56 protein-coding genes (2 of these 56 cut by a window edge) are annotated in these 55,132 nt (G+C 72.4%); 30 read left to right on the top strand and 26 right to left on the bottom strand.

What is annotated here, in order from left to right; translation table 11 throughout:
* Positions 1-69 carry the final stretch of a GNAT family N-acetyltransferase gene (locus DI005_RS12070; RefSeq protein WP_112269353.1) on the top strand. 453 nt of this gene lie to the left of the window's left edge, so only the last 69 of its 522 coding nucleotides appear in the window; its start codon lies beyond the left edge, outside the window; it ends in the stop codon at positions 67-69.
* On the opposite strand, the gene DI005_RS12065 is transcribed toward DI005_RS12070, so the two are convergent.
* Complete coding sequence (locus tag DI005_RS12065; RefSeq protein WP_112269355.1) at positions 32-217, bottom strand: hypothetical protein; 186 nt, start codon at positions 215-217, stop codon at positions 32-34. The two genes, DI005_RS12070 and DI005_RS12065, sit on opposite strands and share 38 nt — an antisense overlap.
* 461 nt (positions 218-678) lie before the next feature.
* Between DI005_RS12065 and DI005_RS12060 the strand changes: the two genes are divergently transcribed.
* From DI005_RS12060 to DI005_RS12040, 5 genes are all read left to right on the top strand, one after another.
* Positions 679-3,390 (top strand): alpha-L-fucosidase, encoded by a 2,712-nt coding sequence (locus tag DI005_RS12060; RefSeq protein ID WP_113642163.1) that lies wholly within the window; start codon positions 679-681, stop codon positions 3,388-3,390.
* Positions 3,391-3,548: 158 nt separating this feature from the next.
* Positions 3,549-4,445, top strand: a complete 897-nt coding sequence (locus tag DI005_RS12055; protein WP_112269357.1) for a universal stress protein — start codon at positions 3,549-3,551, stop codon at positions 4,443-4,445.
* The gene (locus DI005_RS12050) at positions 4,442-5,425 is read left to right on the top strand and encodes a nitroreductase family protein (protein ID WP_113642162.1); all 984 of its coding nucleotides are present in this window, start codon (positions 4,442-4,444) and stop codon (positions 5,423-5,425) included. Before DI005_RS12055 ends, DI005_RS12050 begins: the two co-directional genes overlap by 4 nt.
* Before the next feature lie 136 nt (positions 5,426-5,561).
* A complete protein-coding gene (locus DI005_RS12045; protein ID WP_113642161.1) occupies positions 5,562-6,065 on the top strand; it encodes an SgcJ/EcaC family oxidoreductase in 504 nt (167 codons plus the stop codon).
* Positions 6,066-6,432: 367 nt separating this feature from the next.
* On the top strand, positions 6,433-7,635 hold the full coding sequence (locus DI005_RS12040) for an NAD(P)/FAD-dependent oxidoreductase (RefSeq protein ID WP_233520102.1): 1,203 nt from the start codon (positions 6,433-6,435) through the stop codon (positions 7,633-7,635).
* A 334-nt stretch (positions 7,636-7,969) separates the two neighbouring features.
* Here the strand turns inward: DI005_RS12040 and DI005_RS12035 are convergent, their stop codons facing one another.
* Both DI005_RS12035 and DI005_RS12030 read right to left on the bottom strand, forming a co-directional pair.
* Positions 7,970-8,623, bottom strand: coding sequence for a response regulator transcription factor (locus DI005_RS12035; RefSeq protein WP_113642233.1), 654 nt, complete (start codon positions 8,621-8,623; stop codon positions 7,970-7,972).
* Entirely contained in the window at positions 8,620-9,759 is a 1,140-nt protein-coding gene (locus DI005_RS12030; RefSeq protein WP_113642160.1) for a sensor histidine kinase, read from the bottom strand. Before DI005_RS12030 ends, DI005_RS12035 begins: the two co-directional genes overlap by 4 nt.
* A gap of 131 nt (positions 9,760-9,890) precedes the next feature.
* Here DI005_RS12030 and DI005_RS12025 point away from each other — a divergent pair, with 131 nt between their 5' ends.
* Entirely contained in the window at positions 9,891-10,490 is a 600-nt protein-coding gene (locus DI005_RS12025) for a class I SAM-dependent methyltransferase (protein WP_113642159.1), read from the top strand.
* A complete protein-coding gene (locus tag DI005_RS12020) occupies positions 10,487-11,026 on the top strand; it encodes a YceI family protein (RefSeq protein WP_113642158.1) in 540 nt (179 codons plus the stop codon). Before DI005_RS12025 ends, DI005_RS12020 begins: the two co-directional genes overlap by 4 nt.
* Here the strand turns inward: DI005_RS12020 and DI005_RS12015 are convergent.
* Positions 11,015-12,013 (bottom strand): helix-turn-helix domain-containing protein, encoded by a 999-nt coding sequence (locus tag DI005_RS12015; protein ID WP_112269369.1) that lies wholly within the window; start codon positions 12,011-12,013, stop codon positions 11,015-11,017. The two genes, DI005_RS12020 and DI005_RS12015, sit on opposite strands and share 12 nt — an antisense overlap.
* 156 nt (positions 12,014-12,169) lie before the next feature.
* Here DI005_RS12015 and DI005_RS12010 point away from each other — a divergent pair, with 156 nt between their 5' ends.
* The 4 genes from DI005_RS12010 to DI005_RS11995 all read left to right on the top strand — a co-directional run bounded on the left by DI005_RS12010 (position 12,170) and on the right by DI005_RS11995 (position 15,795).
* A complete protein-coding gene (locus DI005_RS12010; protein ID WP_112269371.1) occupies positions 12,170-13,123 on the top strand; it encodes a VOC family protein in 954 nt (317 codons plus the stop codon).
* Between the two features lie 15 nt (positions 13,124-13,138).
* Complete coding sequence (locus DI005_RS12005; RefSeq protein ID WP_233520101.1) at positions 13,139-14,122, top strand: alpha/beta fold hydrolase; 984 nt, start codon at positions 13,139-13,141, stop codon at positions 14,120-14,122.
* A 26-nt stretch (positions 14,123-14,148) separates the two neighbouring features.
* A complete protein-coding gene (locus DI005_RS12000; protein ID WP_113642157.1) occupies positions 14,149-15,324 on the top strand; it encodes an acyl-CoA dehydrogenase in 1,176 nt (391 codons plus the stop codon).
* Positions 15,325-15,417: 93 nt separating this feature from the next.
* Positions 15,418-15,795, top strand: coding sequence for a sporulation protein (locus DI005_RS11995; RefSeq protein ID WP_113642156.1), 378 nt, complete (start codon positions 15,418-15,420; stop codon positions 15,793-15,795).
* A 193-nt stretch (positions 15,796-15,988) separates the two neighbouring features.
* Here DI005_RS11995 and DI005_RS11990 read toward each other — a convergent pair whose 3' ends face one another.
* Positions 15,989-16,633, bottom strand: a complete 645-nt coding sequence (locus tag DI005_RS11990; RefSeq protein ID WP_113642155.1) for a CoA transferase subunit B — start codon at positions 16,631-16,633, stop codon at positions 15,989-15,991.
* A 10-nt stretch (positions 16,634-16,643) separates the two neighbouring features.
* Positions 16,644-17,378, bottom strand: coding sequence for a CoA transferase subunit A (locus DI005_RS11985; protein ID WP_112269379.1), 735 nt, complete (start codon positions 17,376-17,378; stop codon positions 16,644-16,646).
* A 132-nt stretch (positions 17,379-17,510) separates the two neighbouring features.
* Here DI005_RS11985 and DI005_RS11980 point away from each other — a divergent pair, with 132 nt between their 5' ends.
* Positions 17,511-18,293 (top strand): IclR family transcriptional regulator, encoded by a 783-nt coding sequence (locus tag DI005_RS11980; RefSeq protein WP_112269629.1) that lies wholly within the window; start codon positions 17,511-17,513, stop codon positions 18,291-18,293.
* 100 nt (positions 18,294-18,393) lie between these two features.
* On the opposite strand, the gene DI005_RS11975 is transcribed toward DI005_RS11980, so the two are convergent.
* From DI005_RS11975 to DI005_RS11955, 5 genes are all read right to left on the bottom strand, one after another.
* Positions 18,394-19,047, bottom strand: coding sequence for a GNAT family N-acetyltransferase (locus tag DI005_RS11975; RefSeq protein ID WP_369973572.1), 654 nt, complete (start codon positions 19,045-19,047; stop codon positions 18,394-18,396).
* Positions 19,048-19,142: 95 nt separating this feature from the next.
* On the bottom strand, positions 19,143-19,418 hold the full coding sequence (gene catC / locus DI005_RS11970) for a muconolactone Delta-isomerase (protein ID WP_112269381.1): 276 nt from the start codon (positions 19,416-19,418) through the stop codon (positions 19,143-19,145).
* 32 nt (positions 19,419-19,450) lie between these two features.
* Positions 19,451-20,314 (bottom strand): catechol 1,2-dioxygenase, encoded by an 864-nt coding sequence (gene catA / locus DI005_RS11965; RefSeq protein ID WP_113642154.1) that lies wholly within the window; start codon positions 20,312-20,314, stop codon positions 19,451-19,453.
* 32 nt (positions 20,315-20,346) lie between these two features.
* On the bottom strand, positions 20,347-21,450 hold the full coding sequence (locus tag DI005_RS11960) for a mandelate racemase/muconate lactonizing enzyme family protein (RefSeq protein WP_113642153.1): 1,104 nt from the start codon (positions 21,448-21,450) through the stop codon (positions 20,347-20,349).
* Positions 21,447-22,355, bottom strand: coding sequence for a LysR substrate-binding domain-containing protein (locus DI005_RS11955; protein ID WP_112269387.1), 909 nt, complete (start codon positions 22,353-22,355; stop codon positions 21,447-21,449). Before DI005_RS11955 ends, DI005_RS11960 begins: the two co-directional genes overlap by 4 nt.
* A 257-nt stretch (positions 22,356-22,612) precedes the next feature.
* On the opposite strand from DI005_RS11955, the gene benA reads away from it, so the two are divergent.
* The 5 genes from benA (at position 22,613) to DI005_RS11930 (ending at position 31,608) form a co-directional block, all read left to right on the top strand.
* Positions 22,613-24,004, top strand: coding sequence for a benzoate 1,2-dioxygenase large subunit (gene benA, locus DI005_RS11950; protein WP_113642152.1), 1,392 nt, complete (start codon positions 22,613-22,615; stop codon positions 24,002-24,004).
* A 10-nt stretch (positions 24,005-24,014) separates the two neighbouring features.
* Positions 24,015-24,548 carry a benzoate 1,2-dioxygenase small subunit gene (benB, locus tag DI005_RS11945; RefSeq protein ID WP_112269391.1) on the top strand — a complete coding sequence of 178 codons (534 nt, stop codon included), beginning with the start codon at positions 24,015-24,017 and terminating at the stop codon, positions 24,546-24,548.
* A 126-nt stretch (positions 24,549-24,674) separates the two neighbouring features.
* The gene (benC, locus tag DI005_RS11940; protein ID WP_113642151.1) at positions 24,675-27,335 is read left to right on the top strand and encodes a benzoate 1,2-dioxygenase electron transfer component BenC; all 2,661 of its coding nucleotides are present in this window, start codon (positions 24,675-24,677) and stop codon (positions 27,333-27,335) included.
* Positions 27,336-27,438: 103 nt separating this feature from the next.
* Positions 27,439-28,779: an MFS transporter gene (locus DI005_RS11935; RefSeq protein WP_113642150.1), complete on the top strand. Its 1,341-nt coding sequence runs from the start codon at positions 27,439-27,441 to the stop codon at positions 28,777-28,779.
* A gap of 150 nt (positions 28,780-28,929) precedes the next feature.
* Entirely contained in the window at positions 28,930-31,608 is a 2,679-nt protein-coding gene (locus tag DI005_RS11930; RefSeq protein WP_113642149.1) for a LuxR family transcriptional regulator, read from the top strand.
* On the opposite strand, the gene DI005_RS11925 is transcribed toward DI005_RS11930, so the two are convergent.
* Positions 31,603-32,871: a benzoate/H(+) symporter BenE family transporter gene (locus tag DI005_RS11925; RefSeq protein WP_233520100.1), complete on the bottom strand. Its 1,269-nt coding sequence runs from the start codon at positions 32,869-32,871 to the stop codon at positions 31,603-31,605. The two genes, DI005_RS11930 and DI005_RS11925, sit on opposite strands and share 6 nt — an antisense overlap.
* 219 nt (positions 32,872-33,090) lie before the next feature.
* Between DI005_RS11925 and DI005_RS39460 the strand changes: the two genes are divergently transcribed.
* Complete coding sequence (locus DI005_RS39460; protein WP_255565691.1) at positions 33,091-33,219, top strand: hypothetical protein; 129 nt, start codon at positions 33,091-33,093, stop codon at positions 33,217-33,219.
* Between the two features lie 96 nt (positions 33,220-33,315).
* Here DI005_RS39460 and DI005_RS11915 read toward each other — a convergent pair whose 3' ends face one another.
* Together DI005_RS11915 and DI005_RS11910 are read right to left on the bottom strand one after the other, a co-directional pair.
* Positions 33,316-33,927, bottom strand: coding sequence for a bifunctional 2-polyprenyl-6-hydroxyphenol methylase/3-demethylubiquinol 3-O-methyltransferase UbiG (locus tag DI005_RS11915; protein ID WP_112269401.1), 612 nt, complete (start codon positions 33,925-33,927; stop codon positions 33,316-33,318).
* Positions 33,928-34,150: 223 nt separating this feature from the next.
* On the bottom strand, positions 34,151-35,116 hold the full coding sequence (locus DI005_RS11910) for a YafY family protein (protein ID WP_113642148.1): 966 nt from the start codon (positions 35,114-35,116) through the stop codon (positions 34,151-34,153).
* Positions 35,117-35,210: 94 nt separating this feature from the next.
* On the opposite strand from DI005_RS11910, the gene DI005_RS11905 reads away from it, so the two are divergent.
* The 5 genes from DI005_RS11905 to DI005_RS11885 are packed head-to-tail and all read left to right on the top strand — an operon-like array spanning position 35,211 to position 38,211.
* Complete coding sequence (locus DI005_RS11905) at positions 35,211-35,624, top strand: VOC family protein (protein ID WP_113642147.1); 414 nt, start codon at positions 35,211-35,213, stop codon at positions 35,622-35,624.
* 1 nt (position 35,625) lies between these two features.
* On the top strand, positions 35,626-36,219 hold the full coding sequence (locus DI005_RS11900; RefSeq protein WP_233520099.1) for a YdeI family protein: 594 nt from the start codon (positions 35,626-35,628) through the stop codon (positions 36,217-36,219).
* Between the two features lie 33 nt (positions 36,220-36,252).
* Positions 36,253-37,164 carry a class I SAM-dependent methyltransferase gene (locus DI005_RS11895; protein ID WP_113642145.1) on the top strand — a complete coding sequence of 304 codons (912 nt, stop codon included), beginning with the start codon at positions 36,253-36,255 and terminating at the stop codon, positions 37,162-37,164.
* 56 nt (positions 37,165-37,220) lie between these two features.
* Positions 37,221-37,562 carry an MmcQ/YjbR family DNA-binding protein gene (locus DI005_RS11890; protein ID WP_113642230.1) on the top strand — a complete coding sequence of 114 codons (342 nt, stop codon included), beginning with the start codon at positions 37,221-37,223 and terminating at the stop codon, positions 37,560-37,562.
* Positions 37,563-37,578: 16 nt separating this feature from the next.
* Complete coding sequence (locus DI005_RS11885; RefSeq protein ID WP_113642144.1) at positions 37,579-38,211, top strand: dihydrofolate reductase family protein; 633 nt, start codon at positions 37,579-37,581, stop codon at positions 38,209-38,211.
* A 6-nt stretch (positions 38,212-38,217) separates the two neighbouring features.
* On the opposite strand, the gene DI005_RS11880 is transcribed toward DI005_RS11885, so the two are convergent.
* From DI005_RS11880 to DI005_RS11850, 8 genes are all read right to left on the bottom strand, one after another.
* Positions 38,218-40,185, bottom strand: a complete 1,968-nt coding sequence (locus tag DI005_RS11880; RefSeq protein WP_113642143.1) for a hypothetical protein — start codon at positions 40,183-40,185, stop codon at positions 38,218-38,220.
* Positions 40,186-40,235: 50 nt separating this feature from the next.
* The gene (locus DI005_RS11875) at positions 40,236-40,667 is read right to left on the bottom strand and encodes a hypothetical protein (RefSeq protein ID WP_233520098.1); all 432 of its coding nucleotides are present in this window, start codon (positions 40,665-40,667) and stop codon (positions 40,236-40,238) included.
* 12 nt (positions 40,668-40,679) lie between these two features.
* Positions 40,680-41,504 carry an ESX secretion-associated protein EspG gene (locus tag DI005_RS11870; RefSeq protein ID WP_113642142.1) on the bottom strand — a complete coding sequence of 275 codons (825 nt, stop codon included), beginning with the start codon at positions 41,502-41,504 and terminating at the stop codon, positions 40,680-40,682.
* A 273-nt stretch (positions 41,505-41,777) separates the two neighbouring features.
* Positions 41,778-42,995, bottom strand: coding sequence for a PP2C family protein-serine/threonine phosphatase (locus tag DI005_RS11865; protein ID WP_369973571.1), 1,218 nt, complete (start codon positions 42,993-42,995; stop codon positions 41,778-41,780).
* Between the two features lie 64 nt (positions 42,996-43,059).
* Entirely contained in the window at positions 43,060-43,734 is a 675-nt protein-coding gene (locus DI005_RS11860; protein ID WP_113642141.1) for a hypothetical protein, read from the bottom strand.
* Between the two features lie 105 nt (positions 43,735-43,839).
* Complete coding sequence (locus tag DI005_RS11855; protein ID WP_147263841.1) at positions 43,840-46,149, bottom strand: LuxR C-terminal-related transcriptional regulator; 2,310 nt, start codon at positions 46,147-46,149, stop codon at positions 43,840-43,842.
* A 161-nt stretch (positions 46,150-46,310) separates the two neighbouring features.
* Entirely contained in the window at positions 46,311-46,493 is a 183-nt protein-coding gene (locus DI005_RS37935) for a hypothetical protein (RefSeq protein ID WP_137094186.1), read from the bottom strand.
* 127 nt (positions 46,494-46,620) lie between these two features.
* Positions 46,621-47,574 carry a GntR family transcriptional regulator gene (locus DI005_RS11850; protein ID WP_113642139.1) on the bottom strand — a complete coding sequence of 318 codons (954 nt, stop codon included), beginning with the start codon at positions 47,572-47,574 and terminating at the stop codon, positions 46,621-46,623.
* 91 nt (positions 47,575-47,665) lie between these two features.
* Between DI005_RS11850 and DI005_RS11845 the strand changes: the two genes are divergently transcribed.
* Both DI005_RS11845 and DI005_RS11840 read left to right on the top strand, forming a co-directional pair.
* Positions 47,666-48,250 carry an N-acetyltransferase gene (locus DI005_RS11845; RefSeq protein ID WP_113642138.1) on the top strand — a complete coding sequence of 195 codons (585 nt, stop codon included), beginning with the start codon at positions 47,666-47,668 and terminating at the stop codon, positions 48,248-48,250.
* On the top strand, positions 48,247-49,398 hold the full coding sequence (locus DI005_RS11840) for a C45 family peptidase (protein WP_113642137.1): 1,152 nt from the start codon (positions 48,247-48,249) through the stop codon (positions 49,396-49,398). Before DI005_RS11845 ends, DI005_RS11840 begins: the two co-directional genes overlap by 4 nt.
* A 202-nt stretch (positions 49,399-49,600) precedes the next feature.
* Here the strand turns inward: DI005_RS11840 and DI005_RS11835 are convergent, their stop codons facing one another.
* Together DI005_RS11835 and DI005_RS11830 are read right to left on the bottom strand one after the other, a co-directional pair.
* Positions 49,601-50,287: a response regulator transcription factor gene (locus DI005_RS11835; protein ID WP_113642136.1), complete on the bottom strand. Its 687-nt coding sequence runs from the start codon at positions 50,285-50,287 to the stop codon at positions 49,601-49,603.
* Complete coding sequence (locus DI005_RS11830; protein ID WP_113642135.1) at positions 50,284-51,396, bottom strand: sensor histidine kinase; 1,113 nt, start codon at positions 51,394-51,396, stop codon at positions 50,284-50,286. The genes DI005_RS11835 and DI005_RS11830 overlap by 4 nt, the downstream gene beginning before the upstream one ends.
* A 133-nt stretch (positions 51,397-51,529) precedes the next feature.
* On the opposite strand from DI005_RS11830, the gene DI005_RS11825 reads away from it, so the two are divergent.
* The gene (locus DI005_RS11825) at positions 51,530-52,450 is read left to right on the top strand and encodes an ABC transporter ATP-binding protein (protein ID WP_113642134.1); all 921 of its coding nucleotides are present in this window, start codon (positions 51,530-51,532) and stop codon (positions 52,448-52,450) included.
* The gene (locus tag DI005_RS11820) at positions 52,443-53,216 is read left to right on the top strand and encodes an ABC transporter permease (RefSeq protein WP_113642133.1); all 774 of its coding nucleotides are present in this window, start codon (positions 52,443-52,445) and stop codon (positions 53,214-53,216) included. Before DI005_RS11825 ends, DI005_RS11820 begins: the two co-directional genes overlap by 8 nt.
* A gap of 5 nt (positions 53,217-53,221) precedes the next feature.
* Here DI005_RS11820 and DI005_RS11815 read toward each other — a convergent pair whose 3' ends face one another.
* Positions 53,222-54,178 (bottom strand): GlxA family transcriptional regulator, encoded by a 957-nt coding sequence (locus DI005_RS11815; protein ID WP_113642132.1) that lies wholly within the window; start codon positions 54,176-54,178, stop codon positions 53,222-53,224.
* Between the two features lie 151 nt (positions 54,179-54,329).
* Between DI005_RS11815 and DI005_RS11810 the strand changes: the two genes are divergently transcribed.
* Positions 54,330-54,791 carry a DUF2269 family protein gene (locus DI005_RS11810; protein WP_113642131.1) on the top strand — a complete coding sequence of 154 codons (462 nt, stop codon included), beginning with the start codon at positions 54,330-54,332 and terminating at the stop codon, positions 54,789-54,791.
* Entirely contained in the window at positions 54,788-55,093 is a 306-nt protein-coding gene (locus DI005_RS11805; RefSeq protein ID WP_233520097.1) for a DUF3817 domain-containing protein, read from the top strand. The genes DI005_RS11810 and DI005_RS11805 overlap by 4 nt, the downstream gene beginning before the upstream one ends.
* Here DI005_RS11805 and DI005_RS11800 read toward each other — a convergent pair.
* A protein-coding gene (locus DI005_RS11800) for a cytochrome P450 (protein WP_113642130.1) crosses the window boundary here: on the bottom strand, positions 55,020-55,132 show its 3' portion. The gene runs 1,102 nt beyond the window's last position; 113 of the gene's 1,215 nt are visible here — the last part of the coding sequence; its start codon lies off the right edge, out of view — the gene reads right to left on this strand; the stop codon is at positions 55,020-55,022. The two genes, DI005_RS11805 and DI005_RS11800, sit on opposite strands and share 74 nt — an antisense overlap.

The raw sequence follows: 55,132 nt of genomic DNA, 5'->3' as shown, positions 1-55,132 counted from the left end.
CCGGTGCCCGCGCACCGCTATGTCAAGGACGTCACGCCGTCCGGCCGTAGTACTCAGCCAGTGCCGTGAACGCGGCCTCGGGCTCCCACGGCACGTCCCGGTCGGCGCCGGTGAGCACCTTCACCACCCCGTAGCTCGCCCGGTCGAGGTCGGCGCGCGGGTCGTCGCGGTGCGGCAGGTGGTAGGAGGCGAACGGGCACACGAACGCGCTGTCCACGCGCTTCCCGGCCGCCGCCCATGGCGAGCTTGCCGGACCCGACCGTCCACATCGACCAGTTCGAGCGGTGCCTGCGGATGTCGGCCGTACCGGAGCGCGAGCGTCGCCCACCGGTCACAGAGCCTCCGCCGCGGCTCGGTCACCCGTGACGCGGCGGGCGGCGTCACCAGCCATCGGGCGGTGCTGACCAGGAGGGCGCCGACGGGCCGGAGGCGACGGCGAGCCTCGGCGGCGAGGGGCTGCTCCGCAGGTCGCCGGCGGGGGAGCGACCGGGCCCGGTCGCCATGCTGCCCGGCCCCCGGCTCGGGCGAGGAGCCCGCGGTCACATGGCCGTCCACATGGCCGCCGATTCATTGGATGAATCGAGGCGCCCGATTGTCCGGTTTCGGCCAAGTTCTTGCGTTGATCCGGTCTGGGTGAGTCCTTAGTCTCGCTAGAGATCCGATCTCTGGGAGGCTCGTATGAGGACCAGCAGGGCGGCGCTCGCGGGAATTCTGGCCACGGTCATGGTCGCCGTTGCCCCGGGGCCGGTGGGGCCGGTGGCTCGAGCCCAGCCGGCCGAACCGGAGCCCGCGCCGCACGAGGCGCCGGGGTGGTTCAACGACGCCAAGCTCGGCTTTTTCGTTCACTGGGGCCCGTACTCCGTGCCCGCCTATGCGCCCAAGACCGGCGGCGCTCGCGACGGCTCCTTCCGCTACGCCGAGTGGTACTGGTACGAGATGAACCACCCCGGCAGCGCGACGTACGAGCACCACGCCGCGAAGTACGGCACGGACTTCCCGTACGACCGGTTCATCGAGCAGTGGAAGCCGGACCGCTTCGACCCCGAGGAATGGCTGGACCTCTTCGTGGACGGCGGCGCGAAGTACTTCGTCCTCACCTCCAAACACCACGACGGTGTCGCCCTGTGGGACTCGGAGACCACCGGTCGCGACACCGTGGAGCTCGGCCCGCGCCGCGACCTCGTCTCCGAACTGTTCACCGCCGCGGAGAAGTACCCGCTCAAGAAGGGGCTCTACTACTCCCTCGCCGAGTGGTACCACCCGAAGGGCGGCTGGGTGCCGCCGCGCGGCCACAGCCTCGAGGAGGGGCCGGCGAACCCGTACACGGGCGAGCCCGTGCCCTACACCGGCTACACCCCGGTGGACGACGACGTCATGGACCACCAGTACCCGCAGATGATGGAGCTGGTGGAGAAGTTCGACCCCGACATCATGTGGTGCGACATCGGCATCCACGTGCCGAACAACAGCGAGGCGTTCGTCGATCATTACTTCGACCAGGCGGCGAACCGGCCCCAGCCGAAGGACGTCACGGTCAACGACCGCTGCGGCAACGAGCACGCCGACTTCACCACTCCCGAGTACGAGACCCAGGCCGACATCGAACCGGCCAAGTGGGAGGCGACCCGGGGTATCGGCCACTCCTTCGGCTACAACGCCGAGGAGGCGCCCGAGGACTACCTCAGCTCCGAGGACCTGGTGGAGAGCTTCGTCGACATCGTCAGCAAGAACGGCAACCTGCTGCTCAACATCGGCCCGAAGGCCGACGGCTCCATCCCGGAGATCCAGGCCGAGCGTGTCCGCGAGCTGGGCGCGTGGCTGAAGATCAACGGCGAGGCCATCTACGGCAGCACGTACTGGGCGCACGCGGAGGACGAGCACAGCAACGTGCCGGTGCGCTACACCGAGCGGGACGGCAACCTCTACGTCACCGCGTTCGCGTGGCCGGGCGAGGAGCTCACGCTCTCCGGCGATCTGCCACTGGCGGCGTCGAGCCAGGTCACGCTCCTCGGCTCCGACGGCGAGAGCCTGGCGTGGCAGCGGGCGGACGGCCGCGTGCGGATCACGATGCCGGAGCGGGGCGAGTCGGCGACCAAGAGCCGCTACGCCTACACGTTCAAGATCGCCACGCCCGGCCTTGAGGCGCCGCTGCACACCGGGCTGGACCTGCCCGGCCAGCCCGAGCCCGGCGAGCCGATCCCGGCGACGGTGACCATCACCAACCCCGGCAGGCACGTCGCGCCGCCGACCCGCGTGCGGCTCACCGCGCCCGACGGCTGGAGCGTCGAGCCCGCCCGTGCGCACCAGCCGCCGCTGCGGCCGGGGGAGACGAGGACGATGACGTTCACCGTGACCCCGCCGGAGGGCGCGCCGCCCGCGCACTACCGGCTCACCGCGGACGTCACGGCGGGACACGTGACCTACCAGCCCGCCGACTCGATCCTGCTGAGCGACCTGGTACGCGTGGTCAAGCCCGAGAAGCTGACCGCGCTGACCATCGCGGGCGCAGGCGTGCGGCCCTACGTCGACCGCAACTGGGCACTCACCGAGCTGCCGGACGAGCTGACCGGTGCCGTGCTCGTGCCCGGAGCCAACGACGACAAGCGGATCCAGCCGGGACCGATGTCCGTTGTGGACGGACGGGCGCGCGTGGCGGGGGGCGACGTCACCCTGGCCAAGACGGGCCAGGAGTGGACCGACTACGACGTGGAGCTGACGGTGCGGCCCACCACGCGCGGCGCGGGCTGGGTGTTCCGTGCGCCCGACCGGCGCAACGGGTACATGTGGCAGCTGTACCCCGGCACCGGGCTGACCCCTCACCTCCTGCGGGACGGCACGTTCACTCGTCTCGCCGGAACCATCCCGCTCGACGTCGTCGCCGGACGCGACTACCGGGTCAGGATGGAGCTGCGCGGGTCGCTCATCCGCACGTTCGTCGACGGGCAGCTGGTGGACGAGCGGGAGGACGGCACGTTCGCGGCCGGTACCGTGGGCTTCCGGGAGGCGGCCAACGAGACGGCGGAGTTCGACGACGTGCGCGTCACCGATCCCGGCGGGCAGGTGCTCCTGGCCGACGACTTCTCGGCAGGCACCGGGCAGTGGGACAACGACGCCTTCGCCGACTACCTCGTCCTGGACCTGCGCCGCGACGCGACCGTGTACGTGGCCTTCGACGAGCGGGGCGCCCCGGAGCGTGCCGACTGGTGGCCGGACTGGCTGGCCGAGCTGGGCTTTGAGCGCACCGGCCTCACCGTCGGCACCGACGACCCGGGCGGCTCCCGTCTCGTGGTGCACCGGGCCGAGCTGCCCGCGGGCCGGATCGCACTCGGTCCCAACGGGGCGACCTCCGGCAGCTCGTCGAGCTACGTCACCTTCGTGACCGAGCCCTGACGGGCCCCGCCCGCGAGTCGTGCGTTCAGGCGCGCCCGAACGCACGACTCGCGGGCGGGCCCGAGGTCACTCGAAGCAGGGGCTTTCGGCCCACGCGTGCGGCCCCTCGCTCCGGTCACGATGAGGGCACAGTCCCTTCACGGAAAGCCGGGGAGCACATGAACACGATCGTCGCGGGCGTCGACGGGTCCACTTCAGCTCTGCACGCGGTGGCCTGGGCCGCCACCGAGGCGGCACCACGCCGCGAGAAGCTCCGGCTCGTGAGCGCGTACGCGGTACCCGAGCACGGCTACCCGGCGTTCCTGACCTCGGTGGGCGAGTTGCGGGAGGGCCTGCGCGCCCAGGGCGAGGACCGCCTGCGGGAGGCGAGGGAGGCCGCCGAGAAGGCCGCGCCCGGCATCGACGTGGAGACCGTGCTCGTCGAGGCGGACCCGACCGTGACCCTGCTCGGCGAGTCCAGGACCGCCCGCGTCGTGGTCCTCGGCTCACGAGGGCTCGGCGGCTTCAGCGGCCTGCTCGTCGGCTCGACGGCCGTGGCCCTGGCCGCGCACGGGAGCTGCCCGGTCGTGGTGGTGCGCGGCCGCGGCGCCGAGGGCGTGGCGCCGGCCGAGGGACCGGTCGTCGTGGGGCTCGACGGCTCCCCGGCGAGCGTCGCCGCGATCGAGTTCGCCTTCGCCGAGGCCTCGGCGCGCGGCCTGCCGCTGGTGGCGGTGCGCACCTGGAACGACGTGATGCTCGAGGCCACCCTGCGCATGTACCCGCTCTCGGTGAACCCGGACGACATCGACGCCGAGGAGCGCGCGCTGCTGGAGGCGCAGGTCGACGCCGTGCGTGAGGACTACCCGGAGGTTCCTGTGGAGGCGGTGGTCGCGCGCGGTCGCGCGGCGCGCACGCTGCTGGAGCACAGCGAGCGCGCGCAGCTGGTCGTCGTCGGCAGCAGGGGCAGAGGGGGATTCCGGGGGCTGCTGCTCGGTTCCACGAGCCGGGCACTGGTGACGCACGCGTCGTGCCCCGTCGCGGTGGTGCGCCCGCCTGCCACCGGGGAGAACCGATGAGCACGACCGTCCCGGCGAGCCCCACCACACCCGGCGTCGAGGCGGCACTCGCGGCGGCCGTCCGGGCACCCTCGCCGCACAACACCCAGCCCTGGCGGTTCCGGGTCCACGCCGGACGGATCGATGTCTGGCTCGACCCCGGCCGCGTCCTGCCCGTGTGCGATCCCGACGCCAGGGAGGCCCTGCTCGCGTGCGGCGCGGCGATCCTCAACATGCGGCTCAGCATCGCCGACGCCGGGCGGACTCCGCTCGTGGAGCTGTTGCCCGACCGGGAACAGCCGCTGCTGCTCGCCACCATCCGGCCCGGCCGGGTGCGCAGGCCGGGACCCGAGGACACCCGGCTCGCCGCGGCGATCCCGCGCCGCCACACCAACCGCAGGCCGTTCCTCGACCGCCGGGTGCCACTGCACCTGCGGCACGCGCTGCGCCGGGCCGCCGTCGCGGAGGGCGCCCGGCTCGTGCTACTGGACCAGCCGGGGCAGCTGGAGGCCTTCGCGGCGCTGTTGCGGCGTTCCGAACACCTGCAGTTCGAGGACCCGGCGTTCCGCGCCGAGCTCGCCGCGTGGACGCGCGATGGCGCCGCCGTGGACGGCGTGCCGAGGACGGCGGGCGGGCCGAGGGCGCTGGACGGCGGCGTGCTGGCGTTGCGCGACTACGGCGAGCGTGACTCGGCGGTGGAGCGCCGGTTCGAGCGGGACCCGCTCGTCGCGGTGCTGCAGGCACCCGGCGACACCCGCCTGGCGCGGCTGCGCGCGGGGCAGGCGATGCAGCGGGTGCTGCTGACGGCGACGGCCCACGGCCTGAGCGCCTCGTTCCTGGCTCAGCCGGTCGAGGTGCCCGCGGGGCGCGCCGTGCTCAAGGCGATGCTCGGTGAGCACGAGCACCCGCAGGCGGTGCTGCGCCTTGGCTACGGTTTTCCCGGCGCCGCCACACCCCGCAGGCCCGTACACGCGGTCGTCGAGGCACTACCTCAGCGGTAGGAGCCGCGGCGCAGGACGCAACCGGGGGCTGAGGACGCGTTCGCCTTCGCGCTTCTAGGTTTCTCCCGTGCCGGTGAGGTGCACCGGCCGGAGTGGATGGGAGAAACCCTTGGGACGCAAGGCAATGACGAGAGGTATGGCCGTGGCCGCTGTCGCGGCCGCGATCGTCGGCGGCTCGGCACTGCTCGCCGGAGCGGAGCCGGGCACCACGACGCCGGCTTCCGGCGGGGAGCGGGAGCGTGCGCTGGCCGCGTTCGACCGCATCCGCGACCAGCAGGCGGATGCGTGGTACCGCGAGGACAGCGCCGCGTTCGCGGCGACCTTCACCGCCGACGGCGACGTGGTGACCTTCAACGGCGACCACCTGCGCACCCGAGACGGCATCGAGGAGGGCATGCGGTTCTACTTCGAGCACTACATCGACCACACGCGACTGCGCACTGTGGACGAGCACGTCCGGTTCGCCCGGCCGGATCTCGCGATCATCGTGCGCACCGGCTGCCAGCTCGAGCCGAAGGGCACCGAGTGCCGTGAGGACTCGTTGTCCCGCAACACGAACGTCATGGTGAAACGCCACGGCCGTTGGCTGCAGCAGTCCTTCCAGAACACCCGGGTGATGGAGCTTCCGGATCCGAACTGAGGCTGCCGCGACGCGGCCGGCCCTGGCCCTTCCAAAACGGATGCCTGGAGCAGGGCGCGTGGAGGGAGGCACGATGACGTATCACGGCCATCTCACCGGGGAGCGGCGACGTGAGTCCCGCCGTGAGCGAGCCGATCTGCTTCGCCCACTCCCGAGGGGCCGCTGAAGCTCAGTGACGTCGTCACGGTGGAGGCGCACAAGCCCGAGAACCGGCGGCGGTCCGCGGCGCCCGCCGCCGTCGCCGGTCAGCGCCTCGGACGGCGGGTAGCCTGCGCACGACCTCGTGGCGGTGTGTTCTACGTCGCGTACCCGGTGCGGCGCTTCGTGACAGGATCGACCGTTGTCGAGCGACGCGAGGAGAGGCCCAGTGGTGAGTCAGCCCGAGCACGTCGTGGTGATCGGAGCCGGGCTCGGTGGTGTGCGCACGGCCGAGCAGCTGCGAGGCGCCGGGTACGACGGCGAGATCAGCCTGGTCGGCGCGGAACCGCACGCGCCCTATGACCGCCCGCCACTGTCGAAGCAGGTGCTCACGGGAGCCTGGCCCGCCGAGAAGGTCGTGCTGCGCGACGAGGACGCGCTCGCGGAACTCAGGGTGCGGACCCGTTTCGGGGTCGCCGCGGTGGGCGTGCACGACGGCGCGGTGGAACTCGCCGACGGCACGCTGCTGAACGCCGACGCGGTGGTGATCGCCACCGGGGCGCGGGCACGGAAGCTGCCTGGTCAGCCCGACGGCGTGCACACGCTGCGGACCCTCGACGACTCGCTCGCCCTGCAGGCGGCACTCAAGGACGCGCGGTCGCTGCTCGTCGTCGGCGCGGGCTTCATCGGCGCCGAGGTGGCCAGCGGTGCCCGCGACCAGGGCCTGCACGTCACCGTGCTGGAGGCGCTGCCGGTGCCGTGCGAGCGTGCCCTCGGCCCGGAGGTCGGCGTGCTGTGCGGCAGGCTGCTCACCGAGGCCGGGGTCGACCTGCGGTTCGGTGCCCGGCTGGAACGCTTCGTGGACGCCCGCACCGTGGAGCTGGCGGGAGGGGAACGCCTGACGGCCGACGTCGTGCTGGTCGGCGTCGGCGCGGCGCCGATGCTCGACTGGCTGGGCGGCACCGCGGCGGGGCGGGAACTGGACGTCAGCGCCGGTCTGGCCTGCGACGAGCGCGGCCGGGTGGTCGGCGCGCCGGGAGTGTGGGCGGTCGGCGACGTCGCCGCGTGGGCGGACCCCGCTCGCGGCGCGCGGTCGCGCTGCGAGCACTGGACCAACGCCGTCGACCAGGCCGCCGTCGTGGCGAGGGACATCGCAGGCGCCCCGCCGCCGCCGGCGAGCGTGCCGTACGTGTGGTCGGACCAGTTCGGCATGAAGATCCAGGTCATCGGCAGGCCCGAGCTCGCCGACAACGTCGTGGCCCTGCAGGGCGACGGACTCGCGGGCGGGGACGTGCGCGGCACCGTGGCCGGCTACTTCGCGGGCGACCGGCTCGTCGGGGTCGCCGGGTTCGGCGCGGCTCGCCACGTCGCCCGCTACCGGGCGCTCGTGGCCAAGGGCGCCGAGCGGTCCGAGGTGCTGACCCCGGCCTGACCACGCGGGCGGGTCACGAGCGCCCGGGCCCGCCGGCGAGGGGGTCCGCGGCGAGCCGTCGGACTGAGGCGTCACCACCACGGTCGCCGTCCGCTCCCGCGGCTGTGCGGGCACGGGCTCGCCCCGATCGACGTGGTCGCGCGCCCTGCGCCCGTAGGCGATGAGCCCGATGAGCGCCGAACTCGCGAGCCGGAGCGAGCCAGTGCGGGCGGGAAACGGCGCGGGAAAGGTCGCCGGTGAACCCCGGCGCCTCCGGCGTTGCGCCGATTCCGCATCGCGCCGTGGCCGGCGGCCGCGTGGGGCGAATCCGGGCGGCGGGCTCGCGCGGAGCCGCTCAGCAGAGCCCGGCGTCGTGCACGAGCAGCGCCACCTGGGTGCGGTTGCCGAGCCCGAGCTTGGTGAGGATGCGGGTGATGTGCGCCTTGACCGTCGCGACGCTGACGAACAGCTCCCCGGCGATCTCGGCGTTGGACTTGCCCTTGCCGAGTGCCACGGCGACCTCATGCTCGCGGGTGCTGAGCGCGGCGAGTGCCGTGCGGGCGCGGTCGTAGGCCGTGGCGTCGGTGGCGGCGCGGTCCATCAGCCTGCGCGTGATGCCGGGGGAGAGGATCGGGTCACCGGCGGCCACCGTGCGCACGGCTTCGGCGATCTCGGCCGGCGGCGAGTCCTTGAGCAGGAACCCGCTCGCCCCGGCCCGCAGGGCGCGCAGCACGTTCTCGTCGGTGTCGAACGTGGTCAGCACGATCACCTCCGGCGGGTTCCGCCTGGCGCGTACCCGGCGGGTCGCGGCGATCCCGTTCACCCTCGGCATCCGCACGTCCATGAGCACCACGTCGGTGACGCGCGTGTCGAGCGCCGCGGGCACCCGGTCGCCGTCGTCGGCCTCGCCGACCACGGCGATTCCGTCGGCGCCGTCGAGCATCAGCGTCAGTCCCGCGCGCACCAGCGCGTCGTCGTCGACGATGAGCACCCTGACCGGTTCCGTCATGCCGGCCACGGTAGCCAGGCGTGCAGCCGGAACTCGCGGGCCGTCGCCCGGTGGTCGAGCCTGCCCCCGGCCAGCCGCACACGTTCGGTGAGCCCGACCAGCCCGGTCCCGGCGCCGGGGACGGAGGACACCGCGGCCCGGTCGGCGAGCGGGTTGGACACCGTGATCACCAGCCGCGTGCCCGGCGTGCCGTCGAGCGCGATGCTCACCGGCTGGCCGGGCGCGTGCTTGCGCGCGTTGGTCAGTGCCTCCTGCAGCACGCGGTACGCGGTACGCCCGGTGGTGCCGGGCAGCGCGGCGGTATCGGTGAGCCCGTCGCGCACGTCGACCACCGTTCCGGCGGAGCGGGACTCCGCGACCAGCTCCGGCAGGTCCGCCAGCGCCGGCATGGGACGGTCGGTGCCCTCGCTCACGGGGTCGTCGCGCAACAGCGCGATCACGTCCCGCAGCTCGTCCAACGCCTGGTGCACCGTCCTGCGGATCACGCCCGCCGCCTCGGACACGCGTTCGGCCGGCATTCCGGGCCGGTACTCCAGCGCACCCGCGTAGGTGGCCAGCAGCGAAAGGCGGTGGGCGAGCACGTCGTGCATCTCCCTCGCGATACGGGTGCGTTCGGCCGCCCGCGCCTCGGCGACCCGCCTGCCCTGCTCGGCCTCCGCGCGCTGGGCGCGTTCCCGCAGCGACGCGATGAGCGCCCTGCGGGCCTCGGCCAGCGCCCCCCAGCCGAGCAGGGCGGTGTGCGCGACCACCACCAGCGCCAGCCACCACCAGAAGGACAGCCCTCCCAGCGGTCGCCACAGCCAGCGCAGCAGGTGCGCGGCAACGCTCACCGCGGCGACCCCCACCGCCACGGGGAACGGCCGGGTGCGCGCGGTGTGCAGCACGCCCACGCTCGCCGCCGGGGTGCCGGCGGGCGAGCTCAGCGCGAGCGCCGTGATCACCAGCGTCGTGGCCGCGGGCCTGCGCAGCAGCACCGGCACCAGGCAGCAGCCGGCCACCACGACCGCGAGGTCGATCGCGAGCGGCCAGCCGCGTGTGCCCGCCGCGAACTCCCCCCACGTGGTCGCGGCCCCGCCCGCCCCGACCACCACGACGGGCAGCGCGGTGCGGGTCGCGCAGAACAGCTCACCAGGCACGAGGCCGAGCCTACGGTCGGCCCGGCGGTCGGCACACCGACCAAAGTCGAAACCGCACCCGGCCTCCGGAGAGCGCCCGCGCTCCCGGTGGCCGATGCACGCGACGGCCCCGTGCGGCGACGCTGGGCGCCATGACCACGAGCTTCCAGCCCGCCTCGCTGCTGGCCGCACTGCTCGCCCCGCTGCGCGGCACGGTGCTCGAACTGGGCCCCGGCACCGGAGTGAACCTGCCCCACTACGCGCCCGGCGTCACCTGGATCGGCGTGGAGCCCGACCCGCGGAGCCGGGGGCGGCTCGGCAGGGCGATCGCCCGGCTCGGCGGCACCGGCGAGGTACTGGACGGCCGGGCCGAGCGGCTCGACCTGCCCGGCCACAGCGTCGACGCCGTCGTGGCGACGTTCGTGCTCTGCTCCGTGGACGACGTCACGGCGGCACTCACGGAGATCCGCCGGGTGCTGCGCCCTGGCGGACGGTATGTTCTCGCCGAGCACGTCGCCGCTCCCCAGGGCACCTGGGTGCGGCGGGGACAGGACGGCTTGGCGCGGGCCAGCCGCTGGTTCGGCGGGAAATGCCGGCCGAACCGGTGCGCCGAGTCCGCCATCGCGCGGGCCGGTTTCGAGCTCGCCGACGTCCACCGGTTCGTCGTGCCAGGTCCGCTGGGGGCCGGCATTCCGCACCTCGCCGGCGCCGCCGTGCGCCCGGCCGACACAGGGAAAGGACCCACCTCATGAGCGACCCGGCCGCGACCACGGACACCGTCGAGATCCCCGCCGAGGGCGGCTACCGCATCGACCCGGAGAACTCCACGATCACCTTCGTCACCCGCCACCTGTTCGGGCTGGCGCCCGTGCGCGGGAGCTTCGCGCTGGGCGACGGGCACATCGAGGTGGCGGAGCCGGTCACCGAGTCGTCGGCGAGGGCGGCCATCCCGGCAGCGAGCGTCGACACCCGAAACGCCGCCAGGGACACCACGGTCCGTTCCGCGCAGTACCTCAACGCCGAGAACCATCCGCGGATCGGGTTCGTCTCGACCGGCCTGGACCACGGCGACGGCGGCTGGATCCTGCACGGCGAGCTGACGGTGCGGGGCACGACCCGCCCGCTCGACGTGCGGGTGGAGCGGCTGCGGGCCGAGGGCGGCAGGATCCGCCTGCGGGCGAGCGCCGAGGTCGACCGCTACGCGTTCGGCATCACCGCCATGAAGGGCATGACCGGGCGGCGCCTGACGCTGACGCTCGACGTCACGGCCGTCCGTTCACCCGAGTGAGTCCTGCCGGAACTCCGCGGGCGTGCGGCCGGTCTCCCGCTTGAACACCTGCCCGAAGTGCGACGCGCTCGTGAACCCCCACCGGGCCGCGAGCGCGGCTACCGGCACCTCCCGCAGCAGCGGGTCGGCGAGATCGCGCATGCAGCGCTCCACCCGGCGCGCCCTGATCCACGACGCGACCGTGAAGCCCGTGCGGGCGAACAGGTTGTGCAAGCTCCTCGGGGACACGTAGTGCGCGGCGGCGATACCGGCCGGCCCGAGCTCCGGATCGGAGAGGTGCTCGTCCACGTAGGCGCGCACGCGTTCCAGCAACGCCTCCCTCGGGTCGGCGGGCCCCGCTGCGCGCTCGCCCCGCTCGGCCCGCAGCATGACCGCGACGAGGTCCAGCACGGAGCGCACCGCGTGCGGCCCGTTCGGGCCGAGCGTCTCCACGTTGCGGTTGAGGCTCAGCAGCATGTCCCACACCGCCGAGGGCAGGCCCGGTGCGCAGTCGAACGCGGTGGCCGTGATGCCGGCGAGCGGATCGTCGTGCCTGCCGCCGAGGTAGCGCCGGGGAAACCGGATGCACGTCGAGCGGTAGTCGTCGCTGGAGATCAGCGTGGCGGGCTTGGCGGAGTCGTAGATCGCGAACAGGCCCGGCTTCAGCACGGCGACCCGGTCGTCCTGTGCCAGGCGAAGCTCGCCGGAGAGCTGCAGGGTGAGCACGCAGTACGGTGGCTCGCCCTCCGAGATCGTCGTGGCGTCGCGGTGGGCGGCGTGCCTGCCGCATTCCATGTCGACGAAGTTCACGTCCGCGAGCGGGCGGTTGCTGACGACACCGGTGAACGCGCCGGGGCGTTCGCAGTCGAAGCGGAACCGCAGCACGCTGCGCTCAACGGCGTGGGTCCAGGTGCCGAACTCGACCCTCGGACCCCTCGGCCGGGGAACGAGGTCCGCGGTCAGCACCGGGTGCTCTGCCTGGTCTGCCTGGTCTGCGCGTGACGTCATCGTCGTCTCCAGGGGCTCGGCGGGCCCTCGGTCCAACGCCGGAGGCTACCAGGAGTGCGCGGATTCGACACTGCCGTGCGCCTGCGGCTCATGACGCGGAGGCGGCGGCCTCCTAGCGTCGGGCACACCGCTCGATCCCTCACCGTGGAGGTCGTCATGGCGTTCGTCGAAGGTTCACACCACGTGACGCTGTCGGTCGGTGGCGCACAGGAGGACGTGGACTTCCACGTCAAGGTGCTCGGCATGCGGCTCATCAAGCGCACCGTGCTCTTCGACGGGTCCCTGCCGATCTACCACCTCTACTACTCGAACGCGGCCGGCGACCCGTCCAGCGTCGTGACGACGTTTCCGTGGGCACAGGCCGGGTTCTACGGCACACGCGGCACCAACCAGGCGCGCGAGGTGCTGCTGTCCGTGCCCAACGGCTCGCTCGACTACTGGCACCGGCGGCTCACCGAGCACGACATCGAGGTGGAGAACATCGAGCCCTTCGGCGACCGGCGGCTGGCTTTCCGGCATCCCTGCGGAATCGAGTACGTGTTCGTCGGCAACACCGGCGACGAGCGGGTCGGCCATCCGGGCTACGGCGTCCCGCCGGAGCACGCGATCCATGGCATCCACGGCGTCGGCGTCCACGTCGCGACGCCGGACCGGATGGTGGAGTTCGCCGAGGAGTCGTTCTTCGCGCGGGAGGGTCTGGTCGAGGAAGGCGACCGGGTGAGCCTGCGGATCGGCGAGCGGAAGCACGGCAATCACCTGGAGCTGACGGTCAACCGGACCGACGAGCAGGGCACGTGGGGCTACGGCGCCGGTACCTATCACCACTTCGCCTGGAACGTCGCGAATCTGGAGAACCAGGACGCGGTGAAGTTCGAGATCGAGGGCCGGGGCTACACCGACATCTCCGAGCTGAAGGACCGCAAGTACTTCAAGAGCGTCTACGTCCGCACGCCGGGTGGTGCGTTGTTCGAGCTGGCCGTCACCCACCCCGAGGGCGGCTGGACGTGTGACGAGTCGCCGAGGGAGCTGGGCACACGGTTCCAGCTTCCCGAGCGGTTCGAGCACCGCAGGGACGAGATCTTCCGTAGGCTCGAACCGATCTCGATCTAGCCTGGGAGGCCGGGAATGGTCGCACCACACGTGCGGGGCGGGTACGAGATCACGGTGCGCCGGGGCCAGTTCTGGATTCCGGGCGAGCGGTTGGAGACGCTGGGTGGCACAGTCGCGCGGGCCCCGATGTTCGTGCAGTGGGAGGCGCCGCCAGAGGTGACCCGCCCGCGTCCGCTCGTGCTCGTCCACGGCGGTGGCGGCCAGGGCACCGACTGGACGGGTACCCCGGACGGGCGCCCGGGTTGGGCGACCCGGTTCGTGGAGGCCGGTTTCGCCGTGTACGTGGTCGACCGGTGCGGTCACGGCCGCTCGCCGTACCACCCGGACGTCGTCGGACCGATGGGCGCGCCGTTCCCCTACGAGGCGGCACGGGCGCTTTTCCTGCCGGACGAGACGCGCGGCGAGCAGGTGCAGTGGACCTACGACCGTGAGCTCGGCTCGGCGGACCTCGACCAGCTGGTGAGCCCGATGGGTCCGCTGCCGGCCGACCTCGCCGAGTCGCAGCGCATGGACGCGGACCGTCTCGCTCGGCTGCTGGACCTCACCGGCGAGGCCGTGCTGGTAACCCATTCGGCCGGTGGCCCCGTCGGCTGGCTGGCCGCCGACGCCCGGCCAGGGCACGTGACCGCGATCGTCGCGGTGGAGCCGATCGGCCCGGCCTTCGCGGAGTTCCCCGGGCTCGGCTCGCTCGACTGGGGACTCACGGCGGCACCGATCCGCTACGACCCACCGGTGGCGAGCCCCGGAGAGGCCCGCGCGGCGCAGGAACTGCGCATGCCCGCGCTCGCGGGCAAACCGGTGGCCGTGGTCAGTGGCGGCGCGTCGGCGTTCGCCGCCTTCGCGCCGAAGGTGGCCGAGTTCCTCGCCGCCGCGGGCGCGCGGGCCGAGCACCTCCACCTGCCCGCGCACGGCATCAAGGGCAACGGCCACGGGCTGATCTTCGAGGCGAACTCCGACGAGACGGTGCGACCGGTCATCGACTGGATCGACTCACATTGAGCCGGCACTGAGGCGAAGGAAGGCGAATGGGCTCCCAACTGCACGTCAGCGACTCCTACGACGAGATGATGCGCCGCCTGGACGACATCGCGCCGGTGCTGCGCGCGGGCGCCGAGAAGGGCGAGGAACTGGGCCGCCTGACCGACGAGGTCGCCGAGGCACTGCGCGGCAGCGGCGCGCTGAAGGTCGGCATCCCGGCCGAGCTCGGCGGCTACGAGTTCTCGCCGCGGCAGGTGATCGACACGATCGCGCGGATCACGGAGGCGGACGCTTCGGCGGGCTGGTCGTTCATGGCGCTGCAGATGGTCACCGGTACCACGGCCGCCTACCTCGGCGACGAGGCCGCGGCCGACCTGTTCCCCGACGTCGCGGGCGACCGCTACGCGCTCGTCGCCGGGCAGGGCACGCGGCTCGGTAAGGCCGTGCCGGTCGAAGGCGGCTACCGCGTCAGCGGGCACTGGAGCTTCGCGTCGGGCATTTCGATGGCCACCCACATCCACACGGCCGCGCTGTGTGAGCGCACCGGCACGCCGCTCGTGTTCACACTGCCCAAGGAGCAGGCCACGCTGGTGGACAACTGGGACGTGCTGGGGCTGCGCGCGACCAACAGCATCGACTACGTCTGCGAGGACGTGTTCGTGCCGGAGACGCACGTCTACGAGGTCACCACGATGGCCGCGCGCCACGGTGGCGCGATCTACCGGATGGGACTGGCCAACATGTCCGGGGTCTGCCACACCGGGTGGGCGCTCGGCGTCGGCCGGCGGATGCTCGACGAGCTGAAAGCGCTGGTGGACAAGAAGACCGGCACTCCGGGCGCGTCCGTCGACACGGGACAGTTCCACGCCGAGTACGCGCAGGCGGAGGCGAAGCTGCGGGCCGCGGGGGCGTGGGCGATGGAGGTGTGGGAGTGCAACGAGGCCACCCTGGCCGCCGGTGACCTGCTCGACACGGAGCAGGAGACGCTGACCCGGCTGATGCTCAACAACACGACGTGGTCGGTGCACGCGGTGGGGCAGACGGTACACAAGTGGGCGGCGACGGCCGCGCTGCGCCGGGGCGACCTGCAGCGCTACTTCCGCGACCTGCACGCCGGTACCCAGCACGTCACCTCCGGCCCGGTGGTGCTGCAGAACTGCGGCAGATGGCTGGCCGGCCTGGCTCCGAACGCGAAGTGGGCCTTCCTCGACCTCACCGAGTGAGGACCAACGACCCTTCGCCGGCCGGCCTCTCGGCGTCCATGCTGGATGCCGGGGACCACCGCCGGTCCGCGCGGACGCTGGAGGGGAGAACCGATGAAGGTCGAGGAGTTGCTGACGAGGGCCCGCGACACCATCACCGTCGGCCGCGTCTACGGCGAGCCGATCGAGCGCGACGGCGTCACCGTGATCCCGGCCGCCGCCGTGCTGGGCGGCGGCGGGGCCGGGCAGGGCGTCGACGAGAAGGGTGGGCAGGGCGAGGGTGGCGGGTTCGGCGCCGCCGCCCGTCCGGTGGGCGCGTACCTGATCCGGGACCGTGCGGTGACGTGGGTGCCCGCGGTCGACGTCAACCGGCTGCTGATCGTTCTCGGGGTCGTGGTGACCGTCTTCCTGCTCGTCCGAGTGAGGATCGCCAGGGCCCGCGCGAAGGCCAGGACCCGTCCGGAGGTGGCCGGCGAACCGGCGACTGAGTGATCCGATCGGGCAAGGGCCACCGCCTTCGCGCCGTTCACCGGGCCGGCCGGTGCGCACGGCCGTGAACACGACCCGACAGGCCGCGCTCGGGCACCGGAGTGGACTCGCCGGCCGCCGGGGCCCGCGCCTGACCTCTACGAAAGAGGACCCACCCCGAGTGGCGGCGGGGTGGGTCCTCATTTCGTGCCCGGGCTCAGCCGACCGCGGCGGGCAGCTCCAGCGGGGCACCGGTCTTCGCGCGGACCTCGTCCTCGCCGACGCCGGGTGCGAGATCCACCAGCCGCAGGCCGTCCGGCGTCACGTCGATCACGGCGAGGTCGGTGATGATCCGGTTCACCACGCCCGCACCGGTCAGCGGCAGCGTGCAGTCGCCGACGATCTTCGGGCTGCCGTCCTTGGCGACGTGGTCGGTGAGCACCACGATCCGGCGGGCGCCGACCACGAGGTCCATCGCCCCGCCCATGCCCTTCACCAGCGCGCCGGGGATGGTCCAGTTCGCCAGGTCGCCCTTCGCGGTCACCTGCAGCGCGCCGAGGATGGCGATGTCGATGTGCCCGCCGCGGATCATCCCGAACGACGTCGCCGAGTCGAAGTAGCTGGCGCCGGGGACCACGGTCACCGTCTGCTTGCCCGCGTTGATGACGTCGGCGTCCTCCTCGCCCTCGAAGGGGAACGGGCCGAGACCGAGGATGCCGTTCTCGCTCTGCAGGGTCACCTGCACGCCGTCGGGGATGTGGTTGGCGACCAGCGTCGGGATGCCGATCCCGAGGTTGACGTAGTCGCCGTCGTTGAGCTCGGCGGCCGCGATCGCCGCCATCTCGTCACGTGTCCAGGGCATGCGGCTACTCCTAGGCTCCGACGGTCTCGCGGGGGCGGACCGTGCGCTTCTCGATGTCCTTGACCCGCTCGCGCGCCCGCACGAGGTGGTTCACGTAGATGCCGGGCGTCGCGACGAGGCCCGGGTCGATGAACCCGGGGGACACATGCTCGGCCTCCGCGACCGTCACCCGGCCGCACGTGGCGACCAGCGGGTTGAAGTTGCGCGCGGTGGCCCGGTAGGTCAGGTTGCCCGCCTCGTCGGCGGTGTGGGCGTGCACCAGCGCCAGGTCGGCGACGATCGCGCGCTCCTGGACGTAGGTGTGCCCGTCGAACTCCGCGTGCGGCTTGCCCTCGGCGACGGGCGTGCCCACGCCGGACCGGGTGTAGAAGGCGGCGATCCCGGCGCCACCCGCCCGCATGCGCTCGGCGAGCGTGCCCTGTGGGGAGAACTCCACGTCCAGCACCTTGTCCAGGTACTGCTGGGCGAACAGCTTGTTCTCGCCGACGTAGGAGGCGATCACCTTGGTCACCTGGCGGTTCTCCAGCAGCAGGCCGAGCCCCTTGCCGTCGACGCCCATGTTGTTGGACACGATCGTCAGCCCGGTGACCCCGGAGTCCCGCACCACCTCGATGAGGTCGTTCGGGATGCCGCACAGGCCGAACCCGCCGACGGCGATGGTCATCCCGTCGGTCAGCACTCCGGCCAAGGCGGCCTGCGCGTCCGCGCGGAGTTTCGACAACTCGCCCACCTCTCGGTCGTTCATTCTTCGAGCGCCCTGAGTCAACGTGCGCACCAGGGCCTTTCGCAAGGAACAGGCCCAAGCGACCCGGAAACCGATCACCCGGCGGCCGTGGGCGCGATCAGGCGTTCACTGAGTGAACGTATGCTCGGAGGCATGGACCCGACCCCCGCCGCCCACCTCGTCGGCAGGGTGGGCGCCGTGCTGCGCGCGCTGTCGACGGTCAACGAGTCCGGGGCCGGCACCGCGGAGCTCGCTCGGGCGGCCGGTCTGCCGAGGCCGACCGTGCACCGCCTGCTCGGCTCGCTCGCCGACGAGGGCTTCGTCGACCGCGACCAGCGCAGCGGCCGCTGGTTCCTCGGCCCCGAGCTGTACCTGCTCGGGGAGGCGGCAGGCAGGCGCTACGACGTCACCCAGCACGCGCGGGAGAGCGTGCACCGGCTCGCGGCGGCGACGGGGGAGAGCGCGTTCTTCTCCGCGCGCCGGGGCGGAGAGACCGTGTGCCTGCTGCGCGAGGACGGGGACTTCCCGATCCGGTCCTTCGTGCTGTACGAGGGCGCCCGCTTTCCGCTCGGGGTCGTGTCGGCGGGGCTGGTGGTGCTGTCGTTCCTCACCGACGCCGAGATCGACGCCTACCTGGAGAGCACGGATCTGGTGAACCGCTGGGGCGCCGCGCACGCGCCGGACGCGGTGCGCGAACGGATCGCCCGCACCCGCACCGATGGCTACGCCGTGAACCCCGGCCTCGTGGTCGAAGGCAGCTGGGGAATGGCGGCGGCCGTGTTCGACCGGGCGGGGCAACCGTCCTGGGCGCTGACGCTGACCGGCGTGGAGACGAGGTTCCGCCCCGAGCGCAGGCCCGAACTGGGCGCCCTGCTGCTGCGGGAGGCGCACGCGCTCAGCCGTGTCATCGGCAGCGGAGAGCCCGCCCGGCGCTGAAGGCCCGCGGGTGCTCCGGATGCGGTTCGCGTGGCGGTGCCGGTGGCGGAGCTGGTCGACGGCGCAGCTGCGAGCGGCTTCGCCGCTGCTGGAACAGGCTCTAGCCGTGGCGGTGCCTGCCGCGGCGGGGGCGCCAGTGCCTGCCCCGGCGCGGGCTCGGGTCGGCGTGGGCGAGCATGACGTCGCGGTGGCGCGCGGCGAACTCGGGCGCCGTGATGCCCATCAGCACCAGGTACCGGATGTCGCCGAGGGAGAGCTCCGTGTCGCGCAGCCTGCCCTCCTCGCGGAAGCCGAGCGCGCCGTGCAGCGACAGCGATCCGACGTTGCCGCCGTAGATGCTCACCTGGCACCGGCGGAAGCTCCGCTCGAAGAACATGAAGGACAGCAGCACCATGATGGCGTCGCTCGCGTAGCCGCACCGCCGGTGCTGCGCCCCGATGCCGATGCCGTAGCTGAACCGATCGGACTCGGTGTCGTCCTGGCTCAGGCAGAGCGACCCGACGAGCATCCCGCCGCGCAGGGTCTCGATCGCGAAGTGGCTGTCGCCCGACGCGGCGGCACCCGCGCGGTGTGCCGCCCAGTGCCGGTACCCACCCACCTGCGCGGACCGCTCGCGCGCCGAGGCGCGGTCGAAGCCGATCAGCGTGCGATGGTCGGCGGAGTCGATCTCGCGCAGCCGCACCTTGCGCCCGGCCCAGCCCGGCACCGGCACACGACAGGTGGTCAGCGCGGAATGAGGCGGGTGCGTCATCATCGGCGATGACCATACCGCGCTGCCGCGACGGACTCGCAGGGGTACTCGGCCCCTGGCGAAGTCCGTTGCGGTGGCGCGGAAACGGTGCGCGCGCCTCAGATCTTGGACGGGTGCTTGGCCAGCGGCGTGACCTTGATGTCCATGTACGGGAACAGCGGCAGGCCGGAGAGGATGTCGTGTAGCTCGTCGCCGGACTCGACGTCGAAGACGGAGAAGTTGGAGTACTCACCCACGATGCGCCAGATGTGCGGCCACTTCCCGGAGCGCTGCAGCTCCTGGCTGTAGGCCTTCTCTCGGGCCACGATGTCGGCGCGCATCTCCGGGTCCAGGTCGGCCGGCAGGTGCACGTCCATCCGCACGTGGAACAGCATGGGTGAGTACTCCTTCTCTGCGTCGGTGGTGCTCAGGCCTTGACCGGGTCGAGGACGAAGCCGTAGGACACGGTCTCGCCCTTGCCGTCGGCCGCGGGCTTCGGGTCGAGCACCAGTTCCGGCTTCACGGCCGAGGCGATGTCGTCGTCGTTGTGCTCGTCACCGGGGAAGTACAGCTGCGCGGTGAGCAGCTCGTGTCCCGGCGCGGAAACCTTGACGTGCAGGTGCGCGGGCCGCCAGGCGTGCCAGCCCGCCGCGGCGATCAGCTTGCCGCACGCGCCGTCGGTGGGGATCTGGTACGGCGCGGGGCGGACGGTGTTGATCTCGAACTGGCCGTCGGCGTCCACGGAGAAGGTGCCGCGCAGGTTCCACTCCGGGATGCCTGGCGCGAACTGCGAGTACAGGCCCTCGGCGTCGGCGTGCCACAGCTCGACCTTGGCCTGGTCGAGGACGCTGCCGTCGGTGGAGGTGACGCGGCCGGTCCACACCAGCGGCGTGCCCGGCTCGTCGTCGCGCATCGGCACCGAGCCGCGTGAGCCCTGCTCCGGCGCGCCGGGCACGTAGTACGGGCCCTCGATGGTGCCCTTGTTGCCCTCGCGGTGCTCGGTGGCGACCTCCTCGACGACGTGCTCGACCCACACGTCCAGGAACAGCGGCCACTCGCCGTCCTCACCGACGCTGATCAGCCACGCCTTGAGGGCGTTGTACTCGTCGTAGGTGACCTTGTGCCTGCGGATGGTCGAGTGCACTGCCTCGAGCACCTCGCGGGCCAGCAGCGACACGCGCTCCTTGGGGGTGTCAGCGACGTTGGCGTACTTGTCCGACTTGAACCGCTCGGTGGCGCTGGCGCCGGAGTCCGCGGCGGACGGCGCCGGGGCGTGGTGGGTGGCGGTCATGGGGATCCTCCTTGATTCCTCGGGGGTGGGGTTCAGGTGTCCTGGCGGTAGCGGGCGAGCTTGTCCGGGTCGATCTCGACCCCGAGCCCCGCGCCGGGACGGATGGTGAGCTCGCCGTCGTGGATCTCCAGCGGCTCGGTGAGCAGGTCGTCGCTCATGTCGAGGAAGTTCGACAACTCGCCCGCGCGGCGCGAGGTGAGCTGGTACGACGAGCCGAACGCGACCGTGCACATGGAGCCCAGCTGGCCGTCGATCTGGTTGCCCATCACGACCTCAAGGCCGAGGCCCTCGGCGAGGTGGTGCACGCGCTGCGAATGCGTGAAGCCGGTGCGGGCGATCTTGATGCTGATCGCCGTGGCGGAGCCGCCCAGCACCTCCCTGGTCACGTCGGCCGGGGTGACGGCGGACTCGTCGGCGATGAACGGCACGTCGAGCTGGGAGACGAGCCAGCGCCTGCCCAGCACGTCGTCGGCGGGGCAGAGCTCCTCGGCGAAGAGCAGGCCGAGGTCCGACATCTCCTTCATCGCCATGGCCGACTCCGAGGCGGTCCAGCCGCGGTTGCCGTCGACGTACAGCTCGATGTCGTCGCCGAGTCCCTCACGCAGGGCGCGCACCACGGCGGTGTCGAGTCCCACGGGGCGCCGGCCGACCTTCACCTTGAACGTGGTGATGCCGTGCTGCTCGCGCATGCGCTGCGCCTCGGCGACCATCGCGGCCGGCTCGTCGAAGCCGAGCATGTGCGACACGCGCATCCGATCGGTGTAGCCGCCGAGCAGCTCGGTGACCTGCACGTCGAGCGTGCGGCCGAGCGCGTCCCACACGGCCATGTCGATGGCGGCCTTGGCCGCGGGGTTGCCGACGGTGCGGGAGAGCCTGGTCGCCATCGTCTCGCGCTCCAGCAGGCTCAGCCCCACCACCTGCGGCGCGAAGATCTTTTCGATCACCGCGATCACGCCGGCCTGCGTCTCGCCGTAGGTGAACGGGCGGGGCGGGGCCTCGGCCACGCCGACGATGCCGTCGTCGGTGTGCACGCGCACGAGGACGTGCTCGGCCACGTGCACCTCGCCGGAGGCGAACCTGAGCGGCTTGCGGTACGGGATGGCGAAGGGGATCGCCTCCACGCTGGTGATCTTCATCGGCTGACCTCGAAGGGGTGTGGTTCGGTGGAGATGGCGGTTTCGAGCACGTCGAGGACCGACCGCACGAGGGGGGAGTCGTTGTCGGCGCGCCAGGCGAGCGCCAGCTCGACGCTGCCCGCGTCGGTGAGGTCGCGGAACACCACGCCCGCCAGCGGCAGCGCGCGGGCCGAGGCGGGCAGGACCGCGACCCCGAGTCCGCCCGCGACGAGCGCGAGCAGCACGGCCGTGCCCGCGGCCTCGTGCTCGCGCTGTGGCGTGAACCCCGCGGCCTGGCAGCTGCGCTGCACGGCGTCGTTCACCACGGAGTCCTTGCTGGTGTAGACGATGAAGCCCTCGGTGCGCAGGTCGGCCATCGAGACCTCGGGTTCGATCGCGAGCCGGTGGTCGGCGGGCACGGCGAGGATCAGCGGTTCCACCTCGATCGTGCGCAGCTCGATGCCCTCGCCGCTGGCCGGCGGGCGGAGCACACCGATGTCGAGCGAGCCGGTGCGCAATCCGTCGCACTGGTCGGGCGTGAGCAGGTCGGCGTGGACCTCCAGGGCGACCTCGGGCACGTCCCGCTTGACCGCGCGGGCGATGCGGGGCAGCTGCGAGAACGCCGAGGTGCCGGTGAAGCCGACCCGGACGATCCCGAGCCTGCCGTCGGCGATCCGGCGCACGCCCTGCATGCTCTGCTCGACCGTGTCGAGCACCCTGCGGGCCTCCGCGAGGAGGTACTCGCCTGCGGGGGTGAGCCGGACCTGCCGCGTCGTGCGGGTGAACAGGGGCGCGCCCAGCTCCGCCTCCAGTTGCCGGATGGCGTGGGACAGCGCGGGCTGGGCCATGTGCAGGCGTTCCGCGGCCTTGCCGAAGTGGCAGGTGTCGGCCACCGCGGCGAAGTAGCGCAGGTGACGCAGTTCCATCGCCGGACCTCCTCTGGCTCCACGTCGACGTACCGGTGGCCTCGATTGATTCACCGTAGGTACCGATATTGAGTCAAGACAAGGAGCGATTTTCGAGTGATTGATCGATGCTATCGATTAATAGCACCCTAGGTCAGGACTAGGTATTCGCCCGGTGTGACTGCTGCCACCCGCTGTCATGGTCAGGGGAACACGCCACGGCGGCCCCCGGCCGCTGGAGGCCGGTCAAAGCCGATCAAGGCCACCGTGGAGGACTCATGACTGACACGCTCGATCGCCTCTCCGCCGTCCTCGCCGACGCCGTCATCGAGGACCGGGAGGCCGGGATCTACCGGGCGAATCGTCGGATCTTCACCGACGAGGAGATCTTCGAGCTCGAGATGAAGCACATCTTCGAGGGCAACTGGATCTACCTGGCGCACGAGAGCCAGCTCCCCAACCCCGGCGACTACTTCACGACCTATATCGGCAGGCAGCCGGTGGTCATCACCCGTGACAAGGACGGCGAGCTGCACTGCCTGATCAACGCGTGCGCACACCGCGGCGCGATGATCTGCCGCCGCAAGACCGACAACCGGTCGACCCTCACCTGTCCGTTCCACGGCTGGACCTTCCGCAACGACGGCAAGCTGCTCAAGGTCAAGGACCCCGACGGCGCCGGCTACCCCCCGTCGTTCAACGCGAACGGGTCGCACGACCTGACGCGGGTCGCCCGCTTCGACAGCTACCGCGGGTTCCTCTTCGGCAGCCTCAACCCCGACGTCCTGCCGCTAGCCGAGCACCTCGGCGACACAACCAAGATCATCGACATGCTCGTGGACCAGTCGCCGGAAGGTCTCGAGGTGCTGCGCGGCTCCTCCACCTACACCTACGACGGCAACTGGAAGGTGCAGGCCGAGAACGGCGCCGACGGCTACCACGTCACCGCGACGCACTGGAACTACGCGGCCACCACGGCGCGACGCGGCACCGGTGCTTCCAAGAACGACACGAAGACGCTCGACGCGGGCAGCTGGGGCAAGTCCGGTGGCGGCTACTGGTCGTTCCCGCAGGGTCACCTGTGCCTGTGGACGTGGGCGGGCAACCCGCAAGACCGTCCACTGTGGAACAAGATGGACGAGCTGAAGCGCGAGTTCGGCGACGCCAAGGGCGAGTTCATGGTCAAGGGCTCCCGGAACCTGTGCCTGTACCCGAACGTGTACCTGATGGACCAGTTCTCCACGCAGATCCGGCACTTCCGGCCGATCGCGCCGGACAAGACCGAGGTCACCATCTACTGCATCGCGCCGAAGGGCGAGAGCGCCGAAGCCCGCGCGTGGCGGATCCGCCAGTACGAGGACTTCTTCAACGCCTCCGGCATGGCCACCCCGGACGACCTGGAGGAGTTCCGCTCCTGCCAGCTGACGTTCCGTGCTTCGGCCGCGCCGTGGAACGACATGAGCCGCGGCGCCGAGCACTGGCTGACCGGGCCGGACGAGGTCGCGCGGACGCTCGGCATGACCGGCGTCATCTCCGCGGGCCAGAAGAACGAGGACGAGGGCCTCTACCCCGTACAGCACGGCTTCTGGGCGCAGACCATGCGCGAGGCGATCGCCCGCGAACGGGCGCGGTCCGAAGAGGACGACACGCTGCCTGCCGCCACCGCCTGAGGAGTATCCGATGACTGTCACCGCCGACACCGCCACCAGCGCCAGCACGACGAAGACCATCACCCAGAACGACATCGAGCAGTTCCTCTACCGGGAGGCGCGCTACCTCGACGACCGCGAGTTCGAGAAGTGGCTGGACTGCTACGCCGACGACGTCGTGTACTGGATGCCCTCGTGGGGCGACGACGACCTGCTGACCGAGAACCCGCAGACGGACGTCTCGCTGATCTACTACCCGAACAAGGGCGGGCTCGAGGACCGGGTGTTCCGGATCCGCACGGAGCGCTCCAGCGCGACGTCGATCCCGGAGCCGCGCACGAGCCACAACATCAGCAACGTCGAGCTCATCGAGCGGCGGGGCGACCTCGTGGACGTGCGGTTCAACTGGCACACCATGTACTTCCGGTACAAGACGGTGGATCCGTACTACGGGACCTCGTTCTACACCATCGACTTCTCCGGCGAATCGCCGCTCATCCGCCGCAAGACCGTGGTGTTGAAGAACGACTACATCCACCACGTCGTCGACATCTACCACTTCTGACAACTGTCCGGAGCGGCTTGCGTTGCGGTGCGGGTGGCGGAACCAGAACCCGCGGCGGCGCAAGCTGACGGCGCATGTGCAAGCGGCTCCGCCGCTGCGGAATGACCCCGGTCCCAGGGAGGGATCATGACTTACCAGGTCGCACTGTCCTTCGAGGACGGTGTCACCCGCTTCATCACGTGCGCGGAGGACCAGACGGTCGCCGACGCGTCGTACCGCCAGCGGATCAACATCCCGCTGGACTGCCGGGACGGCGCGTGCGGAACCTGCAAGGCGTTCTGCGAGTCGGGCACCTACGACGGCGGGACCTACATCGAGGACGCCCTTTCCGACGACGAGGCGCGGCGCGGCTACGTGCTGCCGTGCAGCATGAAGCCGACGTCGGACCTGGTGCTGCAGATCGCGAGCACGTCGGCGGTCGCCAAGACCGAGGCGGCGACCTACCCCGCGACCCTGACCGCGCTGGACCGGCTCTCGCCGACGACGTTCGCGCTCACCGTGGAGACCCCCGGCCGGGACAAACTGGCCTTCCTGCCCGGCCAGTACGTGAACATCGAGGTGCCCGGCACCGGGGAGACGCGGTCGTACTCGTTCAGCAACGCGCCGGACGACAAGTCGTTGACCTTCCTGGTGAAGCTCACGCCCGGCGGCGCGATGTCGGACTACCTCACCGAGCGGGCGAGCGCGGGCGACGAGCTCACCTTCACCGGCCCCAACGGCAGCTTCTTCCTGCGTGAGGCCGACCGGCCCGTGCTGCTGCTGGCCGGTGGCACCGGCCTGGCGCCGATCCTGTCGATCGTGCGCACGCTCCGGGCCACGGGCTCGGCGCGGCCCGCGCACCTCATCTACGGCGTGAGCACCGACGACGACCTGGTGGAGCTGGACACGCTCGCCGAGCTGGCCGCGCAGGTAGACGGGTTCACCTGGGACTACTGCGTCGCCGACCCGGACAGCTCCGCGCCCAACAAGGGCTATGTGACGAGCCTGATCGGCGACGAGCACCTGCACGGTGGGGACGTGGCGGTGTACCTGTGCGGGCCGCCGCCCATGGTCGAGGCGGTGCGCGCGCACTTCACCGAGCGGGGAGTGGAGCCGACCGGGTTCTACTACGAGAAGTTCGCGCTCTCCAGTGCGTCCGCCCAGGCCGAGCCCGTGGTGGTGGAGACCATGGCCGAGCCGGAACCCGCCGCCGCGCCGGAACCCGTGGTGGAAGCGGTGCCCGAACCCGAGCCGGTGCGCCCGGTGACCGAGGGAGAGGGCAGGGCCTTGGCGGGGCAGCGGATCTTCGAGCCCGTGGCGCTGAGCCCCCTGGGCGCGGGCGCGGTGCGCACGGCCACCGAGGAGGCCGCCGCGGCGAGAACCGTGGCCGGACAGGCGATCTGGCCCGGCGAGGGCACGGGTACCCGCTCCCTGACCTCCGGCGAGGCGTTGCTGCCCGCGGGCAACGCCCGCGCCGTCGCGGGTCAGGAGATGCTGCCCGCGCCCGACGATCTCGCGCCGCTCGTGGCGCCCCAGCCGGAGGGCAGCTACGAGATCGGCGAGGAGCACCCGTCGGTGCACGAGTCGGATGCCGTGTTCGAGGCGAGGCGGGCACTCGAGCTGGGCGCGCTGGAGCTCGTGATCGGCAGGCTCTCGTCGCAGCAGCTCGCGGGCTACCGGCTGCTCGCCGAGGCGACCGTGCCCTATGTGGACGGCGACCGGTTCGTCGACGCCGCCGCGTTCACCGAGACCAACGCTGCCTTCCACGACTACCTGTTCACCCTCACCGGCAACGAGCACCTGCTCCAGGCCTACCGCGCGCTCGGCGTGCAGGGGCACATGGAGGAGACCCTGCGGGACGCGACGTGGTGCCATCCCCGGTGCACGCAGGACCACCTCGACATCGTCACCGCGTTCGAGGCGGGGGACCGCACCACGGCCCGCAGGCTGGTCGTCGAGCACGCCGAGCGTGCGAAGACCACCACGCGCAGGGCCATGGACGACGCGAGGCCGTCGCGTGCGCGCGCGTTCGTGACCCCCGGCCGCTTCGACGGCAAGGTCGTGGTGGTCACCGGCGCGGCACAGGGCATCGGTGAGCGCGTGGCCAGGCGGATCAGCGCGGAGGGCGGCACGGTGGTGCTCGCCGACCGCGCCGGCCTCGTCACCGAGTTGGCCGATGAGCTGACCGGCGAGGCACTGCCGGTGCTCGCCGATCTGGAGACGTGGGAGGGGGCCCAGGAGGTGGCCGAGGCCACGCTCGCGCGCTACGGCCGGATCGACGTGCTCGTCAACAACGTCGGCGGGGCGATCTGGTTCAAGCCCTTCACCGAGTTCACCCCGGCGGAGATCGAGGCGGAGATCCGGCGCTCGCTGATGACGACCCTGTTCTCCTGCCGGGCCGCCCTGCCGTCGATGACGGAGCGGGGCCGCGGCGTGATCGTCAACGTGTCGTCCGCGGCGACGCGCGGCATCCACCGGATCCCGTACTCGGCGGCGAAGGGCGGCATCAACGCCATCACCGCCTCGCTCGCCTTCGAGTGCGCCGACGCGGGAATCCGGGTGGTCGCGACCGCTCCCGGTGGCACCGAGGCGCCGCCGCGCCGGATCTCCCGCGGCGGCTCGGCACTGGAAACCGAGCAGGAGCAGACCTGGTTCCAGGCGCACATCGAGCAGACCGTGAGCACGTCGCTGATGAAGCGCTACGGCACGCTCGACGAGCAGGCCGCCGCGATCGCCTTCCTCGCCTCCGACGAGGCGTCCTACATCACCGGCACCGTCCTGCCGGTGGCGGGCGGCGACCTCGGCTGACACCGGTCCGCCCGCCCTCGCAGTTGTGCGGCCTCGCGCCGCCCGGGCGGCCTCAGCCCGTGGCCGCCCTCCCGCCCCCTCCAACACTCCCGGGGAGTTCCTCATGTCCGAAACCGACGCAATGACGCGCCGGCGTCAGCGCACCGTGTCCTGGGTGGTCGCACTGTCGACCGTCGCGCTCGTCTTCGACGGATACGACCTCGTCGTCTACGGCACCGTGCTGCCCACCCTGCTCGCCGATCCCTCCCAGCTCGGGGCGATCACGCCCGGCCAGGCGGGCGCGCTCGGCAGCTACGCACTCGTCGGTGTCCTCGTGGGGGCACTGGCCGCGGGCGCACTCGGCGACTGGATCGGGCGCCGCAGGATCATGCTGATCAACCTCGCCTGGTTCTCGATCGGGATGGGCGCGACCGCGCTGACCCAGAACGTCGTCACCTTCGGAATCGGCCGATTCCTGACCGGCATCGGGGTCGGCGCGCTGGTGGCCACGGTCGGGGCGCTCGTGGCGGAGTTCGCCCCGCCGGGACGGCGGAACCGGCTCAACGCGATCGTCTACAGTGGAGTGCCCGCCGGCGGCGTGCTTGCCGCGCTCCTCGCGCTCGTCCTGGCCGACGCGGTCGGCTGGCGCGGGCTGTTCTGGGTCGGCGCGCTGCCGATCGTGCTGGTGCTCCCGCTGGCCGTGGTGAAGCTGCCGGAGTCGCCGAAGTGGCTCGCCTCGCGGGGCAGGGTCGAGCAGGCGAAGGCCCTCGCCGAGCGCACCGGCATCGCGCTGTCCGCTGAGCCAGGCCGACCGGCCGGGACCGCCCGCGTCGGTTTCCCCGCGCTGGCCACGAGGTCGCTGGCGCTTCCGACACTGCTGCTGGGCACGATGAGCTTCGCCGGGCTGCTGCTCACCTACGGCCTCAACACCTGGCTGCCGCAGATCATGGCCGACAACGGCTACGACAAGAGTTACTCGCTGACCTTCCTGCTCGTGCTCAATTTCGGCGCCATCGTCGGTGGCCTGCTCGCGTCGCTGTGGGCCGACCGGGCCGGGGCCAAGCGCGTCGTGGCCACCACGTTCGTGCTCGCCGCCTGCACGCTCGCGCTGCTGCCGCTGAGCCTGCCGCTGGGCGCGCTCCTGCTCGCGGTCGCGGTGGCCGGGGTCGGCACGATCGGCACCCAGGTGCTCGTCTACGGCCTGGTGTCCAACTACTACCCGACCAGGGCACGCGCGGCCGGGGTCGCGTGGTGCGCCGGGTTCGGCAGGCTCGGCGGCATCGTCGGGCCGGTGGTCGGCGGCGTGCTCGTCGGTGCGGGGCTCGGGGGCGCCACGGCGTTCTACCTGTTCGCCGCCATAGCGCTCGCCGCGGCGGTCGTCACGGCGCTGGTGCCCCGCTCGCGGCACGCCGAGGACGACCTGCCCGTGACGGCGCCGGCGGCCGGGACGCCGCATCCCGCTTAGGCCGAGCCTGACGCATCCTGGCGCTGCCGCGACCACGTCGCCGGACGAGCCGAGAACGGCCGGTGCGAGGCTCGTCCTCGCCTTGGCAGCCGCCGCGCCGATCCCGCTCGCGCCGGAAGAGTTCCCGCAGGCACGGCCTAGGGTGACCATGTGGTCCGCCCCCGCCCTCCGCTGATCGCCCGCGACGCCGCACTCGGCGAGCTGGAGCGCCTGCTGCACGGCGCCGCCGAGCACGGGTCCGCGTTCGTGCTGGTCAGCGGCAAGGCGGGGGTCGGAAGGACCACGCTCGCCGACGCATTGGCGGCCCGTCACCACGGACCGCTGCTGCGTGCCACGGGCGCGGAGTGGGAACGGGACCGGGCCTACGGCGTCGTGGGCCAGCTCATCGGCGAATCCAGCCGCGGCGGGGCCGTCGAGGTGTCCTCCGCGATCGCCCGGAACGCCGAGTCCGCTGGCGGCACCGTGCTCGCCGTGGTGGACGACGCGCACTGGGCCGACCAGCCGTCGCTGCAGGCGCTGGCCTCCGCGGTCCGTCACCACCGGGACACGCGGCTGCTCGTGCTCGCCACCGCCGTCACCGGCGATCCGGACGTCCCCGCGCCCGCGCTGGAGCTGCTGCACCGGGTCGCGGACCACGCGATCACCGTGGAGCCGTTCACCCCGCCCGAGGTGGGGGAGCTCGCCGCCGCGCGCGGCGTCCTGCTGCACCCGTCGATGGCGGAACGGCTGTGGTGGCACACCGGCGGCGTCGCGCGGCATATCGGGCAGCTGCTGGCTGAGGTGCCGAGGACGACGTGGGCCCGGTTCGACCCGGCGCTGCCCGCTCCGGCCGCCGTGGCGGCCAGTGTCCGCACGGCGCTGGCCGGGTGCTCGCCGGAGGCTCGTGGGCTGGCCGAGGCCGCGGCCGTGCTCGGACCCGGCACCACCGTGCGCGACGCCGCGCTGCTCGCCGGGGTGCCAGGAGACGTGCTGCCCGCGCTGGACGAGGCGGTCGCCGCCCGGCTCGTGGAGTTCGGCGGCCGCGGCCTCACCGAGATCGGCCCGCCGGACCCGATGGTCAGGGCCGCCGTGCTCGCCGCGATGGGACCCGCCGCGGCGGCGCGCGCCCACCGCAGGGCCGCCGACCTCATCGACGACCCGGTGCGCCGGATGCGGCTGCTGGTCGCCGCCTCGCCGATGCCCGACCCGGACGTGGCCGACCGGCTCGACGCGCTCGCCGCCGAGCGGGCGGCCGAGGGCGCGTGGGGCGTGGCGGCCTCGCTGCTCAACGACGCGAGCAGGCTCACCGAGGACCGTCTCAAGCGCGAGAGCAGGCTCACGAGGGCCGTCGACGCCCTGATCGGCGCGGGTGACGCGTTCGCGGCGGCGGCTCTGGTTCCCGAGGTGGAAAGCCTGCGGGAGACGCCGCTGCGCAACGCCGTGCTGGGCTACCTCGCGATCGTGCGGGGCCGCGCCGCGGAGGCCGAGAACCGGCTCGGCCGGGCCTGGGATCTGGTGAACACCGAGCGCGAGCCGGACGTCGCCGCGTCGATCTGCCAGCGCTACGTGCTGCACTCGCTGTCCCGCCTCCGCCCGGAGGAACTGGTGTCGTGGGCGGACCAGGCCGTGGCGCTGGCGGGTGAGGACGCGCCCGCGGGCGTCGAGGCGGCCGCGATCCGGGGGCTCGGCCTCGCCGCCGCGGGCCGGGCGGCCGAAGCGCTCGCCGCTTACGCCGAGCTGGCCGAGCGCGTGCAGCACGGTGCGCAGGCCCAGCGGATCCTGATGGGCCGGGGCTGGCTCAGCCTCATGGTCGACGCGGTCGACGACGCGAGGGCCGACCTGGAGAGCTCGGTGCCCACCACGTTCCTCGGCGGCTCGACGCGGATCTCGCTGTGGGCAAGGGCCTGGCTCGCGCGGGCGCAGTTCCTCACGGGGGACTGGGACGACGCGGTGCGCACGGTACGGGAGGCGACGCCGTTGCTCGACCGGGCCGGAATCGTGCTGGCGGGTCCGTTGCTGTACTGGACGGCCGTCGCCGTGCACGCGCTGCGCGGCGACTGGGACGACGCCGAGCTGGCGCTGCGCCGAGCCGACGCGGGGCCGCAGGACTACGAGATTATGCGCGTGCCGTCGTACCTGGCCCGCGCGCACGTGGCCGAGGCGCGGGCGGACTCCGCCGGGGTGCTGCGGGCGCTGCGCCCGCTCACGCAGCCGTGGGCGGGCGGCGGTGTCGACCAGCCGGGCCAGTGGCCGTGGGCCGACATGTACGCGCACGCACTCGTGCTGGAGGGCAGGTACGCAGAGGCGGACACGTTCCTGACCCGGCAGGAGGCCCTCGCCGCCGGCCGTGGCCCCGGTTCGGCTCGGGCGCGGCTCGGCGCGGCGCGCGGCAGGCTCCTGGGCAGTCAGGGTGAGCTGGACCAGGCGCGCGAGGCGTTCGAAGCGGCGCTGGAGCTGCTGGAGGACCTGCCGCTGCGCTACGACAGCGCGCGCGTGAACTTCGCCTACGGCCAGATCCTGCGCCGAGCGGGCAAACGCAGGGACGCCGACACCGTGCTCACCACCGCGCGAGAGACGTTCGCGGCGCTCGGCGCGACGACCTACGTCGCGCGCTGCGACCGCGAGCTGAAGGCGGGTGGCGTGCACGTGCCGAGGACGGAACGTGGGCTCGGCGAGCTCACGCCGCAGGAGGAGGCGGTGTCGCAGCTCGTTGCGAGTGGACTGTCCAACCGGGAGGTCGCGGCCGAGCTTTTCCTGTCCACCAAGACGGTCCAGTACCACCTGACGCGGATCTACGCGAAGCTCGGCATCCGCTCGCGGGCCGAGCTGGCCGCGCGCCGGGGCTCATGAGCGCTCGGCGGCGTAGTCGGCCCGTTCGAGCAGCAATGAGATGGCGACCCCGGCGACGAGGCCCCAGAACGCGGCGCTGAGGTTCAGCGGCGAGACGCCGGAGACGGTCACCAGGAAGGCGACGAGTGCGCCGAGGGTGCACCGCGAGCGGAACGCGGTGACGAACGCGGTCTGCAGCGCGCGGAGCATGGCAAGCCCGCCCAGCACCGCGATGAACGACTCGGGCGTTGCGAGCATGAGGCGGACGAACGCGGGCGCGAACAGGCCCACCAGCATGGCGAGCAGGCCGCACACGATGGCCGCGGTGTACTGGCGCCCGCGTTCGCCGGATGCCACGAGCAGTGCGTTGGTGGGTCCGGTGAGGCAGGTCGACACGGCTCCGAACAACGCGGCGGGCAGCGACCAGAGTCCACACAGGACAGTGGAGACGTTCGTCGGTGGCTCGTGCCCGGCCTGGCGCAACACGGCCACGCCCTGACCGTTCTGCACGACGAGGACGGTGACGGCGAGCGGGACCACCAGCTCGAGGATCGCCTGCCACGAGAACTGCGGCGCCTGCAGGAGAGGCGAGGCGAACCAGGTGGTGCTCTCTGTGTCGGGCGTGAACCGGCCGGACACGGCGACGGCGACCGCCCCGACCACGAGGGCGCCGAGGATGGGCGGGATCCGGCGGCCGAGCGCGGGAAACGCCGACAGCAGCAGGAAGACCGCCACCATCGGCACCGCGATGCCGGGGTCCAGTCCGAGCGAGTGGACGAGGTCGAGGCCGAAGCGGAGGAAGACGCCCGCGACCATCGCCATGACCACCGGCATCGGAAGGGCCGCCATGACAGTGCGCACCAAGCCCGTGAGCCCGAGCACGAGGATCAGCAGCGCCGTGGCGACGAAAGCTCCGACGACCTGCGGCCACGGCAGGTGGTCGAGGGAGCCTCCGACCACGACGGCGCCGGGGATGGTCCAGAAGAACGCCAGCGGCTGCCGGTAGAGCCAGGACGCCAGCACGGTGAGCAGGCCGTTGAGCAGGAAGACGCCGAAGATCCACGAGGCGAGCTGCGCGGGGGAGAGGCCGCCCTGTGCGCCGACCGCGAGGATCACCGCGACGGGTCCGGTCGCGGAGAACACGATGCCGATGAGGCCGTTGGTGGCCGTCTCGGTGGTCGTGTCGCGCAGTACGTCGCGTGGTCCGGTGAGCGGTCGGGCCGGCCGTTCGAACCGGTGCGCGAACCGCGACGGTGCGCCACCGTCGTCGTTGAGGGTGGTCAACGAACCTCCTCCGTCGATGTGCCGTACGCATGCTGAACATTCAGTCGACATGCGTACAGACCGTTGTGGCATGTCCCACCCGGGGTCCTTGGAGGATCCCGTCATGACCACGGGACCGCTGGCCCATCCGACCACGGTGCGGGCCTTCGACGGTGTGCGGCTGCGGGCCTTCGAGGAGCACGACGTGGAGATGGCCCCCGACCCCGGACCGACCCTCACGTGTCCACGATCGGCACGCCTGTCCGCAGGCGCGGACCGCGCGAGCGGGAAGGGATGCTGCGCAGCCATCAGGAGATCGGCGGCAGGCGCGTGGACACGCTCCTCCACGCCACGATCCGCCCCGAATGAGCCGTATAACGACCTATACGGCTCGGCTCTCGTGCGCCGATCAGCTTTCGCCCTCCCCTACGCGAACGGCAAAAAGCACTCGGAGGAGGCTCAGGCTCAGGCGGGCCGCCTGCGGGCCCGGAGTACCGTGTCACGGGCGTGCCGGGTGCCCTCCGGGGCCGGGTCGACGCGGGCCCGCGTCTCGTCGACCTCGATGGTCCACTCGTCGCCGAGGAGCGCGGCGATGTCGGATGGCAGGAAGAAGTCGCGCGGGTCGTGGCCGCCCTCCTCGGGTGCCGGCCAGTCCGCCGTGTCGTGACCGGTGACGAGCAGGATGCCGCCCGGTGCGACCGCCGCCAGCAGGCCCCGCAGCGCGGCGTCGCCGTCGCGCCGCAGCAGCGGAAAGTACTGCGCCGAGACCAGGTCGAAGCATTGCGCGGGCGGGTGCGTCACGGCCAGGTCCGTGCGCGTCCACGCGATGCGGTCGGCCACACCGGCGTCGGCCGCGGCCTTGGCGGCACGCCGCAGCGCCACGGTCGAGATGTCGAGTGCGGTGACCCGCCAGCCGCGCCGGGCCAGCCAGATCGCGTCGCCGCCCTCGCCGCAGCCCACGTCGAGTGCCTGCCCCGGCGGCAGGCCGGAGACCTCGGTGACGAGCACGCCGTTGGGTCTGCCGCTGAAGAGCTGGTCGCGGCTGGAGTACCGCTCGTCCCAGAACTGTGCGTCCATCGTGTCCTTCCGGTCAGAGTCCGTGGCGCCGCTCGCCCATGACGAGCTCGCAGATCAGGTTCTCCGTGGCGGGTGTGAACGGATCGGGCTGATTCATGTGTGTCCACCTCCGTAGCCACTGTGCCCCTTCACCTGCCAACCCGACAAAACCCCTTGCCAAAACAGCAAAGTCGCCTGTCAGCCCCGTCGCCCCCGTCGGCCCCCAAGGCCACCTTTGTTGCGTTCAACGCGACAAAGGTGGCCTTGGGGGCGGGTAGAGGGTGGCGAGTTCGGCGCCGATGCGGGCCAGCTCGGTGCGCACCGACGGGGGCTCCACCACCTCCACGAGGGCTCCCCAGCCAGCGAGGTGGCGGGCGATGTCCAGCGCCGTCGGCGCGGCGAGCCGGACTCGCGCGCGGCCGCCGTCCGGCTCGCCGTCGGTGTGGCAGTGCCGTCCGAACTGGTCGCGCAGGATCGGCACGAACCGCTGGTCGATGAGCACGGTCGCCCAGGTGCGCGAGCGCCGCTGCTCCACCTCGCCGACCACCCGCTCCCACGCCGCCGCCAGTGCGAAGTCGTCGGGACGCTCGGCCGGTTCGTCGGTCGGCTCGGCCACGGCGATCCGGTCGACGCGGAAGGTCCGCTGCCCGCGCTCGGTTCCCGCGATCAGGTACCAGACGTCGTCCTTGTCCACCAGGCCCCAGGGGTCGACCAGCCGCTCGGTGCGCTCGCGGGCGCTGTTGGTGTAGGTCAGCCGTACCCTGCGCCTGCGCACCACGGCTGTCTGCAGCAGGCCGACGACCTCGGGCCGGTCGCGGTCCCGCTCGCCCCACCGCGTCGAGTCGATCATGATCGCGCCCGCGGCGGCCTCGGCGTCGGCGCGCAGTGTGGTCGGCAGCGCGCGCACGAGCTTGCGCAGCGCGGCCTTGGCCTCGTCCGAGACTGCGGCCGCGGGTCCGACCAGCAGGAAGAGTGCCTGCGCCTCGGCTGACGACAGCCCGCTCAGGTCGGTGCGGGCACCCCCGATGAGGGACCAGCCGCCGCCCCGGCCCGGCTGGGGATACACCGGGATGCCCGCGCTGGACAGTGCCTCCAGATCGCGGCGGGCTGTCGCGACCGACACCTCCAGCTCAGCGGCCAGCTCGGCCGCGGTCACCCGGCCCTTGGCCTGCATGAGGAGCAGGGCGGCGACGAGGCGGTCTGCGCGCATGGTGTCCAGTTTCCCCGAGAAAGTGCTCAGTTGGTGAGCACTTCAGGCGCGAGCATGGGAATTGTCAGCGAGCACCGACGAAAGGACCGGACCGATGTTGCGAGGACTCACCACCGTCACCTACTTCGCGGACGACCTCGCCGCCGCGCGGCGCTGGTACACCGAACTGCTCGGCGTCGAGCCGTACTTCGAGAAATCCGACGGCGACGACGTGGCCTACCTGGAGTACCGCATCGGCGACTACCTGGCCGAGCTGGGCCTGCTCGACCGGAGGTATGTGCAGGACAAGCCAGGGGGCGCGGGTGCGGGGCTGGTCTACTGGGCCGTCGACGACGTGCACGCCGCGTTCGACCGCCTGCTGGCCCTCGGCGCCACCGAGCACGAGCGACCGATCGAGCGCGGACCGGGGTTCGTCACGGCGTCGGTGACCGACCCGTTCGGCAACGTCCTCGGCGTCATGTACAACGAGCACTACCTCGATGTCCTCGCGGCACGGACGGGGGCGTGACGTGAACACCGTGCACCCCGAGACCGTCGCGGACTGGCGGGAGTGGCTGGCCGGAAACCACCTGTCGCGGAAGGAGATCTGGCTCGTCATCCCGCGCAAGGGCAGTGGGATACCGGGCGTGCGCTACGCCGAGGCGATCGAGCAGGCGCTGTGCTTCGGCTGGATCGACAGCCAGGCAAGGAAACGGGACTCCCGGAGCACACTGCTGCGGTTCACCCCGCGCGACCCGCACAGCACGTGGAGCCGGGTCAACCGGGAGCGGGCCACGCGGATGATCGAGCGGGGCCTGATGGCCGAGCCCGGCGCCGTGATGATCGAGTCGGCCAAGGCGAAGGGCACGTGGCAGGTCGTGCCCGACGAGGCGAGCGCCGGGGTGCCGGACGACCTGCGGGAGGCGCTGGAAGCCGACGAGGCCGCGCGCCGGAACTTCCGCGCTTTCCCACCGTCGTCCCGGCGGCTGATCCTGGAATGGATCGCACGCGCGAAGAAGCCGGAGACCCGGCGGCGGCGGATCGAGCGGACGGTGGCCCTCGCCGCGGTCAACGTCAGGGCCAACCATCCAGGCGTCCGGATGAGTGACCGGAAAACCGTGTGACACCACCGAATCTTCCTCGCTAGCCTCGGGCCCGTGATCCACGAGCACCCGCTGGCGTACCTGCTGGGCATCGAGGGACTCGGTCTGCTGCGCGCGTTCTCAGGGGAGTACGACCAGGCATTCGTGGCCTCCCGCATCGCCGAGGTGCGCGAGCTGCTCGCCGACGAGCGGCTCGCGAACGCCGCCGTGGACGTCGAGCGGGTCGGCACGGTCGAGGGCTACCGCGCGTGGGCACCGGCCTACGACGCGCCCGGCAACGCCGCGTTCGACCTCGACGAGCCCGTGGTCATCGAGATCCTCGACCGGCTGCCGGCCGGCGTCGCACTGGACGCGGCGTGCGGCACCGGCCGGTACGCGCGCCTGCTGGCCGAGCGTGGGCACCGGGTGCTCGGCGTGGACAGCTCGCCGGACATGCTCGCGCGGGCGCGCACGCGGGTGCCGGACGGCGACTTCCGGCTCGGCGACCTGCGCGAGCTCCCGGTGCGCGACGACCACGTGGATCTGGTGGTGTGCGCGCTCGCGCTGACCCACGCCCCCGAGCTGGGGCCTGTGCTGGCCGAGTTCGCGAGGGTGCTGCGGCCCGGCGGGCACCTCGTCATCGCCGACATCCACCCCGAGGCGGTGCTACGCGGATCCGTCCCGGCTGTGCGCGGTCCCGGCGGCGAGCCGAGGCGCCTGGTCACCCACCGGCACCTGGTGGGCGACTACCTGCGCGCCGCGCTGCCCCTCGGGCTGATCGTCCGCCGCTGCGAGGAGCCACGGCCGCCGGCCAGGGAGCCGGATGCGGGACCCGCCAACGGTTCCGTGTCACTGGAGCCGTGGGACCTGTGGCCGTGGTCGCTCGCCGGCCTGGTGCCCGAGGCCGCGTGGGCCGCCAACGCCGGAGTGCCCGCGCTGCTCGTCTGGCACTTCCAGCTGGAGGGTCCTCGCAGTACTCCGGAGTGACGCGCGACTCGCGGTGGGCGACCGGATTGTCGGTGGGGTGCGCGAGAATGCCCGGCATGGGTGTGCCGAGCGCGGAGTTCTTGCGGATCGTCGACGGCCTTGCCGAGGTCGAGCGGGCGAAGGCGAGGGACTACACGTCGTTCAGCGTGCGCGGCAAGCGGTTCGGGTACTACTGGCCGCGGACGCAGACCGTCGGCCTGAAGCAGACGCTGTCCGAACAGGCGGCGCTCGTCGCCGAACGGCCCGACGTGTTCGAGGTGCAGTTCACGGCGGGCGGGTTCGGCTGGGTCGTCGTGTACCTCCGGGGCATCGACGCCGACGAACTCGGCGAGCTCGTGTACGAGGCCTGGCGCCTCTCGGCACCCGAGGAGCTCGCCGCCGAGCACCCGATGCCGTAGCCCGAAGGAGGCCTGCGTGCCGAAGGAGCCGTACGTCGTCGCACACGTCGCCGTCGCACTCGACGGGGCCACCACCGGCTTCGCGCCGGACGCCGCGCGGTACTACGAGCTCGCGGCGACCTGGAACGAGGACGTCACGCTCACCGGCGCCGACACGATCCTCGCCCAGGAACCCGCGCTGGCCTCCGCGCCCCGGCCGGGTCCCGCCGACGGTGGACCGCTGCTCGCCGTCGTCGACGGCCGGGGCCGCGTCACGGAGTGGGAGGCGCTGCGCGAGGCCGGGCACTGGTCGGACGTGCTGGCGCTGCACGCACGGGACACCCCGCCCCGGCGCGCCGGGCGCACCGTGCCCGAACTCGTCACCGGACGCGAGCGGGTGGATCTGTCGGCCGTGCTCCGTGCGCTCGGTGAGCGGCACGGCGCCAGGGTCGTCCGGGTCGACAGCGGAGGCGCGCTCCTCGGCGCGCTGCTGGAGGCGAGCCTGCTCGACGAGGTGAGCCTGCTCGTGCACCCGTGCCTGCCCTCGGGCACGGGCAACCGGCACTGGCGCGGCAGCGCCACCACCCCTGCGCGGTTCGACCTCGTCGGGAGCCGCACGCTCGCCGACGGCCTCGTGTGGTCGCGCTACCGCCCGGCCGCTGGCCGCTGACAGCGGCTACTTCCAGTCCTCGTCCTTGTTCTTCTTCCAGTCGCCGATCACGGGCGGCGCGATCGCCTGCTCACCGGCGAAGAGGCCCGCCTCGGCCTCGACGTAGCCGGCAACGCGGTGCTCCTTGTCCTCCTCCTGCTGACGGCCGGCGCCGCCGGCGGGCATCCCGGCCATGCCCGCGGGCATGCCACGCGCACCCGCCGCACCGGCCGCACCGGCCGCACCGGCGACACCCGCGGCGCCCGCCGCGGCTCCGCCAGGAACACCGCCCTTGGCCGCACCCGAGGCCTGGCCAGGGGCCGCGCCGCTGCCGGCACCGCCTGCCCCGGCGCCACCCGCGGGGCCGCCGCCCGCTCCCGCGGCGAGCCCGCCGACACCACCCGCGCCGCCACCGGTCCCGAGCTTCGGCGCCGACCCCGCGGGACCACCGGGCCCCCCGCCGTCGAGGCCGCCCAGCCTGCTGGAGATGCTGTCGCCGTTCACGCCGCCCGCCCAGCCGAGGGCAGGCGTCTTCCCGAGCCCGGGGCCCTTCGAGTTCGGCGGCACGTACGACGTCGGTGTCGTCCTGCCGGGCAGGTTCGGCACGACCCCCGGCCCGCCCACACCGCCGGGGCCGGACCCGATGCCGCCCGGACCGACGCCACCGACGTTGCCGCCCGTGGGCAGGTCCGGTGTCTTGAGCGGCGGTGGGGTGGGCACGGTCGGGGTGCTGGACCTGTGCGTGGTGTCGTCGAAGTTCGCTCCGCCGGCAACGTTGCCGCCGGTCGCGCTCAGCGGCAGCGGCTGGCCGCCGGTCCCGGGCGTGTCCGAAAGCGGCGGCACGTCGACGCCGTTGCCTGCCGCCGCCGGGCCGGCACCGGGCAGGCCGTCGCCAACGCCGTCGCCGCCGCCAACGCCGAGTCGAGCGCCGGAGCCGCCCGCACCTTCCGCACCGCCAGGGCCCTCGAGACCGCCCGGGCCGCCCGGTGCGGCGGGGCCACCAGGACCACCGAGGCTCTCGGCTGGCTCGCCCGCCGTGGCCCGGCGGGCGGACGCGAGCTGCGTCTCGCGCGCCGTGGCGCCGGGTGCTCCGGCTCCGCCACCGGCGGGGGAGTCCAGCCGCGCGACCGTCCTCGCGGACGCGGTCGCGAGCTTCGGCGGTGGCGTGAACAGCGGCATGTCGATCGCCGTGCCGACCGTGTCGTCGAACTGGGTCATGATCCGCGCGGCCTGCGCGTGCGCCGCCTGCTGCGCCTGCATGGTCTGGATCGCCTGCGACGCGGCCCGCGCGTACTGCACCGGATCGGTGATCTGCATCAGCTGGGCGTTCGCCTCCTGCGCCGAGAACGGCACCGGCGGGTTGGCGGCCAGCTGCTTCTGCGACTCGTTGAGCGTCTGCGAGTGGATCTGCTGCTGGCGGCCGGTGAGCACGGCGCCCTGCGCCGTGACACCGAGCCACTTCGCCACCTCGGTCAGGTGCTCGCGCGCCGCGTCGCCGCCCTCACCGGTCCAGTTCCCCATGCTGTCGTCGATGGCGTCGGCGACGGCCCGCTGGTGGAGGGTGAGCTCGTTGCCGAGCCGCACCCACTCCTCGGAGGTCTCGGCGATCGCGGCGGAGTCGGCGTTGCTGTTGAGCACCTCCACCATCTGCTCGTGCGACGCGTTGAACCACACGGTCGTGGGGCGTTCGCCCGCGGGACGCAGCTCGAGGCCCTCGTCCAGCCCCTGCCGCGCGGCGGAGATCGCGTCGAGGTAACGGCTCTGGATCTCCTGGTCCTTCTCCTTCTCGGCGAGCGCGCTCGCGAGTGGGTCGTCCTCCACCTGCGCGGTCACCTCGGCGCGGATGTCGTCACCGGAGCGCGCCGTGTCGTCGATCGGGCCGACGTAGAACATCGACGACGGGTCGAGGGTGACATCGTAGAACGGGCTGGTCGGGTCGTAGTCCTCGCTGCTCGGATCCGACGCCGCTGCGGTCTTGTCGGCGGAACTGGACACGGAACTGGCACCTCATTCCGGTCTCGCCCGGGTCGGGCGGAAGCTGATGATCAGGACAGGTCGGCCTGGAAGCCGTCGAGGGCGGCCCGCGTGCCCGACTCCGTCTCGGCGTAGCGGCGCTTGGCCGTGCGAATGGCCTCGACATACTGGGGCAGCTCCTCGCGGGCACGCTGCAGCTGGGTGAGCAGGCCCCGGTCGTCGGACGCCGTCCGCACGGTGTGCTGCGCCACCCACTGCGCCGTGGCCGAGGTGCTGAGCGGGGGAGCAGTGCCGAGTTTCTCCAGTGCCGCCCACCGCTCGTTGAGGGCGTCGATCATGTCCTCGAGCGCGCTGATCATGCGGTCGCCGGTGGTCTCGTCCACCGCGAAGCCGCCCCGATCGGCGAGCTGCTTGAGTTCCACGCCGCTGAGCGCCCGCCTCGCCGCCATCGTCCGGGCGACGGCCTGCTGCCTGCTCAGCTCCTGCACGCTGTCATCGCTCATGCTTGCTCCGGGTCAGTAGGCGCGGGAGACCGCGTCTCGGATGGCGCGAACCACATCGTGGTAGCCCGCGGGTTCGTAGCGGGCGACGAACTCACCGCCGTCGTCGGTGGTGTGGACCAGATACCTGCCGGCCCCGGCGTCGAGCCAGCTGATCGAATGAGGTGGCGTCGCGTCGTGGCCGATGACGGTGATCTGCCCGCCGCCGTGGCGTTCGCCAGCCAGCACGCGGCGCAGCCGACGCTCGTCGCTCTCGCCGCCGCGGTTCCGCTCCGGCGGCGGCTCGACCATGCTGATGATGCTGATGTTGCCGAACGCGTCGGTCTCTTCCTCGTCGTGCTCGCGTTCGGCCGCCCTGCGCGCCGCGAGCGCGGACTTGTGCTCGATCATGCTGCTGCGGACCGTCGCGGGCGCGCCGGGCGCGGCCTGCGCGGAGGGCAGGACGCCCGCGAGCACGTCGACGAGCTCGTCGTCGGAGAACAGGGAGAAGAACAGCTCGTCGTCGCCGCGCTGGGTGATGCCCAGTGCCTGGGCGCCGTCGGTGAACGCGAGGACGGTGATGTGCTCACCGAGGCCGTCGATGCCGGTGATCGCGACGGAAAGCCGGTGGTCGCCGAACAAGCCGAACGCGGTCCGGACATGTGTGTGCAGGGCGTTGCCGACGATGAGCCTGCGTTTGGCGAGCTCCCCGGTGACGAGCTTGGCGAGCTTGATCAGCCGCGCCGGGTCGGTGGTGGTGTTGCGGACGCGCAGCGGGAAGCGGCGTACGTCGACGCCCAGCGCCTGTCCGACGATGCTCGCCTCCACGCTGCCCAGCACGAATTCGAACCGTTCCGACACGTCGCTGGAGGCCGCCTTTCCGGTGATGTCGCCTCAACCCAGTCCCGGTGCGGACTTTAGCAAATGATCAACGGAGCGGGAGCCGCGTAGCTCTGATCGCGCTGATTTTGCTCAGATGAGCGGGTTTTCGTCCTGCTGGGCAGTTGTCTGGACCGCACCTGGTTCACGCTCGATGGTCCTATGTGGACCAATGTCCGGCTGCGCGTTCACCCGTCGTCTCCACGCCCGTGATCCGCCGTTCACGAACCGGCGGGTCCACGCGGGACGCCGTGCTCAGAGACTCGTGGGGAGCAGGCTGGGGTGCGGCGGGGTCGGCCACTCCATCATCAGCAGGGTGGCGTCGTCATGGAGGATGCCCTGCTGGTGCTCCAGCATGGCATGACTGATCCGGCGGAGGGTTTCGGGCGCGGGCAGGCCGGCCGCGCAGTGGCGTTCGACGAGCCCGGTGAGCCGCTCCACCCCGAACTCCTCGCCGTGCTCGTCACGGGCCTGCGTGATGCCGTCGGTGTAGAGGAGGAGCCGGTCGCCCGGTTCGAGCCGTTCCCTGCCGGGAACCACGGGTTTCGCGCTCAGGTGTTGCAGCCCGAGTGGCATCCGCCTGCCGTCCGGCAGCTCCTTGAGCGCCTTGCCCCCGCGCAGCAGGATCGGCGGCGGGTGGCCGGCGTTGAGGTACGACAGGACGCCCGTGTCGAGCCGCAGCTCCGCCAGCACTGCCGTGGTGAACCGGGAACCGGCCGCGTTCGCGCGCAGGATCTCGTCGGCCTCGTGTGCGATGTCCCGCAACGACCGGCCTGCCCTGCGGGCCCGTCGGGTGGCGGCCAGGGCCATCGAGCACACGAGCCCTGCCTGCAGGTCGTGACCGGTCGCGTCGAACACGGCGACGTGCCCGACGGTGCCCTGCGTGGTGTAGTCGTAGCCGTCGCCGCCCGCCTGGTCGTAGTACTCCACCACGGCGCTGACCGTCAGGTCGCGGCACGCGAACGTCCGGGGCGGCAGCAGCTGCCACAGCAGCTCCGCCGTGACCGCGAGCGGCTTCGGCCGGGTCAGCCGGTGCAGCGTGTCGCTCTGCGGGAACTTGGTGACGCACAGGTGGCCGATGAGCCCGGCCAGCGTCCAGCACCGCGCGACGAGGTCCCGGTCGGCCGCGTCGGCGCCCTCGGGCAGCACGAAGGAGATCACACCGATCCGCGCGGTGCCGTCGAGCACCGGCACCCACAGCGCCGGCCTTCCGGTGGTGCGGTCGGTGGTCGTGAGCGGCTCGACCAGGCGGAACGCGCGCCCGGCGAGCGTGCTGTCGATGTCCAGCGGCTCGGCGAGGTCGGTGCGGAGCGGGTGGAGCCGCCGCTGGGGGAGGTCGGCGAGGTAGAGCTCGACGTCCATGCCCACCCGCGAGCCCGCCCGCGCGACGATCCAGGCGAGATCGTCGCCACCCGCGACGTGGCCCAGCTCGACGACGTCGCACAACGCGGCGTACCAGTCCGGCGCTTCCACCAGCTCACCGTAGGCGCCGGGAGCGGCGGGCGGAACCACCGCGACGCTCAGCCCACCGCGACGCTCAGCCCACGGCGGCGTCGGCACGCCGGTCCCGGAGCCGGCGCAGCGCCACCGCGGTCCCGGCGAGCACCACCGTCGCGCCCGCGCCGCCGAACACCCACGGCTGCCAGCGGACGGGGAGCTGCCCGGTGACCGTGACGATCTCGCCCTCGCCGGGCACGGCAGTCAGGTCGCGCGGCGCGAGGATCCAGTCCCCGGTGCCGAACAGGTCGTTGTTGTCGCGGAAGTCCTCCAGCCCGCTGTAGGTGCCACCCTTCGAGTCGATCACCAGCGTCGCGCCGTCGGCCTTGCGCGCGACGTACAGCGTGACCAGCTCCAGCGAGCCGTCCTCGTACCTGGCCACGACCGACCGCCCGAACAGCTCTCCGTCCTGCCCGGCGAAGTCGTGCCACGCCTGCTTCACGCGCGCGTTCGGCCTGCACTCCTCGCTCTCCGCGCACGGGAAGGCCGACAACAACCGGGTCTGCAGCTGCTCGGGGGTGTAGTGCGCCGCGAAGTTGGCCAGCCGGTCCTCGCCCGAGGTGTCGGTGGGGAACCGGTCGTTCTTCACCTCGCCCGACCTGGCGTACTCCAGGAACACGTTCGGCGGCGGGCCGGGCTCGGCCGCTCCGCACGCGGGCAGCACCAGGGCGATCGCCGCCACGGCGACCGCGAGAAATCCGGGTCCGGTGCGCATCGCGAGGCTCCTTCCAGCTCGGGTGAGCCGTCACGGTAACGGCGCCGCCGCACTCGTCCGGTGGAGCTGTCCGCAAGCTGTCAGAAGCGCAGGCCGTCAGGACGCTCAGTCGGCTTCGCGCGCCAGCCACGCCGCGATCTGGGCGCGGGAGGTGAAGCCGAGCTTGCTGAGGATGTTCTCGACGTGGGTCTCGGCGGTGCGCTGCGAGATCACCAGAGTGCTGGCGATGGCCTTGTTCGACAGGCCCTGCGCGACCAGCTCGGCCACCTCGTTCTCCCGCTTGGTGAGTGAGGTCGGCGCCGGTCTGGTGGCGTCCGGTGCCGGCGCGTCCGGCTCCTCCTCGAGCGCGAAGTCGATCCCCTCGCCCGCGCCGAGGTGCGCGCCCTTCTCCCGCGCTCGCGTGGCCCGCCGTTCTCCGAGCGTCCGCGTCAGCTCCTCCACGCAAGCCTGATGGGGGGCGGCCGCCCACGGCAGCCTGCTCGCCCGGGTGCCCAGCGCGTCGAGGCGGGCCTCGGCGACGCCCAGCAGCACGGCGCCGCGCTGCGGGTCGCGCTCGGCGGTCGCCCACGCGATCCCCTCGATGCACAGTGCCGCGCCGAGCTGGTCGGCGAGGTCTCGCTTGAGCCGCAGGGCGTCGCGCAGCGTCGTGATCGCCCGCTCGGCGTCGCCGCGCTGCCAGTACATGACGCCGGCGTGCCAGAGGCTGTAGGACCGGAACCAGTAGTCCCCGATCTGCTCGCAGCGGCGCAGGCACTCGGCGTGGCGGCGCAGCGCGGACTCGGTGTCGCCCGCGGAGCCGTGTGCCAGCTGCAACGAGATCAGCGCGCTGATCTCCTGGTTCACCGCGTTGGCTGACTGGAAGACCGCCAGCGCGCGCTCGTTGTCCGCGATCGCCGTGGCGGTGTCGCCGGTGAGGACCGAGGTCATCGCGTTGAGGTTGTCGAACTGGGCGCGCATCACGTCGTCCAGTTCCCCCGCCGTCTTGCGGCCCCGCTCGATGAGCGGCGCCGCGTAGCCGACATCCGCCTGCACCACGCCCAGCCAGGCCGCGGCGTAGAGCGCCCGCGCGCAGGTCTCGGCGGAGTAGTCGCCGCGGGCAAGGAGCAGATCGAACCAGTGCCTGCCCTCATCGAGCGCGCCGGAGCGCAGCCAGTGCTCCCGCAGCCCGCCCGCGATGCGCAGCCCTTCCTCCTCCTCGCCGGGCTCGTCGACACAGAAGCCCAGCGCCGCCTGGAAGTTCAGGTGGTCGCGGCGCAGCCGGTCCATCCACTCCCGCTGCGCTGAGCCGATCCACTCCGCTCCCGAACGGTCCGCCAGCGCGGCGTAGAAGTCGCGGTGGCGGACCCTCGCCGCGTGCTCCTGACCCGCCTCCCGCAGCCGTTCGAGCCCGTACTGGGCGATCACCTCGAGCATGCGGTATCGCATCCGGCCGTCCGCCTCCTCGGAGACCACAATGGACTTGTCTACCAAGGACAGCAGGATTTCCAGCAGTGCCATGGGTTCGGCGCCACCGCAGATGGCCTCGGCCGCGTCCAGCTCGAACCCGCCGGAGAACACCGAGACACACGCCCACAGGTCCTGCTCGGCGGGTGTGCAGAGGTCGTAGCTCCAGTCCACGCAGCCGCGCAGGGTGCGCTGCCGGTCCGGTGCGGTGCGGCTGCCCGAGTTGAGCAGCTGGAAGCGGTCGGCGAGCCGCTCGGCGAGCTCGGCCGGCGAGAGGCCGCGCAGCCGGACCGCGGCGAGCTCCAGTGCAAGTGGGATGCCGTCGAGGTGACGGCACACGGTGACGACCGCGTCGCGGTTGTCCTCGGTGAGCTGGAAGCCGGGCACCACGGACCGGGCCCGGTCGACGAAGAGGGCGACGGATTCGTACGCGGTGGGGTCTCCGCTCGTGCCGGGTTCGTCAGGAGGAACGGGTAGCGGGGCGACGGGCAGCACGTTCTCGCCCATGATGCCGAGCGGCTCGCGGCTGGTCACCAGCACGTGCAGTTCGGGGCAGGCGCGCAGCAACTCGTCGATGAGTCCCGCGCAGGCGCCGACGAGGTGCTCGCAGTTGTCGAAGATCAGCAGCGTGCTGCGCGAGGCGAGATGCTCGACGAGGGAGTCCTCGACCCGGGTGGAGGGCTGCGTCTGCAGGCCCAGCGTCTTGGCCACGGTCGCGGCGAGCAGCGCGGAGCTGCTGACCGACGAAACGCTGACGAACCACACCCCGTCGCGGAACGCCCGGCGGACGTCGGCCGCGGCGCGCTGGCTGAGGCGGGTCTTGCCGACACCGCCGGGTCCGGTGAGCGTGACGAGGCGGCTGCCGGAGAGCAGGCGTTTGACGTCGGCGCGTTCCTGCCGCCTGCCGACGAACGTGGTGAGATCCGCGGGCAGGTTGCCCACGGAACCGCGCAGCATCATCGGCGCAGTCACGCACCGAAGTCTAGTCGGACCGGGGAGCCGGAACGCGATTGGAGGAGCGCGGCGGGGCGGAGGGCTGCGGGGAGAACGCCCTCGGCCCCGCCGCGCCTTGGCGCGCGGTACGGGTGGTACCTGCTCCGTAACGCGTCGCCAGGCTGGAGAGGCCCGCCGCCTCAGGCCGCGTGCGGGGTCACGCGGCCGTCGGTACGCGTCGCGGCCCGCCGGGCCCACGTCGGGGCGCCGCACCGGGGACGCCAGGTGCCGACGTGGACCCACTGACGGCCCCAGTGGTAGGACATGAGCACCGTGGGGCGCCGGCAGTGGGGGCAGGGCTGCGGATGCGAGTCGATGGGCATGGGTCTCTCCGTACCGGGAATCGGTCGTGCTTCCAGGTTGGCGGTTTCCTGGCACAGACACATCGGGAGGGCTACGTACGCGACTACGGAGATTTCGTGACGGCCCCCAAGGCCACCTTTGTTGCGCTCAACGCAACAAAGGTGGCCTTGGGGGCTTTCGGTGCCCCTGCCGGTCGCGCCGGGAGACCTGGGCCACTCGCAGGGCGAGCCCGTCGAGGTGGCGGGTCAGCCCGAGTGCCAGCACCCCGTCGAGGTCCTCCGCCACCTCGCCCCTCGTCTCGGCGAGCCGGGGGAAGCGTCCGGTGCCGAGCACGGCGTTCACCTCGCCGGACAGCGCGAGCCACCACTGCTGGTTGGTGAGCCCGCTCGCCCGTTCGGCCTCGCGCTCCGCGGAGGCCGACAGCGCGAGCCCGCGGACGAGCGCGGGCAGGGCCATCGCCTCACGCAGGCGCTCGTCCGGGTCGAGTCCGAGCCCGTCGAGCGCGGCGAGCGTCCACTCGGTGTGCGCCATCGCCTCCGGGATGAGCAGCGGCCGGGTCATCGAGACGAGCCCCGGCAGCCACGGATGGCGCCGATAGGCGTCCCACTGCAGCCGGCAGATCAGCTCCAGTTTCGCCCGCCAGCGCGCCGGGCCGGGCACCGGCGGCTGGTTCCGGGCGAAGACCTCCCTCGCCATCAGCAGCACCAGCTCGTCCTTGCCGGCCACGTGGCGGTACAGCGACATCACCCCGGCACCGAGGTCGGTGGCGACGCGGCGCATCGACACCGCGCCGAGTCCCTCCTGGTCGGCGATCGCGATACCGGCCTCGGTGACCCGCTGCCTGGTCAGCACCCCCTCGGCGGTTCGGCGGACGGGCGGCGCCGACGGAGCGCGCACGACGGTGCCGACGCCGGTGCGGGCCTCGGCGAGCCCTTCCCGGCGAAGCGTCGCGAGCACCTTGGTCGCGGTCGCCATCGCGACACCCCACTCGCGGACGATCTGCCGCGCCGACGGGACGCGATCGCCGGGGCCCAGCTCGCCGTCGGCGATGCGGTCCCGGATCTCGGCGACGATGCGCAGGTAGGGAGGTACGGCGTTCATGGGCCAACTGTACTAGTGCACTAGGTAGGGATGTCCCCCATATTCGCCTCAATATCACCTAATCGGCTCCGACGATGGGTACGTTGTACGCATGGCGATCGATGAGAGGGCGAGCGTCGGGGTGCTCGTCGCGGCGTTCCAGGACGACCCCGTGTCGCGCTGGCTGTTCCCCGAGGACGAGTCCCGGCCGCGGGCGGCCGAGCGGCTGTTCGCGCCACTGGTGTCGCGGTCGGCGGCCGAGGGCGAGCTGGCCGTGGCCGGTGGTGGCGCGGCGGTGGCCGTATGGCTCTCGCTGGCGGCCGGCGAGTCGGTCATGGGTGGCTCCGACGGCGAGGTGCCGCCGGAGCTGCTGCCGCACGTGCGGCGTCTGGTGACGTTCGCGGACCTGGCGGGGCGGCGGCACCCGCACGACCGGGCCCACCTCTACCTGCCGTTCCTCGGCGTCGAGCCGGGACGGCAGGGGAGCGGGCTCGCCCGAACGCTGCTCGCAGAGCGGCTGGCGAAGGCCGACGAGCAGGGCCTGCCCGCCTACCTGGAGGCCAGCTCGGCCCGCAGCCGTCCGCTGTACGAGCGGCACGGCTTCCACACGATCGGCGACCCGATCACCCTGCCCGACGGCCCACCGATCTGGCCGATGTGGCGGGAACCGGCTCAACGACAAGGAGAGATGCGATGACCACGCACAGCGAGATACTCGTGGGTGGCCGCGCTGGGGACTTCATGACGGTCCGCGGCCTGCGGCTCACCGGCAGCCAGACCGAAATCGGCAGGGGCCTCGCCGACGCGGCCCGCGAAACCTATGGCTGGCGGCCGCTCGCGGCCGACCCCCGGCGGGCGCGGGCCCGGCGCGAGTGGTTCGCGACGCACTGGCCGCAGCACGCCGCCCGCCTGCGCGGGGCGGCCTCGGCGGCAGGCGTGGACCCGGATGCCGCGGTGTTCCTCGACTCGTTCACTGGCGTCCCCGAGGGCTCGGCCTGCTCGGTGACCTTCTGCCCGCCCTCGCTCACCGAGGAGGGCAGGGGGCTCGTCGGCCGCAACTACGACTTCTTCGTCACGAGCCAGGCGGCGCTGTTCGCGATGCTCTCCGGGGAGACGATCGAGGACACCGGCCCGCCGATGGCCTCGCGGCCCTATGTGATCACGAGTGTTCCCGACGACGGTCCCGCCACCACGGTGCTCACGATGAACGAGCTGGACGGCTGCATGGAGGGCGTCAACGAGCACGGCCTCACCGTGGCGCTGCTGATCGCCGACGCCGAGGCTGCCGGCGCTCCGGTGGACGCGGGCCCGCAGGTCGGGCTCGGCAGCACGCAGCTGCCCCGGTTCGTGCTCGACACGTGCGCGACGGCGGAGCAGGCCCGGATGGCCCTGCTCGGGGCGAAGCAGTACGACCTCGGCGCGCCGCTGCACTACCTCGTCGCCGACGCCTCGGGGGACGCGTTCGTCTGGGAGCGCGGACCGGGCGGCGACGAGCACATCGTCGACGCCGGTTCCGCGGCGCTGTGCGTCACCAACCACTACCTGCACCGTCACCCGGATCCGGCGAACCTGCCCGAGGACAACGCGGAGACGATGGAGACCTACCAGCGGTACCGCTCGCTGCACCGGTGGAACGAGAAGGGTGAGCTGTCCGGTCCGGCGCTACGGGCCGCGCTCGACGACGTGCGATACGAGGCGGGCAACGCGGGCGCCCACCCGGTGCGGACGCTGTGGCGCTCGGTGCTGGACACGGGCGAGCGGACCATGTCGACGCGCTTCTACCTGGGCGACAACCCCGACGGCTCGGCCCGCTACAGCGACGAGCTGGTGTTCGCTGCGAGGTGACGGGCGCGGGCCGGTCAGGACCACAGTGGACCTGCTGATCCTGCGCGTGCGCGGGGTGCCCGGCCCGCTCGCGGAGCGGCAGCCGCAGCGCGCTGACGCTGTCCGAAGGGGACCCGTCGATCCAGCTCCTCCGGCGCGATCACGATCGTGCTGTGGAGCGTCGTGGTGCCGGGGACACTCGCTCCCGCGGCGACGGCGTGGTTCAGGCGCCCGGAACGGACGTATCCGCAGAGCCCGGTCCGGTGAGCAGGCCGTGCTGCAGCGCGCGCAGCACGGCCCGCGTCCGGTCCCGCACGCCGAGCTTCATGAGCAGGCTCGACACGTGGTTCTTCACCGTGCCCTCGGCAAGGTGCAGTGCCGCGGCGATCTCCCGGTTGGCGTAGCCGCCCGCCAGCAGCCGCAGGATCTCCAGCTCCCGGGTGGTCAGCGGCTGCGGCGGAGGGAGGTCGTCGATCTCCTCCTGCGGCGGCAGGTTGCCCGCGGCGCGCAGGAGGCGGTCGGTGAGCGCAGGCTGGACCAGCGTGCCGCCCTCGGCCAGCGTGCGGATCGCGCCGATGAGCTGTTCGAGGGTCACGTCCTTGAGCAGGTAGCCGTGCGCGCCCGCGCGCAGCGCGCTGAGCACCAGCTCGTCGTCATCGAACGTCGTCAGCACGAGCGCGGGCAGCGAACTGCCGCGGGCACGTAGCTCGCGCAGCGTGGAAATGCCGTCCCTGCCGGGCATCCGCAGATCCAGCAGCACCACGTCGGGCGGGGACTCCTCGATCACCGCGAGCGCTTCGTCGCCGTCGCCCGCCTCGCCGACGACGGTCACCTCGGGGGAAAGCTCCAGCAGGCTGCGGATGCCGTGCCGGACGATCGTCTGGTCATCGACCACGCACACGCGGATCACGGCGCCGGCACCGTCGCGTCGACGCGGAAACCGGGTCTGCTCTCGAAGCTCACGCGTCCACCGAGCTGCTCGACGCGCTCGCGCACGCCGGTGAGCCCGTTGCCGATCCGCAGCAGCTCCGCGCCGCGCCCGTCGTCCTCGGCGCGCAGCGTGATCTCGCCGGACTCGGCGCGGTCCACACGTAGCCACAGGTTCTCGGCCTCCGAGTGCCGGATCGCGTTGGTGACCACCTCCTGCACGCAGCGAATGAGCGTCACGGCGCACTCCTCGTCGGGCTCGATGTCGTCGGCGACGCTCAGGTGAACGCGTGGCCGCGGCAGGTCCGCGACGATCTCGGCGAGCGCCTCGCGTAGCCGGGGCGGGCGCGACCGCAGCTCGCCGACGGCCGTGCGGACGTCGCCCAGCAGTTCCCTGGCGAGTCCTCGAGCCCGCAGGACGTGCTCGGCCGCGGCGTCGCCCCGGTGGTGGGAGGCGACCTCCAGCTCCAGCACGAGCGCGGTGAGCTGGTGGCCCAGCAGATCGTGCAGCTCGCGGGCGATGCGCAGCCGCTCCCTCGACCGGCTCGACTCCGCGAGCAGCGCGGTCGCCGCCCGCAGCTCCGTGTTGGCCACCGCCAGCCGTTCGCGGGCGGTCCGCTCGCGCCGTTCGCTCCACACCGCCCACACCGAGCACGTCTGCAGCGCGGCGTAGACCAGCGAGGTCAGCGCGACATCGGGGAACGGGCCGCCCGCGACCACGACGGCGAGTGCCACCACGCCGGTGTTGGCCGCGAGGAACGCGGCGGTGAGCCGCCGGGACGCCAGCGTCGCCGCGCACGCGGTGACGAACACGAGCAGGATCGGCGTGAACCCGGCGCGTGCGGCGAGCAGAACGGTGCCGGCCGCGCACAGCGCGAGCGGCACGAGCACGATGACCGGCCGCCTGGCGAAGCCCGCGAAGATCAGCCCCAGCAGGGCCAGGTAGCCGAGGTAGCAGGCCCACCACGCCCAGGCCGGGCCCGTGGTCGCGGTGGCGTCGCCGAACAGGTCGATCACCACGGGAACCGCGACGAGCAGGGACACGGCGACCAGGCTCGCCGCCGTCCAGATCTCGAGCCGTGACTCGCTCATCGCCCCAGGCTACGCAGCGCGCCCGGCGGTGACCCGTGCCGGAAGTCATGGTCGCCGATCATGACCTCTGGCACCTGCACTGGGCGGGCCGCCCTGCCTACCTTCTGCGGCACGACGGCAGAGCGGAGGAGACATGGCCGTGATCGAGATCGACGGCGTGCGAAAACGGTACGGCGCCACGGTGGCCGCCGACGACGTCAGCCTCACCGTGGAGCGCGGGGAGATCTTCGGGCTGCTGGGCCCGAACGGCGCGGGCAAGACCACACTGGTCGAGTGCGTCTCGGGGCTGCGCAAGCCCGACGCGGGCAGGATCCGGGTGCTCGGGCTCGACCCTCGGCGCGACCGGGCCCGGCTCCGGCAGGTGCTGGGCGTGCAGCTGCAGCAGGGGTACTTGCCGGAGGCACTGCGGGTCGGTGAGGCGGTGACCCTCTACCGATCCTTCTACCGCGACGGAGCCGACCCCCGGCGGCTCGTGGCCGACCTCGGGCTCGGGGAGCAGTGGGACAGCCCGTTCGGGAAGCTCTCCGGCGGGCAGGCGCAGCGGCTCTCGATCGCGCTCGCACTCGTGGGCAGGCCCAGGATCGCCGTGCTCGACGAGCTGAGCACCGGCCTCGATCCGCATGGCCGCAGGAACATCTGGGAGATCGTCGAGCGCATCCGCGACACGGGTGTGACGGTTGTGCTCGTCAGTCACCTCCTCGAGGAGGTGCACCGGTTGTGCGACCGGGTCGCCGTGCTCGATCGCGGCCGGGTCGTGGCCCTCGACACCCCGGACGCGCTCGTGGCCAGTGAGGGCGGAGGGCAGCGGATCCGGCTGCGGGTGAGCGAGCCGCTCGACCTGGCCGTGCTGGAGGCACTGCCCGGCGTCACCGGAGTGCGGGAGGACGACGGCGAGCTCGTGGTGAGCGGAACGCGCGAGGCGCTTCCCGTCGTCACCGCGGAGCTGGTCCGCAGGTCGGTGACGATCACCGCGCTGCGGCTGGAGGAAGCCACCCTCGACGACGCCTATCTCGCGATCACCGGCCGCGCGACCGAGGAGAACCCCCATGACTGAGCCGATCATCGCCGCGCGTCCCGGCCCCGCCGCGTGGGCGAGGCTGACGCTCACCGAGGCGAAACTCGTCGCCAGGGACACCGCGGGTCTCGTGGTGCCGTTCGGCCTGCCGATGCTGATCATGGTGATGAACGGGCTCGGCGCCGACCGCACGCCCGTTCCCGCGTTCGGCGGGCTGCCCGCGCTCGACGCCTACATCGTGCCGATGACGATCGCGATGGTGGTGGCGCTCATCGGCATCGTGAACATGCCGTCGTTCCTGGCGGCCTACCGCACCACCGGGGTGCTGCGCAGGCTCTCGGTGACGCCGGCGCATCCGGTGCTCGTGCTTGTCGCGCAGGCGGTGGTGAGCCTGGTGCAGACGGTGCTCGGGGTGGCGCTGGCGCTCGCGCTCGCGCGGTTGTCGTTCGACCTCACCGTCCCGCGCTCGCTCGCCGGCGCGATCGGCGTGTTCCTGCTGACGGTCGCCGCGATGTACGCCGTCGGCATGCTCGTCGCGGCGATCGCCCCGACGGTCAACGCCGCCGTCGCGATCGGACTGGCGCTGTTCTTCGGGTTCCTCGCGATGGGCGGAGGCTTCGGCGGCCGGGAGCACCTTCCCGGCTGGCTCGCCGACGCGGGCGCGTACCTGCCCTTCGGCGCGGCGCTTGACCTGCTGGGCGACTGCTGGGCCGGACTGACGCCCGAGCCGGGACAGCTCCTCGCGCTCGCGGTGACCACGGTGCTCTCCGGGGCCGCTGCCGCCTGGTTGTTCCGCTGGGACTGAGTGACTCAGGCCGGGGCGCCGGTCCGCTGGAAGGCGGCGCGGTAGGCGTTCGGGTTGGTGCCGACGATCCGTTTGAAGCGGTCGCGGAACGCGGTGGGGGAGCCGAAACCGACCTGCGTGGCGACGCGGTCGACGGGATGGGTGGTGGCCTCCAGCAGGTGCTGGGCCTGCCGGATGCGCGCCCGCAGCAGCCACTGCAGCGGGGTGGTCCCGATCTGCTCACGGAAGCGGCGGTTGAGTGTGCGGGTGCTCATCCCCGCCTCCGCGGCGATGTCGTCGAGCGTGAGGTGCCGCGCCGCATTGTCCTCGAGCCAGGCCAGCAGCGGCTCGAGTGTCGCGCCGCGGGGCACCGGCGGCTGGTCGTGGACGATGAACTGCGCCTGCCCGCCCTCGCGTTCGAGCGGCATCACCGAGAGCCTGGCGGCGTCGGCGGCCACGGCGGAGCCGTAGTCCCTGCGGATCAGGTGCAGGCACAGGTCGAGTCCCGCCGCCGCTCCGGCCGACGTGAGGAACTGTCCATTGTCGACGTACAGCACGTCGGGGTCGACCGCGATCTCGGGGTACCACCGAGCGAGCGTGCTCGCGGCGGCCCAGTGCGTGGTGGCCCGGTGCCCGTCGAGCAGGGCCGTGGCGGCGAGGATGAACGCGCCCGTGCAGATCGAGGCGATCCGCGTGCCGAGGGCGGCGGAACGCCGCAACGCGTCCAGCACCGGTTCCGGCACCGGGCGCGCCGGGTCGGCGCAGCCGGGCAGGATGATCGTGTCCGCATCGGTGAGCGCGTCGAGTCCCCACGGCGCCCGCAGGGCGAACGTGCCCGCGTCGACCTCCGGCGTGACGCCGCAGACCCGCACCCGGTACGCCTGCCGACCGTCGGGCAGCCGGGTGCGGGTGAACACCTCGATCGGCGTGGACAGGTCGAAGGGAACCACCGTGTCCAGCGCGAGGACAGCCACCGTGTGCATGGCGAAACGGTAACCGACCGCCTGATTCCGGCCAACGCTGTGACCGGCTGGGATTAGCGCCACGGCGCAGGTTGGGTGTTGGCGAGAATCCGTTGGAACGTGGCCATCGAGCCGCTTCTCGTGATCAACCGGCGCCGTTACGGTCGGCCGCGTGACCAAGTTCCTCCTCGCGGTCCACGTGCTGGCCGCGATCATCGCGATCGGCCCGGTGACGGTGGCCGCGAGCATGTTCCCCGCCGTCGCGCGGCGCGCGGCGTCCGGCAGTCCCCGTGAGCTGACGGTGCTGCGCACGCTGCACCGCATCTGCCGCGTCTACGCCATGGTCGGGATCGTCGTCCCGGTGTTCGGTCTCGCCACGGCGAGCAGTCTCGGGGTGCTGGGCGACGCGTGGCTGATCGTGTCCATGGCGCTCACGGCGTGCGCGGCGGCGGTGCTCGTGCTGTTGGTGCTGCCCCGCCAGGAAGGGTTGCTCGGCGGGCTCTCGAAGGAACCCGCCGAGCACGACGCCCGGACGCCCGCGCGGCTCGCGATGTACACCGGCATGTTCAACCTGCTGTGGGCCGCGGTGACGGTGCTGATGATCGTGCGACCCGGTTCCACGACGGGAGCGTGACGGTGGGTTCCCGGCGGATGCTGCGCATCGCCGCGGCCGCGGAGGCGGGCTCGCTCGCCGTGTTGCTGCTCAACCTCCTCACCGCGCACTGGGAACCGGTGTCCTCCGTGACCGGCCCCGTGCACGGCTGCGCCTACCTGTTCGTGGTCGTCCTCGCGTTCCGGGGCGACCGGCGGGCCGCCACGCGCATCGCGTCGCTGGTGCCCGGAATCGGCGGCCTGCTCGTGCTCAGGACGGTGGGGCCGCGGGCTCGAAGGCCAGCGGAACCGACCTCGTGCCCCATTCCGCCCAGCGAGCCATGAGGATCTCGCCCGCCACGTGGAAGTCCGTGGTGCGCGTCA

Origin of the sequence: Prauserella sp. PE36, from assembly GCF_003311655.1 — a bacterium.
Classification (GTDB): Bacteria; Actinomycetota; Actinomycetes; order Mycobacteriales; family Pseudonocardiaceae; genus Prauserella_A; species Prauserella_A endophytica.
This window is presented reverse-complemented; position numbering and strand designations above follow the sequence as displayed.

What these genes read in the sequence shown, in the direction of transcription:
- DI005_RS11820 (WP_113642133.1), top strand. Translation starts at nt 52,443, where the DNA reads ATGACTGAGCCGATCATCGCCGCGCGTCCCGGCCCCGCCGCGTGGGCG.
- DI005_RS12015 (WP_112269369.1), bottom strand. Translation starts at nt 12,013, where the DNA reads ATGACGTCACGCGCAGACCAGGCAGACCAGGCAGAGCACCCGGTGCTG.
- DI005_RS11830 (WP_113642135.1), bottom strand. Translation starts at nt 51,396, where the DNA reads ATGAGCGAGTCACGGCTCGAGATCTGGACGGCGGCGAGCCTGGTCGCC.
- DI005_RS37935 (WP_137094186.1), bottom strand. Translation starts at nt 46,493, where the DNA reads ATGCCCATCGACTCGCATCCGCAGCCCTGCCCCCACTGCCGGCGCCCC.
- DI005_RS12050 (WP_113642162.1), top strand. Translation starts at nt 4,442, where the DNA reads ATGAGCACGACCGTCCCGGCGAGCCCCACCACACCCGGCGTCGAGGCG.
- catA (WP_113642154.1), bottom strand. Translation starts at nt 20,314, where the DNA reads ATGACCGCCACCCACCACGCCCCGGCGCCGTCCGCCGCGGACTCCGGC.
- DI005_RS11890 (WP_113642230.1), top strand. Translation starts at nt 37,221, where the DNA reads ATGGGTGTGCCGAGCGCGGAGTTCTTGCGGATCGTCGACGGCCTTGCC.
- DI005_RS11910 (WP_113642148.1), bottom strand. Translation starts at nt 35,116, where the DNA reads ATGCGCGCAGACCGCCTCGTCGCCGCCCTGCTCCTCATGCAGGCCAAG.
- DI005_RS12060 (WP_113642163.1), top strand. Translation starts at nt 679, where the DNA reads ATGAGGACCAGCAGGGCGGCGCTCGCGGGAATTCTGGCCACGGTCATG.
- DI005_RS11815 (WP_113642132.1), bottom strand. Translation starts at nt 54,178, where the DNA reads ATGCACACGGTGGCTGTCCTCGCGCTGGACACGGTGGTTCCCTTCGAC.
- DI005_RS11980 (WP_112269629.1), top strand. Translation starts at nt 17,511, where the DNA reads ATGGACCCGACCCCCGCCGCCCACCTCGTCGGCAGGGTGGGCGCCGTG.
- DI005_RS11985 (WP_112269379.1), bottom strand. Translation starts at nt 17,378, where the DNA reads ATGAACGACCGAGAGGTGGGCGAGTTGTCGAAACTCCGCGCGGACGCG.
- DI005_RS11905 (WP_113642147.1), top strand. Translation starts at nt 35,211, where the DNA reads ATGTTGCGAGGACTCACCACCGTCACCTACTTCGCGGACGACCTCGCC.
- DI005_RS12020 (WP_113642158.1), top strand. Translation starts at nt 10,487, where the DNA reads ATGAGCGACCCGGCCGCGACCACGGACACCGTCGAGATCCCCGCCGAG.
- DI005_RS11860 (WP_113642141.1), bottom strand. Translation starts at nt 43,734, where the DNA reads ATGCGCACCGGACCCGGATTTCTCGCGGTCGCCGTGGCGGCGATCGCC.
- DI005_RS11840 (WP_113642137.1), top strand. Translation starts at nt 48,247, where the DNA reads ATGACCACGCACAGCGAGATACTCGTGGGTGGCCGCGCTGGGGACTTC.
- DI005_RS11990 (WP_113642155.1), bottom strand. Translation starts at nt 16,633, where the DNA reads ATGCCCTGGACACGTGACGAGATGGCGGCGATCGCGGCCGCCGAGCTC.
- DI005_RS11955 (WP_112269387.1), bottom strand. Translation starts at nt 22,355, where the DNA reads ATGGAACTGCGTCACCTGCGCTACTTCGCCGCGGTGGCCGACACCTGC.
- DI005_RS11995 (WP_113642156.1), top strand. Translation starts at nt 15,418, where the DNA reads ATGAAGGTCGAGGAGTTGCTGACGAGGGCCCGCGACACCATCACCGTC.
- DI005_RS11875 (WP_233520098.1), bottom strand. Translation starts at nt 40,667, where the DNA reads ATGAGCGATGACAGCGTGCAGGAGCTGAGCAGGCAGCAGGCCGTCGCC.
- DI005_RS12045 (WP_113642161.1), top strand. Translation starts at nt 5,562, where the DNA reads ATGGCCGTGGCCGCTGTCGCGGCCGCGATCGTCGGCGGCTCGGCACTG.
- DI005_RS12035 (WP_113642233.1), bottom strand. Translation starts at nt 8,623, where the DNA reads ATGACGGAACCGGTCAGGGTGCTCATCGTCGACGACGACGCGCTGGTG.
- DI005_RS11975 (WP_369973572.1), bottom strand. Translation starts at nt 19,047, where the DNA reads ATGATGACGCACCCGCCTCATTCCGCGCTGACCACCTGTCGTGTGCCG.
- benC (WP_113642151.1), top strand. Translation starts at nt 24,675, where the DNA reads ATGACTTACCAGGTCGCACTGTCCTTCGAGGACGGTGTCACCCGCTTC.
- benA (WP_113642152.1), top strand. Translation starts at nt 22,613, where the DNA reads ATGACTGACACGCTCGATCGCCTCTCCGCCGTCCTCGCCGACGCCGTC.
- DI005_RS11915 (WP_112269401.1), bottom strand. Translation starts at nt 33,927, where the DNA reads ATGGACGCACAGTTCTGGGACGAGCGGTACTCCAGCCGCGACCAGCTC.
- DI005_RS11825 (WP_113642134.1), top strand. Translation starts at nt 51,530, where the DNA reads ATGGCCGTGATCGAGATCGACGGCGTGCGAAAACGGTACGGCGCCACG.
- DI005_RS12055 (WP_112269357.1), top strand. Translation starts at nt 3,549, where the DNA reads ATGAACACGATCGTCGCGGGCGTCGACGGGTCCACTTCAGCTCTGCAC.
- benB (WP_112269391.1), top strand. Translation starts at nt 24,015, where the DNA reads ATGACTGTCACCGCCGACACCGCCACCAGCGCCAGCACGACGAAGACC.
- DI005_RS12025 (WP_113642159.1), top strand. Translation starts at nt 9,891, where the DNA reads ATGACCACGAGCTTCCAGCCCGCCTCGCTGCTGGCCGCACTGCTCGCC.
- DI005_RS12005 (WP_233520101.1), top strand. Translation starts at nt 13,139, where the DNA reads ATGGTCGCACCACACGTGCGGGGCGGGTACGAGATCACGGTGCGCCGG.
- DI005_RS11960 (WP_113642153.1), bottom strand. Translation starts at nt 21,450, where the DNA reads ATGAAGATCACCAGCGTGGAGGCGATCCCCTTCGCCATCCCGTACCGC.
- catC (WP_112269381.1), bottom strand. Translation starts at nt 19,418, where the DNA reads ATGCTGTTCCACGTGCGGATGGACGTGCACCTGCCGGCCGACCTGGAC.
- DI005_RS11850 (WP_113642139.1), bottom strand. Translation starts at nt 47,574, where the DNA reads ATGAACGCCGTACCTCCCTACCTGCGCATCGTCGCCGAGATCCGGGAC.
- DI005_RS12000 (WP_113642157.1), top strand. Translation starts at nt 14,149, where the DNA reads ATGGGCTCCCAACTGCACGTCAGCGACTCCTACGACGAGATGATGCGC.
- DI005_RS12010 (WP_112269371.1), top strand. Translation starts at nt 12,170, where the DNA reads ATGGCGTTCGTCGAAGGTTCACACCACGTGACGCTGTCGGTCGGTGGC.
- DI005_RS11845 (WP_113642138.1), top strand. Translation starts at nt 47,666, where the DNA reads ATGGCGATCGATGAGAGGGCGAGCGTCGGGGTGCTCGTCGCGGCGTTC.
- DI005_RS11935 (WP_113642150.1), top strand. Translation starts at nt 27,439, where the DNA reads ATGTCCGAAACCGACGCAATGACGCGCCGGCGTCAGCGCACCGTGTCC.